The 56,535-nt window shown below is 60.2% G+C and carries 55 protein-coding genes, 3 tRNA genes and 1 other RNA gene (2 of these 59 running past the window's edge); 25 read left to right on the top strand and 34 right to left on the bottom strand.

Annotation, left to right across the window (positions count from 1 at the left end):
* The 5 genes from pstC to phoB all read left to right on the top strand — a co-directional run.
* Positions 1–213: the end of a phosphate ABC transporter permease subunit PstC gene (pstC, locus tag K3166_RS04745; RefSeq protein ID WP_221423527.1), read on the top strand. It extends 1,173 nt beyond the left edge of the window; the window shows 213 of its 1,386 coding nt (coding positions 1,174–1,386); its start codon lies beyond the left edge, outside the window; it ends in the stop codon at positions 211–213.
* Complete coding sequence (gene pstA / locus K3166_RS04740; protein ID WP_221423526.1) at positions 206–1,456, top strand: phosphate ABC transporter permease PstA; 1,251 nt, start codon at positions 206–208, stop codon at positions 1,454–1,456. Before pstC ends, pstA begins: the two co-directional genes overlap by 8 nt.
* Positions 1,457–1,494: 38 nt before the next feature.
* Positions 1,495–2,241, top strand: a complete 747-nt coding sequence (gene pstB, locus K3166_RS04735) for a phosphate ABC transporter ATP-binding protein PstB (protein ID WP_221423968.1) — start codon at positions 1,495–1,497, stop codon at positions 2,239–2,241.
* A 13-nt stretch (positions 2,242–2,254) separates the two neighbouring features.
* A complete protein-coding gene (phoU, locus tag K3166_RS04730) occupies positions 2,255–2,926 on the top strand; it encodes a phosphate signaling complex protein PhoU (RefSeq protein WP_221423525.1) in 672 nt (223 codons plus the stop codon).
* A 70-nt stretch (positions 2,927–2,996) separates the two neighbouring features.
* On the top strand, positions 2,997–3,686 hold the full coding sequence (phoB, locus tag K3166_RS04725; RefSeq protein WP_221423524.1) for a phosphate regulon transcriptional regulator PhoB: 690 nt from the start codon (positions 2,997–2,999) through the stop codon (positions 3,684–3,686).
* Here phoB and K3166_RS04720 read toward each other — a convergent pair.
* The 5 genes from K3166_RS04720 to K3166_RS04705 are packed head-to-tail and all read right to left on the bottom strand — an operon-like array spanning position 3,683 to position 11,301.
* Positions 3,683–4,408, bottom strand: coding sequence for an extensin-like domain-containing protein (locus tag K3166_RS04720; protein ID WP_247714737.1), 726 nt, complete (start codon positions 4,406–4,408; stop codon positions 3,683–3,685). The genes phoB and K3166_RS04720 overlap by 4 nt on opposite strands.
* Complete coding sequence (locus K3166_RS13430; RefSeq protein ID WP_247714736.1) at positions 4,405–5,040, bottom strand: LysE family translocator; 636 nt, start codon at positions 5,038–5,040, stop codon at positions 4,405–4,407. The genes K3166_RS04720 and K3166_RS13430 overlap by 4 nt, the downstream gene beginning before the upstream one ends.
* 21 nt (positions 5,041–5,061) lie before the next feature.
* Positions 5,062–8,601, bottom strand: a complete 3,540-nt coding sequence (locus tag K3166_RS04715; RefSeq protein ID WP_221423522.1) for an error-prone DNA polymerase — start codon at positions 8,599–8,601, stop codon at positions 5,062–5,064.
* Between the two features lie 4 nt (positions 8,602–8,605).
* Entirely contained in the window at positions 8,606–10,060 is a 1,455-nt protein-coding gene (locus K3166_RS04710) for a UdgX family uracil-DNA binding protein (RefSeq protein ID WP_221423521.1), read from the bottom strand.
* A complete protein-coding gene (locus K3166_RS04705) occupies positions 10,057–11,301 on the bottom strand; it encodes a putative DNA modification/repair radical SAM protein (protein ID WP_221423520.1) in 1,245 nt (414 codons plus the stop codon). Before K3166_RS04705 ends, K3166_RS04710 begins: the two co-directional genes overlap by 4 nt.
* Before the next feature lie 223 nt (positions 11,302–11,524).
* Here K3166_RS04705 and K3166_RS04700 point away from each other — a divergent pair, with 223 nt between their 5' ends.
* The 3 genes from K3166_RS04700 (at position 11,525) to K3166_RS04690 (ending at position 13,156) form a co-directional block, all read left to right on the top strand.
* Positions 11,525–12,247, top strand: coding sequence for a carbonic anhydrase (locus K3166_RS04700; RefSeq protein ID WP_247714735.1), 723 nt, complete (start codon positions 11,525–11,527; stop codon positions 12,245–12,247).
* A 161-nt stretch (positions 12,248–12,408) separates the two neighbouring features.
* Positions 12,409–12,780: a PilZ domain-containing protein gene (locus K3166_RS04695; protein WP_221423519.1), complete on the top strand. Its 372-nt coding sequence runs from the start codon at positions 12,409–12,411 to the stop codon at positions 12,778–12,780.
* A 55-nt stretch (positions 12,781–12,835) separates the two neighbouring features.
* Positions 12,836–13,156 (top strand): hypothetical protein, encoded by a 321-nt coding sequence (locus K3166_RS04690; RefSeq protein ID WP_221423518.1) that lies wholly within the window; start codon positions 12,836–12,838, stop codon positions 13,154–13,156.
* Here K3166_RS04690 and K3166_RS04685 read toward each other — a convergent pair.
* Together K3166_RS04685 and K3166_RS04680 are read right to left on the bottom strand one after the other, a co-directional pair.
* Complete coding sequence (locus tag K3166_RS04685) at positions 13,153–14,727, bottom strand: DNA polymerase Y family protein (protein WP_247714734.1); 1,575 nt, start codon at positions 14,725–14,727, stop codon at positions 13,153–13,155. The genes K3166_RS04690 and K3166_RS04685 overlap by 4 nt on opposite strands.
* Positions 14,724–15,506 (bottom strand): hypothetical protein, encoded by a 783-nt coding sequence (locus K3166_RS04680; RefSeq protein ID WP_221423517.1) that lies wholly within the window; start codon positions 15,504–15,506, stop codon positions 14,724–14,726. Before K3166_RS04680 ends, K3166_RS04685 begins: the two co-directional genes overlap by 4 nt.
* A gap of 147 nt (positions 15,507–15,653) precedes the next feature.
* Between K3166_RS04680 and K3166_RS04675 the strand changes: the two genes are divergently transcribed.
* Entirely contained in the window at positions 15,654–16,139 is a 486-nt protein-coding gene (locus K3166_RS04675) for a pyridoxamine 5'-phosphate oxidase family protein (protein WP_221423516.1), read from the top strand.
* 64 nt (positions 16,140–16,203) lie between these two features.
* Here the strand turns inward: K3166_RS04675 and K3166_RS04670 are convergent, their stop codons facing one another.
* Entirely contained in the window at positions 16,204–17,634 is a 1,431-nt protein-coding gene (locus tag K3166_RS04670) for a sodium-dependent transporter (protein WP_221423515.1), read from the bottom strand.
* A 126-nt stretch (positions 17,635–17,760) separates the two neighbouring features.
* Between K3166_RS04670 and panB the strand changes: the two genes are divergently transcribed.
* Positions 17,761–18,633 carry a 3-methyl-2-oxobutanoate hydroxymethyltransferase gene (panB, locus tag K3166_RS04665; RefSeq protein WP_221423514.1) on the top strand — a complete coding sequence of 291 codons (873 nt, stop codon included), beginning with the start codon at positions 17,761–17,763 and terminating at the stop codon, positions 18,631–18,633.
* A gap of 10 nt (positions 18,634–18,643) precedes the next feature.
* Entirely contained in the window at positions 18,644–19,711 is a 1,068-nt protein-coding gene (locus tag K3166_RS04660) for a DUF475 domain-containing protein (protein ID WP_221423513.1), read from the top strand.
* Here the strand turns inward: K3166_RS04660 and K3166_RS04655 are convergent.
* The 7 genes from K3166_RS04655 to K3166_RS04625 all read right to left on the bottom strand — a co-directional run bounded on the left by K3166_RS04655 (position 19,644) and on the right by K3166_RS04625 (position 29,130).
* Positions 19,644–20,645, bottom strand: coding sequence for a bile acid:sodium symporter family protein (locus K3166_RS04655; protein WP_221423512.1), 1,002 nt, complete (start codon positions 20,643–20,645; stop codon positions 19,644–19,646). The two genes, K3166_RS04660 and K3166_RS04655, sit on opposite strands and share 68 nt — an antisense overlap.
* Before the next feature lie 34 nt (positions 20,646–20,679).
* Positions 20,680–22,401 (bottom strand): tetratricopeptide repeat protein, encoded by a 1,722-nt coding sequence (locus K3166_RS04650; RefSeq protein ID WP_221423511.1) that lies wholly within the window; start codon positions 22,399–22,401, stop codon positions 20,680–20,682.
* Positions 22,385–23,749 (bottom strand): PEP-CTERM-box response regulator transcription factor, encoded by a 1,365-nt coding sequence (gene prsR, locus K3166_RS04645; protein WP_221423510.1) that lies wholly within the window; start codon positions 23,747–23,749, stop codon positions 22,385–22,387. The genes K3166_RS04650 and prsR overlap by 17 nt, the downstream gene beginning before the upstream one ends.
* Entirely contained in the window at positions 23,749–25,854 is a 2,106-nt protein-coding gene (gene prsK / locus K3166_RS04640) for an XrtA/PEP-CTERM system histidine kinase PrsK (RefSeq protein WP_221423509.1), read from the bottom strand. Before prsK ends, prsR begins: the two co-directional genes overlap by 1 nt.
* On the bottom strand, positions 25,854–27,242 hold the full coding sequence (locus tag K3166_RS04635) for a TIGR03013 family XrtA/PEP-CTERM system glycosyltransferase (protein WP_221423508.1): 1,389 nt from the start codon (positions 27,240–27,242) through the stop codon (positions 25,854–25,856). Before K3166_RS04635 ends, prsK begins: the two co-directional genes overlap by 1 nt.
* Before the next feature lie 135 nt (positions 27,243–27,377).
* Complete coding sequence (locus tag K3166_RS04630; protein WP_221423507.1) at positions 27,378–27,671, bottom strand: hypothetical protein; 294 nt, start codon at positions 27,669–27,671, stop codon at positions 27,378–27,380.
* A 73-nt stretch (positions 27,672–27,744) separates the two neighbouring features.
* Entirely contained in the window at positions 27,745–29,130 is a 1,386-nt protein-coding gene (locus tag K3166_RS04625; protein ID WP_221423506.1) for a helix-turn-helix domain-containing protein, read from the bottom strand.
* A gap of 150 nt (positions 29,131–29,280) precedes the next feature.
* Between K3166_RS04625 and K3166_RS04620 the strand changes: the two genes are divergently transcribed.
* Positions 29,281–30,879: an isocitrate lyase gene (locus tag K3166_RS04620; protein WP_221423505.1), complete on the top strand. Its 1,599-nt coding sequence runs from the start codon at positions 29,281–29,283 to the stop codon at positions 30,877–30,879.
* 11 nt (positions 30,880–30,890) lie between these two features.
* The gene (locus K3166_RS04615) at positions 30,891–31,082 is read left to right on the top strand and encodes a hypothetical protein (RefSeq protein WP_425594572.1); all 192 of its coding nucleotides are present in this window, start codon (positions 30,891–30,893) and stop codon (positions 31,080–31,082) included.
* Positions 31,083–31,161: 79 nt separating this feature from the next.
* On the opposite strand, the gene K3166_RS04610 is transcribed toward K3166_RS04615, so the two are convergent.
* From K3166_RS04610 to efp, 7 genes are all read right to left on the bottom strand, one after another.
* A complete protein-coding gene (locus K3166_RS04610) occupies positions 31,162–32,496 on the bottom strand; it encodes an amidohydrolase (RefSeq protein WP_247714733.1) in 1,335 nt (444 codons plus the stop codon).
* Between the two features lie 117 nt (positions 32,497–32,613).
* The gene (locus K3166_RS04605; RefSeq protein WP_221423504.1) at positions 32,614–34,449 is read right to left on the bottom strand and encodes an SLC13 family permease; all 1,836 of its coding nucleotides are present in this window, start codon (positions 34,447–34,449) and stop codon (positions 32,614–32,616) included.
* Between the two features lie 67 nt (positions 34,450–34,516).
* Positions 34,517–35,122: a hypothetical protein gene (locus tag K3166_RS04600; protein WP_221423503.1), complete on the bottom strand. Its 606-nt coding sequence runs from the start codon at positions 35,120–35,122 to the stop codon at positions 34,517–34,519.
* A gap of 80 nt (positions 35,123–35,202) precedes the next feature.
* A tRNA-Leu gene (locus tag K3166_RS04595) sits at positions 35,203–35,287 on the bottom strand.
* A 33-nt stretch (positions 35,288–35,320) separates the two neighbouring features.
* Positions 35,321–36,142: an inositol monophosphatase family protein gene (locus K3166_RS04590; protein ID WP_221423502.1), complete on the bottom strand. Its 822-nt coding sequence runs from the start codon at positions 36,140–36,142 to the stop codon at positions 35,321–35,323.
* A 9-nt stretch (positions 36,143–36,151) separates the two neighbouring features.
* Positions 36,152–36,505, bottom strand: coding sequence for a hypothetical protein (locus tag K3166_RS04585; protein ID WP_221423501.1), 354 nt, complete (start codon positions 36,503–36,505; stop codon positions 36,152–36,154).
* A gap of 12 nt (positions 36,506–36,517) precedes the next feature.
* Positions 36,518–37,081, bottom strand: a complete 564-nt coding sequence (gene efp, locus K3166_RS04580) for an elongation factor P (RefSeq protein ID WP_221423500.1) — start codon at positions 37,079–37,081, stop codon at positions 36,518–36,520.
* A gap of 163 nt (positions 37,082–37,244) precedes the next feature.
* Between efp and K3166_RS04575 the strand changes: the two genes are divergently transcribed.
* The gene (locus K3166_RS04575) at positions 37,245–37,616 is read left to right on the top strand and encodes an elongation factor P (protein WP_247714732.1); all 372 of its coding nucleotides are present in this window, start codon (positions 37,245–37,247) and stop codon (positions 37,614–37,616) included.
* Positions 37,617–37,622: 6 nt separating this feature from the next.
* Here K3166_RS04575 and K3166_RS04570 read toward each other — a convergent pair whose 3' ends face one another.
* The 3 genes from K3166_RS04570 to thiE are packed head-to-tail and all read right to left on the bottom strand — an operon-like array spanning position 37,623 to position 40,266.
* On the bottom strand, positions 37,623–38,312 hold the full coding sequence (locus K3166_RS04570) for a M23 family metallopeptidase (protein WP_221423499.1): 690 nt from the start codon (positions 38,310–38,312) through the stop codon (positions 37,623–37,625).
* A 17-nt stretch (positions 38,313–38,329) separates the two neighbouring features.
* Positions 38,330–39,562 (bottom strand): L,D-transpeptidase family protein, encoded by a 1,233-nt coding sequence (locus K3166_RS04565; protein ID WP_221423498.1) that lies wholly within the window; start codon positions 39,560–39,562, stop codon positions 38,330–38,332.
* Positions 39,563–39,612: 50 nt separating this feature from the next.
* Positions 39,613–40,266, bottom strand: a complete 654-nt coding sequence (gene thiE, locus K3166_RS04560) for a thiamine phosphate synthase (protein ID WP_247714731.1) — start codon at positions 40,264–40,266, stop codon at positions 39,613–39,615.
* A gap of 54 nt (positions 40,267–40,320) precedes the next feature.
* Here thiE and K3166_RS04555 point away from each other — a divergent pair, with 54 nt between their 5' ends.
* Entirely contained in the window at positions 40,321–40,710 is a 390-nt protein-coding gene (locus tag K3166_RS04555) for a hypothetical protein (RefSeq protein ID WP_221423497.1), read from the top strand.
* Positions 40,711–40,714: 4 nt separating this feature from the next.
* Here K3166_RS04555 and K3166_RS04550 read toward each other — a convergent pair whose 3' ends face one another.
* Positions 40,715–41,602, bottom strand: coding sequence for a fructose bisphosphate aldolase (locus K3166_RS04550; RefSeq protein ID WP_221423496.1), 888 nt, complete (start codon positions 41,600–41,602; stop codon positions 40,715–40,717).
* Between the two features lie 121 nt (positions 41,603–41,723).
* Here K3166_RS04550 and K3166_RS04545 point away from each other — a divergent pair, with 121 nt between their 5' ends.
* On the top strand, positions 41,724–42,482 hold the full coding sequence (locus tag K3166_RS04545; protein WP_221423495.1) for a flavodoxin family protein: 759 nt from the start codon (positions 41,724–41,726) through the stop codon (positions 42,480–42,482).
* On the opposite strand, the gene K3166_RS04540 is transcribed toward K3166_RS04545, so the two are convergent.
* From K3166_RS04540 to tkt, 3 genes are read right to left on the bottom strand one after another with little or no spacing between them, the layout of a single operon-like run.
* Positions 42,479–43,678 carry a phosphoglycerate kinase gene (locus K3166_RS04540; protein ID WP_221423494.1) on the bottom strand — a complete coding sequence of 400 codons (1,200 nt, stop codon included), beginning with the start codon at positions 43,676–43,678 and terminating at the stop codon, positions 42,479–42,481. The genes K3166_RS04545 and K3166_RS04540 overlap by 4 nt on opposite strands.
* 10 nt (positions 43,679–43,688) lie before the next feature.
* Positions 43,689–44,696, bottom strand: a complete 1,008-nt coding sequence (gene gap, locus K3166_RS04535) for a type I glyceraldehyde-3-phosphate dehydrogenase (protein WP_221423493.1) — start codon at positions 44,694–44,696, stop codon at positions 43,689–43,691.
* A gap of 15 nt (positions 44,697–44,711) precedes the next feature.
* Positions 44,712–46,691, bottom strand: a complete 1,980-nt coding sequence (gene tkt, locus K3166_RS04530) for a transketolase (protein ID WP_221423492.1) — start codon at positions 46,689–46,691, stop codon at positions 44,712–44,714.
* Between the two features lie 176 nt (positions 46,692–46,867).
* On the opposite strand from tkt, the gene K3166_RS04525 reads away from it, so the two are divergent.
* The 6 genes from K3166_RS04525 (at position 46,868) to K3166_RS04505 (ending at position 49,916) form a co-directional block, all read left to right on the top strand.
* Complete coding sequence (locus K3166_RS04525) at positions 46,868–47,059, top strand: hypothetical protein (protein WP_221423491.1); 192 nt, start codon at positions 46,868–46,870, stop codon at positions 47,057–47,059.
* A complete protein-coding gene (locus K3166_RS04520; protein WP_221423490.1) occupies positions 47,056–47,397 on the top strand; it encodes a cell division protein ZapA in 342 nt (113 codons plus the stop codon). Before K3166_RS04525 ends, K3166_RS04520 begins: the two co-directional genes overlap by 4 nt.
* Positions 47,398–47,407: 10 nt before the next feature.
* Positions 47,408–47,575, top strand: a non-coding RNA gene (gene ssrS / locus K3166_RS13555) — 6S RNA.
* Positions 47,576–47,604: 29 nt separating this feature from the next.
* Complete coding sequence (locus tag K3166_RS04515; protein WP_221423489.1) at positions 47,605–48,186, top strand: 5-formyltetrahydrofolate cyclo-ligase; 582 nt, start codon at positions 47,605–47,607, stop codon at positions 48,184–48,186.
* Positions 48,183–48,416 carry a DUF2842 domain-containing protein gene (locus K3166_RS04510; protein WP_221423488.1) on the top strand — a complete coding sequence of 78 codons (234 nt, stop codon included), beginning with the start codon at positions 48,183–48,185 and terminating at the stop codon, positions 48,414–48,416. Before K3166_RS04515 ends, K3166_RS04510 begins: the two co-directional genes overlap by 4 nt.
* A 48-nt stretch (positions 48,417–48,464) precedes the next feature.
* The gene (locus tag K3166_RS04505; protein WP_247714730.1) at positions 48,465–49,916 is read left to right on the top strand and encodes an MFS transporter; all 1,452 of its coding nucleotides are present in this window, start codon (positions 48,465–48,467) and stop codon (positions 49,914–49,916) included.
* 71 nt (positions 49,917–49,987) lie between these two features.
* Here the strand turns inward: K3166_RS04505 and K3166_RS04500 are convergent.
* From K3166_RS04500 to thyA, 5 genes are all read right to left on the bottom strand, one after another.
* Positions 49,988–50,064 (bottom strand) — tRNA-Asp (locus tag K3166_RS04500).
* Between the two features lie 305 nt (positions 50,065–50,369).
* Entirely contained in the window at positions 50,370–51,665 is a 1,296-nt protein-coding gene (locus K3166_RS04495; RefSeq protein ID WP_221423487.1) for a dihydrolipoamide acetyltransferase family protein, read from the bottom strand.
* Between the two features lie 4 nt (positions 51,666–51,669).
* Positions 51,670–52,728, bottom strand: coding sequence for an alpha-ketoacid dehydrogenase subunit beta (locus K3166_RS04490; RefSeq protein WP_221423486.1), 1,059 nt, complete (start codon positions 52,726–52,728; stop codon positions 51,670–51,672).
* Positions 52,725–54,041, bottom strand: coding sequence for a 3-methyl-2-oxobutanoate dehydrogenase (2-methylpropanoyl-transferring) subunit alpha (locus K3166_RS04485; protein WP_221423485.1), 1,317 nt, complete (start codon positions 54,039–54,041; stop codon positions 52,725–52,727). Before K3166_RS04485 ends, K3166_RS04490 begins: the two co-directional genes overlap by 4 nt.
* A 77-nt stretch (positions 54,042–54,118) precedes the next feature.
* Complete coding sequence (thyA, locus tag K3166_RS04480) at positions 54,119–55,045, bottom strand: thymidylate synthase (protein ID WP_221423484.1); 927 nt, start codon at positions 55,043–55,045, stop codon at positions 54,119–54,121.
* Between the two features lie 118 nt (positions 55,046–55,163).
* Between thyA and K3166_RS04475 the strand changes: the two genes are divergently transcribed.
* From K3166_RS04475 to K3166_RS04465, 3 genes are all read left to right on the top strand, one after another.
* Positions 55,164–55,240 (top strand) — tRNA-Pro (locus tag K3166_RS04475).
* A gap of 81 nt (positions 55,241–55,321) precedes the next feature.
* Complete coding sequence (locus K3166_RS04470) at positions 55,322–55,795, top strand: low molecular weight protein-tyrosine-phosphatase (RefSeq protein ID WP_221423483.1); 474 nt, start codon at positions 55,322–55,324, stop codon at positions 55,793–55,795.
* Positions 55,788–56,535, top strand: partial view of an ABC1 kinase family protein gene (locus tag K3166_RS04465; RefSeq protein ID WP_221423482.1) — the 5' portion only. 584 nt of this gene lie beyond the right edge of the window; the window shows 748 of its 1,332 coding nt (coding positions 1–748); the start codon lies at positions 55,788–55,790; its stop codon lies beyond the right edge, outside the window. The genes K3166_RS04470 and K3166_RS04465 overlap by 8 nt, the downstream gene beginning before the upstream one ends.

Genomic DNA, 56,535 nt, shown 5'->3' with positions numbered 1-56,535 from the left:
GCATCCACTGCGGCAAACCTCAGCGCCAATCCGCTCGATTCCATGACCACGGTGACGGTCCAGATCGTCGCCATGCTGACTGGCGAAGGCAGTTTCGACCATCCCGCAACGCTGAGTGCCTTCGCGCTCGGGTTCGTGCTCTTCATGGTCACACTGGGTCTGAACTTCATTGCCTTGCGCGTCGTTAAGAGGTTCCGCGAAGCTTATGAGTGAGCGCATTGCCCCCACGCGTACGCCCGCCTTCGAAGCGCGGCTGAAAAAGCGCTACGCAGCTGAAAAGCGTTTCCGCGGCCTTGGTCTTGCGGCAATCGTGTTCTCAGTTGGCGTGCTGATCTATTTGCTCGCCTCGATGACTTTCAACGGCATCGGCGGTTTCCAGCGTTCCGAAGTGGCTGTGCCCATCGACTTCGCGCAGGCTGGCCTGTCGGCTGATCCCGCGACGATGGCTGGCCCAGACGCCGTGCAATCGCTTCAAGGACAGGGCTTACCTGAAGTGGTTCAGTATTTCGCGCAGGAAGCGCTCGGCGAAGAAGCCGCTGAAGAGCTTGGCGCACAAGCATGGCGCGATGTCGCGCAGGCCATCATTGCCGACCCGTCGATAATCCGACAGGAACGGACATTCTGGCTGCCTGCAAGTGCCGATCTTGCCAGCGGTTACGCTGGTGAAGGCTCGGCCGAAATGCAGGCCCTTGCCGCACAGCTCGACGCCGAGGGCAAGATTGACAAGAATTTCGACGCCGGCTTCTTTAGCCGCGCCGATGCCACCAACCCGCAACAAGTCGGAATCTGGGGCGCTTTGAAAGGCTCCATGCTGACGATGGTGGTGACCTTGCTGCTAGCGTTCCCGATCGGCGTTCTGGCAGCACTCTACCTCGAGGAATACGCTCCGAAAAACCGGTGGACCGATCTGATCGAGCTATCGATCAACAATCTCGCTGCAGTTCCGTCGATCATCTTCGGCCTGCTCGGCCTGGCGGTGTTCCTGACGATCTTCCCCAATTTGCGATCGGCCCCAGTGATCGGTGGTATGACGTTGGCCCTGATGACCATGCCGGTTATCGTGATCGCCGGACGCAATGCCATCAAGGCTGTTCCTCCCAGCATCCGCGACGGTGCGCTGGCCGTGGGCGCTTCGCCGGTTCAGGTCGTCTTCCACCACGTCCTGCCGCTTGCCCTGCCCGGTATCTTGACCGGTACTATCATCGGCATGGCCCGCGCCTTGGGCGAAACAGCGCCTCTGCTGATGATCGGCATGCGCGCATTCGTCGCGACACCGCCTGATGGGTTCACTTCACCTGCGACAGTTCTGCCGATGCAGATTTTCCTGTGGTCCGACGAAATCGATCGCGGTTTCGTTGAACGGACAAGTGCGGCTATCATTGTCCTATTGCTGTTCCTCCTGTTGATGAACGGCCTCGCCATCTACCTGCGCAACAAGTTCGAGAAAAAGTGGTGACCGTAGTTCACAAAAATCTGGAAGATACCGACGCCAAGATGAGCGCGCGGGACGTCTCCGTATACTACGGTGACAAGAAGGCGATCGACGAGGTGTCGATTGATATTCCGACTAAGTATGTCACCGCTTTCATCGGCCCGTCCGGCTGCGGCAAGTCGACTTTCCTGCGGACACTCAACCGCATGAACGACACGATCCCCACGGCCCGCGTCGAGGGTGAGATCAATCTCGATGGCGAGGATATCTACAAGTCCGGCATGGATGTCGTGCAACTGCGCGCACGCGTCGGCATGGTATTCCAGAAGCCGAACCCGTTCCCGAAATCGATCTACGACAATGTTGCGTACGGCCCCAAAATCCACGGACTTGCCGAAGGCAAGGACGAGCTTGACGAAGTGGTCGAACGATCCCTGCGCCGCGCAGGATTGTGGGAAGAGGTCAAGGAACGCCTTCAGGATAGCGGCACTGCACTTTCGGGCGGACAGCAGCAACGCCTTTGCATCGCGCGCGCCATCGCAGTGGATCCTGAAGTTATTCTGATGGACGAGCCATGTTCCGCGCTCGACCCCATTGCGACCGCAAAAATCGAGGAACTGATTGATGAGCTGAATGGTCGTTATGCTATCGTGATCGTGACCCATTCAATGCAGCAGGCCGCGCGCGTCAGCCAGCGCACCGCGTTCTTCCATCTCGGAAAGATGGTGGAGTATGGCCGGACTTCTGACATATTCACCAATCCGCTCGAAAAACGAACGCAGGATTACATCACGGGCCGGTACGGATAAGGCTTTGGAAAAAATGCAAGAACATACCGTAAAAGCCTTCGACGAGGACATCACACGCCTTCGCGGACTGATCGCGGAAATGGGCGGTCTGGCCGAAGTCGCAATTCAGCAATCGCTTGATGCGCTGGTGCGCGGCGACGATGAGTTGGCCAAGAAAGTCGTCAAGGCCGACAAGAAAATCGACGCGCTGGAAAGCGAGATCGATAAGCTGGCCGTGCGCATCATCGCTCTGCGCGCCCCTATGGCCGACGACCTTCGCGAAGTTATCGCAGCACTGAAAATAGCCGGCGTCGTTGAACGCATTGGCGATTATTCGAAGAACATCGCCAAGGCGAGCCGCGAGATTGGCGACAATCGCAAGAAGTTCGAGCCTCTCACCCTTCTCCCGGCGATGGCCGAAGTCGCCAGTGAGATGGTTCATGACGTGCTGACGGCCTACGCTGCGCGCGATCCCGAACTCGCCAAGGAAGTCATCCTCGCCGACGAGAAAGTCGACGCCTTCTACAATTCGATTTTCCGCAACCTTGTCAGCCACATGGTTGAAAATCCGTCGATGATTTCAAGTGCGGCGCAGCTCCTCTTCGTGGCCCGTAACCTCGAACGGATCGGGGACCATGCAACCAACGTCGCAGAAATGGTCCACTTTGCTGCTACGGGACTTTATCCCGTCGACGAAGACGGTTGACATAAACCTGTAGCTTAAGGGTCATACGCCGGTGTCCAACGAGAAATCACGCTCGCATGGAGACGCAAAAGTGCAGGCAGCTAAACTACTGCTGGTCGAAGACGACCCGTCCCTCTCTGAACTGCTGGAATACCGCTTTACGAACGAAGGCTATGACGTCCGCACCACTCCGGACGGCGATGAGGCGATCCTTCTTGCGACCGAGGAAACCCCCGATCTCGTCATTCTCGACTGGATGATCGAAGGGACAAGCGGGATTGAGGTGTGCCGCCGCCTGCGCCGGGACAAAACGACAGCTCATGTGCCAATCATCATGTTGACGGCACGCGAAACCGAGGATGACCGGGTCCGCGGACTGGAAACCGGTGCAGACGATTATCTTACCAAACCCTTCTCACCGCGGGAGCTTCTGGCACGGGTTGCAGCTGTGATGCGGCGCATCCGGCCAGTGCTGGCAGGCGAATCCATAGAGCTCGGCGACATCACTCTTGACCCTGTTGCACACAAGGTCAGTCGATCAGGGAAAACCCTCAAACTTGGTCCGACCGAGTACCGCATGCTAAAATTTTTCATGGAAAGTCCGGGCCGAGTGTTCAGCCGGAACCAGCTGCTCGACGGGGTCTGGGGCACCGACAGCGATATCGAGTTGCGCACGGTCGATGTTCACATTCGCCGCCTGCGTAAAGCGTTGGAGATGGATGGTGCAAAGGATCCTGTCCGCACTGTCCGCAGCGCAGGCTATTCGCTCGATCCGTTCTAACGGCAGGTGCCGCGCCAGCGATCGCTCATGTCGAAGTGAAAATGGTCGGCGTGGGCGGAGTTGTAGTCGGGTGAGAGTACGGTAGCGAAACCGTCGCAGGCACCGTCACGCACTCTCCTTAAAAATCGCGCCTTATCACCCTCTGCCAGCCAGTCGCTCAGCACATTGATGCGTGTTCCATCGTCGAGCACGAAACCCGCAATATCCAGCGCATTGGCCGTGGCATGTTCACTCCACGGCCCCTCATCGCGCCCATAAAGGCGACGGCATGAATAGGCTCCCAGGTGTTCGATCCGTGCGATCCCACTCCCGAAGACTTCCCGCGCCGCTGGTTCCAGCGTGTCGCGCTTCCAGATCTGGAGGGCAACGGCCATGGGACAAGTCGTGGGCGGGGTATCGGGTACGAGCGGATATGCATCCAGCCGCGTGCGATCTGTGCGGCGGCAATCGCCTTCGCCAGCAGGTTCCAACGCCGAGAACGCCACCTCGCTTCGCTGTAATACCGCGCGGCACTGCGGGATATCGCTGCGCAGCGCCTGCAGCTTGGCCTGTGTCGCCCAGCCCGGCGGGTCGGACAGGTTGAGGGGTGCCCACGGATCATGCTCGGGATGTGCCGCGAGCCATGATCTCCCGGCGATGAAAAGTGCGGCGAGCAGGAGCAAGGCGAGCACGCGGCGATCGCCTGCGAACTTGCCGATATGCCGTGAAATTCCCAGATTCAAATCTTCGTACCCATCAGATCGACCAGGATCGCGGCCGCTATCAGGATGAATACGATCCCGATGCCGCGATCGATCCAGCTTCGCGTCGCAGCACGCTCCATGAATGTCGCCAGTCGCTTGCCAGCGGCGATGTAGAGCCATCCAATTACAAGGTCTGCCACCAGTGCGACCAGTGCCAATATCACGATCTGCGTTGGGACCGAGCGCTGCGGATCGACAAAGGGCGGAATGATCGCGACCATGTAGACCAGGGATTTGGGGTTGCCGATGGCCACGGCAATTCCGTCGCGAAACGCATGGCCAGACACCTTGCGCGTCGGCGCTGCGCCATCGTCTTCCACGTGGAAAGAATGGCGGATCGCCCTGATGCCGAGCCATGCCAGATAGAGGATTCCGCTGATGGCAAGTATGCGGAAGGCCAGAGGATAAGTGGCAGCAAGCGCGCCAAGGCCGAGTGCGGCGAAGGCCCACCACACGAAATACCCGATTTGCATGCCCATCAGCGCTGCCCAGCCCGAGCGCGGCCCGCGCCAGATTGCCTGGCTCATCACGAACATCATCGAGGGCCCGGGCACGATACTGGTGGTCGCAGTGACCACCAGAAATGCAGCGAGGGTCTCAAGGCCGATCATCGGCGGCGCTTTACCAGAGCGTCAGTGAAAGTCGCGCGATTTCGGAATGATACGGACATCGCGCGGATGACCGCCTTGCCAGCCGCATTCGCGATTGCCCGGTGGCGGTTCCTGCCACGGCTCGACCGGTTGATAGGGGTCGTCGGTACCGTCACGCAGATTGTCTCTCGGATTGAACTTGTCGGGCAGCGGGTTGCTGACGTGATCCGCGCGCGCCAGCGGTGCATTGAGTATGTCGTCGGAAAGCTTGTGCAATTCACCCGTCGCATCCGTCATATGGTGCGCGATGACATGGATGACCTCGTCGTCATATTCGACGCGGCCGCGCACCTCCATCAGGCGCGACCCCATGACTACGCGGCGCTGCTTTTCCTTAAGGTCCGGCCAGACGACAAGATTGATGACGCCGGTCTCATCTTCCAGCGTGATGAAGCATACGCCCTTGGCGCTGCCCGGGCGCTGACGGATCAGCACCACGCCTGCGACATGGACCATGCTGCGGAACTTCTTGGCACGCAGGTCGCAGGCGCGCACAAATCCGCGCTCCGCAAGGCTGGCGCGCAGGAATGCCATCGGGTGCGCTTTCAGGCTGAGGCGAGTGGTCTGGTAATCTGCCACCACTTCCTCGCTGAGCGGCATCTGCGGCAGGTTTGTGCGGCTTCTCTCCGCACCTTCATCGCGCGCGGCAGCAGCGGCGAACAATGGCAAATCCGGTCCACCAACCAGGCTGCGTGCGTCCCATAAGGCCTGCCTGCGTGTAAGGCCCATCGACCCGAAGCAATCGGCGCTGGCCAGGCGTTCTGCATGGGCTGGACCGATGCGCGCGCGATCGCGCAGGGCGCGGACATCCTCATATGCGCCGCCTGTCTCCCGCTCGGCGATAAGCTGTGCTGCAACCGCTTCGGGCAGGCCATCGACCTGCCTGAACCCCAGACGCAGCGCGACGTGCTTGTCCAACCTGCCGTTGTCGGGTCCCTGCGCTCGCGCCTTGCCCTTTTCTTCAAGCGTGCAATCCCATGCAGACAGGTTCACATCAGCCGGCAGCACCTCGACCCCGTGCTCTGCTGCATCGCGCACGATCTGGGCGGGCGCATAGAAACCCATCGGCTGTGAATTAAGCAGCGCGCAGGCGAAGGCGGCGGGGAAATGGCATTTGAGCCAGCTCGATACATAAACGAGATGCGCGAAGCTGGCGGCATGGCTTTCGGGGAAACCGTATTCGCCGAAGCCGCGGATCTGGTTGAAGCAGCGCTGCGCAAAATCGCGGTCGTAACCGCGATTGACCATCCGTTCGACCATCATGTCCTGCAGTTCGTCGACCATGCCACGGCTGCGGAAGGTCGCCATGGCCTTGCGCAGCCGATTGGCCTCTTTTGACGAAAACCTGGCTGCGTCGAGCGCGATCTTCATCGCCTGTTCCTGGAAGATCGGCACGCCCAGCGTGCGTTCGAGAATGCTGGAAAGCTCGTCGGGTGCGCCATGTTCGGGCGATGGTGCGGGAATGACCACCTGCTCTGCCCCCCGGCGGCGCTTGAGATAGGGGTGGACCATATCGCCCTGGATGGGGCCGGGACGCACGATGGCCACCTGGATGACGAGGTCGTAAAACTCGCGCGGGCGCAGGCGGGGGAGCATGTTCATCTGCGCACGGCTTTCGACCTGAAACACGCCAAGGGAATCGCCGCTGCGCAGCATGGCATAAGTTTCCGGATCCTCGCGCGGGACACTCGCCAACGTCAGGGTGCGCCCGTGATGATCGTCCAGCAGGTCGAGGCATTTCCTGATGCAGGTGAGCATGCCCAGCGCCAGCACATCGACCTTGAGGATGCCCAGCGCCTCGATATCGTCCTTGTCCCATTCAATGAAACTGCGATCAGGCATGGCGCCATTGCCAATTGGCACGGTCTCGCTGAGCGCGCCTTCGGTGAGGATGAACCCGCCCACGTGTTGTGATAGATGGCGCGGCATTCCAATCATTTGTTCGGTCAGTTTAAGAACCCGCTTCAGGTGCGGATCACTGACATCCATGCCCGTTTCGGACGCGTGTTTTTCACTGATTTCTCGGCCCCATCCGCCCCACACCGTCTTGGCGAGGGCAGCGGTGACATCCTCTGACAGACCCATGGCCTTGCCAACTTCGCGGATGGCCATGCGCGGGCGGTAATGAATGACCGTGGCGCATAGTCCGGCGCGGTGGCGGCCGTATTTGCGATAGAGGTACTGGATCACTTCCTCGCGCCGCTCATGCTCGAAATCGACATCGATATCGGGCGGTTCCTTGCGGTCTTCGGAGATGAAGCGGTCGAACAGCAACTGGTGCTGGGCCGGATCGACATTGGTGATGCCAAGGCAGTAGCACACGGCGGAATTCGCCGCGCTTCCCCGGCCCTGGCACAGGATCGGCGGATCGACCTTGTTGCGCGCAAAATCGACGATGTCCTTGATGGTCAGGAAATACCGCGCCAGATCCATCTTGCCGATCAGCGCCAATTCCTTGTGCAATGTCTCCGTGACACTCTCCGGCACGCCGGAGGGGTAGCGCCAGTCGGCGCCTCTCCAGGTCTCGCTTTCGAGATACTCCTGCGGCTCCGCCCCGCCGGGATAAAGCTCTTCGGGATATTCGTATTGCAGTTCGTCGAGGCTGAAATTGCAGGCGTCGGCAACTTCGCGCGCAGCGTGGATTGCATGGGGCCAGCGTTCGAACAGGCGCACCATGGTTGCAGGCGGCTTGAGATAACGCTCCGCATTACCATGCAGAAGGTGCCCTGCCCGCGCCACGGTAGTCTTGTGGCGGATTGCGGTCATCACATCCTGCAGCGGGCGCCGTTCGGGCCCTGCGTAGTGCACATCATTGGTCGCAAGAATGGACAGGCCGTTCGCTTTGGCCAGCGCATCCAGCCGCTCTATCCGTGCAATATCGTTATCGGTGTAGAGATAGGCCGCAGCAATATGGCGCAAAGAGTCCAGGCCTGCAGAAAGGTGCGGCAGGACGTCCGCAAAGGGCGCGGCGATATGCTCCTGCACCTTTTCGCCGCCCAGTCCCACCACATTGCTGGCCCATGCAGGTACGGTGAATTCGCGCGCCAGATCATTCGGCGGGAGCAGGATGAGTTGCACGCCCTCGGCGTGGCGCGCGAGCATGGCGAGGCTGATGTCGCACGCGCCTTTCTCCTGCCATCCGCCATCCAGATCGCGCATCCGTCCGGCCGAGATCAGGCGGCACAGACGGCCATAGGCTGTGCGGTTTTCCGGATAGGCGAGGAAGGCCAGCCCCTCGACTGTCTCGATCCGGCAGCCGATGCAGGGCTTCAGCTTGAGTGTTCGTGCTTCGGTATGCACCCGCACCACGCCTGCCATGGTGTTGGCATCGGCTATCCCGATGGCATCATAGCCAAGCGCCCGCGCCTTGAGCACGATGTCCACCGCATCGGATGCGCCGCGCAGGAAACTGAAACATGAGACAAGGCCCAGCTCGACGAAGGGCGCGCGGGAGGGCGCGTCTATCGACGCCGGATCGAGATCGATTGTGCGCTTGGGTACCTGGAGATCGTTTTCGGGCATGGTGTCACCCGGCCAGTTCCATCAGCCGGTGCCTGACTGCGGCGAGGTCGGCATCGAGCAGCCGCGCCTGCTCTTCACGCGCAGGACCGTCGAGGCGCAGCAGGTAGGATGGGTGCGCGGTGACCCATAACTCGCTGCCATCTTCCAGCGGGATCGGCGCGCCTCGCACTTTGGACATGCTCACCGTCTTGCCCAGCATACCGCGCGCCGCACTGGCACCCATGGCAAGGATCAGCTTCGGTTTTACGATGGCGCGCTCCGCCTCGATCCACCAGCGACAGGTGTCGATTTCCTTCGCGCCCGGGTTCTGATGCAGGCGCCTTTTGCCGCGCATCACATATTTGAAATGCTTCACCGTATTGGTGACATAGGCCGCGCGCCGGTCGATCCCGGCCTTTTCGAGATGCACCTCAAGCAATTGGCCAGCAGGTCCCACGAATGGACGCCCCTGCTGATCCTCCTGATCTCCCGGCTGCTCACCCACGATCATCAGAGCGGCATCTTGCGGCCCCTCGCCCATGACAGCATTATTGTCGAGGCCGCCAATCGGACATTTGCGGCACGCATGGATGGCCTTGTCGATAGCGGCCAGCGTTTCGGGCCGCTCCTCGAATTCCAGCGCGCCGGCCGCGACCATTCTCGCCTCGCGCCCCTGCGCGCCTGCGATCAGTTCGGGAATGAGCGCGGCTTCGGGCATGTTCTTCCAGTATTTCTTCGGCATTTCCTTCAGCATGGCACCAATTTTCAGCCGTGCGGGATTGAAGATGGAGGCGTAATAAGTGCGCCACATATCCTCCATCGGATCGCCGCCCGGGGCATCGCTGCGCTCGGCAGGAGGGCCTTCTGCCATTGTCTCGCCGTCCCAGTGGAGGCATCCGCGCGGCGTCAGGATCGACCACTGCATATTGGCGAAGCGGCGCATGAAGAAACCGGCATTGGCACGCAGGATGTGATGTTCGGGTTCAAACCAGGCAACGTAGTGTTCGCCCACTTCCTCGTCTTCGGATTCGACAAGGCGGAAGCGGACGAAAGCGTGCATCTTATGGCTGTCGCGGCGGACGTTCTTGTCGAGTTCCTCGATCTTGCGGACGTCTGGATCGGCCTTGTCTTCCATCATCCGCGGGTTTGCCTGCAATCGCCACAGCAGCCGGTAGAGCAGCCCGAAACGCTCCGGATCGGAATGGAGGATGGCATTGCGCGCCAGGCTGACGAACCGGCGATTGGCCCGCACTGCCTTCGCATCCGCATCGGGCACAGGCGATCGCCGCTCTCCGCCCAATTTTTCGCCGGATGCAAACAAATCGCCGCTGCCGCCGGGTTCAACCCAGGCCACACGGTCGGGCGGGACATCGCACTGGACCAGCTGACGCGCCCGTTCACGCCAGAAATCGAAATCGTCCGGCTCGGGCATCTGCACCACGTAATAGGCGCCGAGCTTGACGTGCTGGAGAGCTGTCATGCGACGAATAACTCCAGCTGCTCGGTCTTTGGCGCGAGCAGGCTGCGCAGGTCAGCGCGATCCGTCAGCATGACCGGTCGCCAGTCAAGCGTGCAGATGAAGGGCCGCACCTTGGTGATCGACTGGGTGAGCTTTGCCACATCATCCAGCCGAAGCGTGCGATGGCGGCGGCTGACGAGGATCTTGCTCACCGCCTTCACTCCAAGGCCGGGAACACGCAGCAATTGTTCCTTGGTGGCCCGGTTCACATCGACCGGGAATTGCTCCCGAAACTTCAGCGCCCATGCCAGCTTGGGGTCGATGTCGAGCGGCAGGTTTCCATCAGCATCGGTCGCCTGCATGACTTCGCTCGGCTTGTAGCCATAGAAGCGCATCAACCAATCGGACTGGTAGAGCCGGTGTTCGCGGATCAGCGGAGGGCGTTTCAGCGGCAGCACCGCACTGGCATCGGGGATCGGTGAAAAGGCACTGTAATAGACACGGCGCAGACGAAAATTATCGTATAACCGGCTGGCCTTGCCGACGATGTCCGCATCGGTCGCGGCGTCCGCCCCGACGATCATCTGTGTCGATTGGCCCGCTGGCGCAAAGCGCGGGGCGTGCCGGAAGCGCTTTCGCGCATCTTTCGCTTCGACAAGGTCAGCCTTCACCTTGCCCATGGCACCTTCGATCTGGCGCGCATCCTTGTCGGGCGCGAGGCGGGTCAATCCGCTGTCGGTCGGCAGTTCGACATTGATCGACACACGGTCGGCATAAAGCCCCGCCTGATGGACGATCTCCGCATCGGCTTCGGGGATGGTCTTGAGGTGGATGTAGCCGCGAAAATCGTGTTCTTCGCGCAGGATGCGCGCAACCTCGACGATCTGTTCCATCGTGTGGTTCGAGCTTTTCACGATGCCGGAGGACAGAAACAGCCCTTCGATATAATTGCGCCGATAGAAGGCGAGCGTGAGGTCGACCACTTCTTGCGGCGTGAACCGCGCGCGCTGCACATTCGAGCTCTTGCGGTTTACGCAGTAATGACAATCGAACACGCAGTGATTGGTCAGCAAGATCTTGAGCAGCGAGATACACCGACCATCCGGCGCATAGGCATGGCAGATACCCATCCCCTCGGTCGAGCCGATGCCCTTCCCGCCAAGACTGTTCTTCTTTGCCGTCCCGGACGATGCACATGATGCATCGTATTTCGCCGCATCGGCGAGAATTTCGAGCTTTTGAAGGACAGTTTGCGCAGTCATGTGTTCGCTATATGTTCTTTGTTGGGATTCACCAATGTCAAAAGATATAATTGGTCGGGAACCTATACCGCGATCGAACGTAAGGGAGCCACGGACCGGGCCCCTCTGGCGAGCGTAAATGCGCTCGTGATGTCGGACGTAAGTGACGCTGGCGGCCCCAACACTCATATACCGCTGGCATACGAACATCCCGCGACCGTCGGGTCGCCAGTTGGAGTATGTTATGAAGAAGATCGCTACCCTCGCACTCGCTGCCATGGCTGCTGGCCCTGTTGTCGCCCAGGAAAAGGACTGGAGCTTCAGCGACGGAACCTCGCCCGAGCGCTGGTCGACCGTAAATGCGGCATATGCACTGTGCGATGTCGGACTGCACCAGTCGCCAATCGATCTTGGCGCGGCCAACGCACGCGGCGATATCGCATTCGAAACAAATTTTGGCGAGACCAGCGGCACGATCGCGCTCGGCAAGGAGAAGGTCCAAGTGGACTTTCCCGCCGGAATGGGAATGAATTCAGGCGGCAAGGAATTCAATCTGATCCAGGTTCACTTCCACACCCCTTCCGAACACGCCATCAACGGTAAGCGCCACCCGCTCGTCGCCCATTTCGTGCACGCAACCGAAGCCGGTGAACTCGGCGTCCTTGGCGTCATGTTCGAACAGGGCGACGCCAACCCTGCGCTTGATTCCATCGTTGCCGGTGTCGGCGCTGGCAAGGGTGCCACTGTGCAGTTCGACGTGAATGACATGGTTCCCGAAGATGCCGGCGTTTACCGCTACATGGGCTCGCTTACCACGCCGCCCTGCAGCGAAGGTGTCAATTGGCACGTTGCCGATGAAGTCATGAGCGCCAGCGCAGAGCAAATCGCTGCGATGGAAGCGAACCTCGGCTCGTCGGCTCGTTCGATCCAGCCGCTCGGCACGCGGCTTCTTGTCGCACCCGAGTAAAATTTGGTGAAGTCCTTGAAACGGGCTGGAAGCTTCGCGCTTCCGGCCCGTTTCCTAATGCGGCGGTAAGCTTGTGCCGAAGGACCAAATTTACCCTTCTGATGGCAGGTGATCTGACCAACAGGAGAGTGGACGTGGGGCTATTCCGCAGGAACCAAGCTGTGGCTCAAAAGGAGCGACGCGCCGCACCGCGCTTTGCAGTCGATTGCGCTGCAACGCTCAAGATGCTTGGCGGCGACCGCGAAGGACGCCTGTCCGATCTTTCCGAAGACGGTGCGCGACTGGAAACCAGCAACCCTCCGAGTGAAGGCGTCTCCGGCCTGCTGTTCTGGAACGGTCACGAACACTTCGGCAAGATCGTATGGGCCAATGACAAGAGCTGCGGCATTGTATTCGAGCGACCGATCCCGCTTGCTGTTGTCGAGGACACTGTCGAAACGGTTGAAGTCCAGACTGGTCCGGTGGCCAATTTCGGCAAGATACCTCTGGGGCAGAAACGCTCGCGCAGAGCTTCGCTTCTTTCGGAAGGCTGACGGTTCACCGCACAGTAAGCGGTTATCTCTCAAATGCTTGGCATAGGAGATTTCGATGCGCGCTGTACTTTTCGTTTCCAGCCTGACCCTGCTGGCCGCTCCGGCGCTGGCGCAGGACGATGATGCACCGGTTGAATCGAGTGAGCAGGCACCGCGCAAATGTATCGCGCCGCAAGTGATCGTGCCGACATTCAACAATACCCCCGAAGCGATGGAACAGTCGCGGATTGCGGCCACGATTGTGGCGGGGTCGGAAGTGTGCAGAACCAGCGCGCTCATCCCGGAATTGTCCGAACTCAAGCACGGTCCCGAAGAGGTTTTGGAGCCCGAGGATGTGGAATCTGTCGAGCCTGCCGAAGAGGCGGAACCCGTCTAAGCGCACAGTCCCTGAAGATACCAGTCGGGCGCACCGCCGCGTCCGTCTCCCACGATACCGAGGCGATATATCCAGTATCGCCGACCACGATCATCCTCGATCCGGTAATAATCGCGCAGGCGCGTTGCACCGCGCTCGCGCCACCATTCCGGCGCGATCCTTTCCGGCCCCTCTACTCGCGCCACCTCGTGCACTTCACCCCGCCAGCGAAAGCGTTGCGGGTAACCATCCGGCGTAGCGTAAAGGACCGCGATCCTTTCCGGATTGTCGAGGAGTTTCAGAGGCCTCTTGTGAAAAGCCAATTCGGCTTGAGAAGCCGATTCCGGCTCCAGCGGCCGCTGCCACCGCTGGGCGCGTTCCGGGATATGGCTGGCGAAGGGCACGGGACGCGTAATCGCATGCACCCCTAGCCGCACGGTCAACCGGTCGATACAGGCGGACAGGGATGTGCCATGCACCTCTGCTGCAGCCTCGATATCCCCCTGCTCCAGTGCCAGCGGTTCGGCCCAGCTCGTGCGCAGGCGCAGCATCTCGATACCGAAGCCTGCGTCGATGTCATCGAGCCGTGCAGCGAACAGGCGGCAGATGTGCGCCGGATCGCGGGTGGCAGCGGCCATTTCGAGACGGCGCACGACAACCTCGCCATCGACACGCCATAGGCCAAGTTCGAGCCTGCGAGCGCCCTCGCCCCGCCCTTCCAACTCGCGCACCATGTCTTCGGCAAGATCGCCAACGACCTGGTCGAGCAGTTGGCGATGACGGATCGGCTCCATCAACCGGCGCTGGACCAGCGGCATATGCTGCGGCACCACCGGCAGCAGCGGTTCGGGCACGCGGCCAAGTATCTGGTCAAGCCGGATCAGCGGGTTGGCAGCTGGCGATTTGCGATTGCGGAAGCGGCGCTGGATCGCATCGCGGCCAATCGTCGTGAGTTCGCCCATCCGCTTCAATCCAAGGCGGCGCAGTACCGTAAGTACATCCTCGTCCAGCCGAAGAGCGGCCACGGGCAAATCGGCGAGCTTCGCCTCGAAGTCTTCCTCACCCTGCAATATCGCGCCAGGCGGGCCATAATGGGATAGCGCCCATGCGGCACCCGCCGTCGGTGCAATGGCGCAGCGCAAGGCCAGCTCGCGCGCGGCAAAGGCGGTTGCCACATCGCGCAGCAGCTTTTGCTCGCCCCCAAAGAGATGCGGCACAGCGGTTACGTCGACCAGCAATCCGTCAGGGGCATCCATCGCCGACCACGGACCCCAGCGCTGCGCCCAGATTGCGAGCTTTTCGAGGAAAGCGAGATCGCCTGCCGGATCGCTCGGCGCAGTAATGATATCAGGGCACAAGGTTCGTGCATCTGCCAGCATCATGCCGCGGCGCGCGCCCGCTGCCATACCGGCGCGGTTCACCGTCTCGATGCGCGGACCATGCGCAGTATCGGCAATCAGGACGAGAGGCTGCGTATCGAGCGCATGCCGCTGCTCGCCCCCGTCCTGCCGCCAGCGATCCATTGCCATCGCAGGAAGCCAGATCGAGAGGATGCGCCGCGAGCAGGCCGCACCTGTCATCGGCGCGTTCATGCCCTGAGCGGCGGGCGCCGATGTCTTAGCCCGGCCGTCCAATTGGCCACCGCCCGGTCTGTGCGCTCGCTCGCCCTGGTTGCCTCAAGGGTTTTTGGCGTGCTTTTCAGCAGCCATTCTCCCGGAGCATGACTGCGGGCGCGGAAAAGTTCGGCGCGCCACGCCGGGTCGCCTGGCGCTTGCGCATTCCACTGGGATGCAGGAGACGGCGCACTGGTCACTTCCCAGCGCATCCGGGCCGAAGACAGATCATGTGCGGCATCGATCCGGATAAGGAACAGCTGCACGCCGTGCCTCTCGCTCGCCAAAGTCAGCCGCCGCGAAGCCGTGAAATCCAGCGCCTTGGCATTGCCGGTCATTTCGCCGATCACGAAAGCGAAGTCGCGGCAGCGCAGCCCTTCTTCCAATGCGAAGAGCGCGTCTCCCGCCTTGTCCGCCAGCACGTGAATCAGGCGTCCTTGCAATTCATCGGGAAGGCCGGCGCGATAGGGGCGCCCGTTCAGGCGCGCAGCATCGCGCGTCTGCACCCACAACACGCTGCGCCGGTCCTCTACCTCGCGGTCATCTTCACGCGGAATGTGCCGCCAGTCGTCGAGCGCCAGGGCCAGTGCGGCCCCCACCCCCGCCCCTTCGCGCGATGATGCAAAGACTTCGCTGTGAGACGCCGCGCCCTGCACCGCTGCCAACCCTGGTCGCCAGCGCGCAGTGCGCCGCGCAGACAGCGTGGCAACGTCTTCAAAGGCCGTGAGCGGCAAGGAGGATAGATCGGGTTTGGACATGCAGGAACGACTCGCTTGTTCCCATTATGTTCCATTCCGGAGAGATTCGCAATTCGTCCTTTCGCCGCCTCGCTTCAACGTCGCTGCCGGAACGAGTCGGCTTACCTGACGTAGAATAACCAAACGCCATTACAAAAAGGTCATACAATGAAATATTCGAACGGAGACGCCGACGCCCTCAAAAAGAAGTTCTGGAAAGCGATGTCAGATTCGCCCTTCGTATTCCTCGAACTCAATGGCCAATCCGACACTTCGGTGCCGATGACCGCGCAGCTAGACAAGGACGCCAACAGCGCAATCTGGTTCTTTACGCAGAAGAACAGCAGCTTTGCCAAACTGGGCAAAGTCACTGCGAGTTTCGCAGGCAAGGATCACGAAATGTTCGCCCGCTTCGACGGCACGTTGAGCGTAGAAACCAGCAAGGAACGTTTTGACCAGTTCTGGAACAACTTTGTCGAAGCCTGGTACGATGGCGGCAAGGACGATCCGGACATCCTGTTCCTGCGCATGGACCTGGGCGATGCCGAGATCTGGAGCGGCGATCTGGGATTGCTCAACACCGCCAAGATGGCACTGGGCATGAATGTTCATGACGAAGCAGAAGAGCGCCACGTCGACAAGGTCGATCTCTAAACCGAACCGATAACGATAAAAACGGTCGCAAGGGCCGCCCTGTCTCAGGGCGGCCCTTTTTGCGTCAGGCCGGAAGAAGGCTCGGGAAAATCCCGACGATGAGGATTCCGGTCAGGGCCAGCGGACACAACCAGCGAACAAGGAACAGCCAGAAACGGTGCAGACCGCCGGAAAGGCCGTTCTCGTTATCGATCAGACGTCGCTCGGCAATCCAGCCCACGAAAATCGAAACCAGCAAGGCGCCAATCGGCATGAACAGCTTCGCAGTTACGCTGTCGAGAGCCGAGAATATGCCTTCACCTTCAAACAGGGGAATGAAGCCCAGCGGATGGAAACCCGAAAGTGCATTGAACGAGTAGGCGGAAAGAATGCCCAGAACCGCCGCCGCGACAGCGATCGAAATGGCTGTCGGCGCACGGCGCAAGCCGAACTTGTCGATCGCCCAGGCAGTCGGAACTTCCATCAGTGAAATGGAGCTGGTCAATGCTGCAAAGCCGACCATGACAAAGAACGCCAGGCCGATCAGGGTGCCGAATGGCATGCTTTGGAAAGCGTGCGGCAAGGTGTCGAACATCAGCCCCAACCCGCCATCGGAAGAAAGCCCGGCTGCCAGAACGATCGGGAAAATACACAGACCCGCAATCAGCGCGACCGAAGTATCGGCGAAGGCGATGGTCGCAGAAGTCTTTGCCAGGTTCACATCGCGGCCGACATATGAGCCGTAGGTCATCATCCCGGCCACACCCAGCGACAAGGAAAAGAATGCCTGCCCGACCGCAGCGAGCATGACCGGTCCGGTCAATTTCGAAGCGTCGAAAGTGAAGAGGTAGCCGACGGCTTCCGAAAAAGCTCCGGTAAACGCGCCATAGATCGTGATGCCCAGAAGCAGCATGAAGAAGGCAGGCATCAACCAGACCGAGGCTTTTTCGATACCGCCTGAAACACCGCGTGCGACGAACATTACCGTGATGACCACGAAGGCCACGTCCAGTACGCTCATCGTGAAACCGTTGTTGAGCAGGTCAGGGAAAATCGCCTTGATGTCCTCGGCAGACATGCCGGTCAGCGCGCCGCCCGATATTCCCGACTGCACGATGTCAGCGGCGAACAGTCCGATATAGTAAAGGACCCACCCTCCGATCACGCAATAGAATGCCAGGATCATGAAGGCTGCTGCGACACCAAGGCCGGCAATCCCTCCCCACCATTTCGACGCATTGGATTCGGCAGCCAGCCGCTTCATGCTCTCCACTGCACTAGCCTGACCATGACGCCCGATAAGAGTTTCAGACAGGAGGACCGGCAATCCGATCAATACGATACAGGCGACGTAGAACAGCACGAAAGCGCCGCCGCCATTGTTCGCCGCTTCTGCCGGGAACCGGACAAGGTTGCCCAAGCCGACCGCAGCGCCGACTGCCGCCAAAACAAATGCTGAGCGTGATGACCAACCATCGCGCGGCGTAGTTCCGTCTGAAGCGGTAGTAACGACCATAAAAAAATCCCTCGATCCCGTCTGAATGCCCGGAGGCATTTTCTCCGGGCGCACTCCTGCAATGAAATGGCGCGCACGTCGAGTGTGCTTTGCGTTTATCTTCACAGGCGGCTAGTCGCGTTTGCCATGTCGACTACATTCCAGCTCGATACGAGCACCAGCCGCGCCAATCCCACACCGCAGCCGATGAAGCGGCTGACGGTACCCAAGATTCGCGCGCACAAAGCTGACGGTGAAACGAAGGATCCGCTGGTCATGCTGACAGCCTATACGGCGCGGCAAGCCCAGCTTCTCGACGCACATTGCGACATGTTGCTGGTTGGCGATTCCCTCGGGCAGGTGATCTACGGACTTCCCTCCACGATCCCGGTGACGCTCGACATGATGGCTAACCATGCTGCAGCAGTCGTGCGCGGCAGCTATCATTCGGTCGTTGTCGTCGACATGCCATTCGGCTCGTACGAAGCGTCCAAGGAACAGGCTTTCGAAAGCGCCGCACGTCTGTTGAAAGAAAGCGGCGCCGCTGCGGTAAAGCTTGAGGGAGGCGAGCAGATGGCTGAAACAGTCGCGTTCCTGAACCAACGCGGCATCCCGGTCATGGGCCACGTCGGACTCACTCCGCAGGCGGTCAATGTCCTGGGCGGATACATGGCCCGCGGCCGGAGCGACACGGAAGCGGACAAGATCGTTGGTGACGCCAAGGCACTCGACGAAGCCGGGGTGTTCGCTATCGTCATCGAAGGTGTGGTCGAACCGATCGCGATCGAGGCCACCAAGGCGGTTTCGTGTCCAACCATCGGCATCGGTGCATCTGCCCAGTGTGATGGCCAGGTACTTGTGACCGAGGACATGCTGGGAATGTTCGACCGCGTGCCGCGCTTTGTGAAAAAGTACGAAAATATCTCCGAGGTGATCGATCGCACGGTCGCCAGCTATGCCGAAGAAGTGCGTGCGCGCAGCTTCCCCACCAAAGACCAGACATACCAGCCAAAGGGCTGAGAAGGACCTCATGAAAACGCTGCGTCAATATTACACGTTTTCGCTCGGCTTTACGGCTCTCTGCTTCATCCTTGCTGCCTGGTACGGATGGGCAAGCACTGGATCGGTCACGGCGACACTTGGCATTTTGTGGATCGTGCTGGTGCTTTCGATCCTCGAAGTATCACTCAGTTTCGATAATGCCGTGGTCAATGCCACCGTCCTGCGTGATATGGACCCGGTCTGGCAGCGACGCTTCCTGACTATCGGCATATTGATCGCCGTGTTCGGGATGCGGATCGTGTTCCCGATCGCGATCGTGGCAATCGCTGCACAGGTCGGCCCCTTCGAAGCCATTTCGCTCTCACTTAATGACCCCGATGAATACGAGCGGATTGTCGCTGGTGCGCATGTCGGCATCGCAGGCTTTGGCGGCGCTTTTCTTGCTATGGTCGGTCTGACCTTCTTCTTCGATCACGACAAGGACGTCCACTGGATCGACACCATCGAGAAAGCGATCAACAAATTTTCCAACGTGCCAGCTGTGGAAATCGGCCTGGTGCTTTCGCTGATCTATTTCGTGTCGACCCTGCTTTCGCCAGAGGACGCGATTACTTTCCTGACCGCCGGTGTGTTGGGCCTGGTGACTTACATCGCCGTCCACGCCCTCGGCGCGATCATCGAACAACGCGAGGCGCGCAAGAAGGCCGCTGGCGAGATCGTTCGATCCGGCCTCGGCGGGTTCCTCTATCTCGAAGTGCTCGATGCAAGCTTCAGCTTTGACGGGGTGATCGGAGCCTTCGCGCTGTCGAACAATATGGTGATCATCGCATTGGGCCTATCCGTCGGAGCGATGTTCGTGCGTTCGATGACGATCCACCTGGTTAAGACGGGGACGCTCGCTCAATATCGCTACCTCGAACACGGAGCGTTCTGGGCGATCATCGTGCTGGGCGTGATCATGCTCCTGTCGGCGCGCTATCACATACCGGAAACGATCACGGGGCTTATCGGTGCGATCCTGATCGGCCTCAGCTTCTGGTGGTCGGTGCGCTGGAACCGGAAGCATCCGGCAGATGCTTCGCAGCAAGTCGAGTAGCCAGCGGCGCAGCCAGTACCAGCTGGAAAAAATGATAGAGCAGAAGCGGAAGCACGATGAAGCCTGCGACTTCCGCCGGGAACAGCACCGTCGCTAACGGAGCGCCAATGGCTGCCGACTTTTGCGCTCCGGCGAAAAGGAAGGCGATCCGGTCTTCGCGCGAGCGGCCCGCGAACCTGCTCGCCGCCCACGCACCTGCATGGCCCAAGGCGAGAAACACCGCTACCAAGCCGAGGGTGTAGCCCCATCCGGCAAGATCGATCTTGCTCCAGATGCCCTGCTCTACAGCGCCTGAAAACGCGACATAGACCGCGAAGGCAATCACGAGACGGTCCAGCCAGATAATTCTGCTTTTCTGTCGCGCGATGAAATTTGCGGTGCGCGTTTGAACCAGCTGGCCGATTGCGAAGGGCACGATTAGGATAATGACGATCTTCATGATTGCATCGCTGCCGACCATCCCCTCGCCGCTCCCGCCAAGCGCAAGGAAGATCGGCACCGAGATAAAGACGCCGAGGATGCTCATCGATGCGGCTGCAATAACGGAGAGCGCAACATTCCCGCCCGCCAACGAGCTATAGGATGTCGATGACTGAACCGTAGTCGGCAAGACGCCGAGATAGAGAAAACCGGCAGCGACCAAGGGCGGCAGGGCAGCCTTGCCCGCCACCGAAAATCCTAGTCCGGCGATTGCCATCACACCGAATATCCAGAGCGTCAGGGGCAGGAAAAATCGCCAGTTCGCCAAGCCTGCCGCGATTTCTCCCCGTGCAATCCGCATGCCGTTTGCAAGAAACAGGGCGAAGATGCCTGCATTCGCCGCCATCTGTGAAGCGGAACGCCATTCCCCGGTCGCTGGAAGTATTGCAGCCAGCAGCATCGCGGCGCCCAGCAGGCGTAGCATGGGGTCGCTGGTTATGGTGCGCAGTGCCATCGCAACGCCGTTTGCCCCCGCCGTTTCAGTATGTCTAGCGCGCTAGCAAGGCACGCTGTTTCGCTTCCAGTTCGGCGCGGAGCAGGTCTGATGGCGGCAATGCATCGATCAGGGCAGCGATTGCCGCCTCGTTCATCCTCTGGAGCTCGTAAGCTTCGATTGCCCATGCAAGCTGCGCTTCCGGATCACCCAACTTGCCGGAAGCCACGCTGCGCGATGCCAAGACCCAGGGTGTCCGGCGCATCCCGCCAGCGATAGCCCGGTCGAGATGCCTGGCAGCTTCCTCCCATTGTCCTGCGGCAGCATATGCGTCCGCAGCAAGCGCGGAAGCTTCGGCATTATTCGGGTTTGCCGCGGCAAATGACGCAATCAATTTGGCTGCGTCACCGCGATCCATTGTCGCTGCCATGCGCAGGATGAGGGGCCAGGATTGGCGAACCATTGCCGCCTTTTCATAAGCCACAAGTGCCCCGCTCTTCTGATCGTCGGCAAGCAAGGCATCCCCCAGCAAAGCCGCTGCATCGGCTGAGCCGCCAAACTCTTGCGCAAAATTCCGTGCCAATCGCACACCGCCATTGGTATCGCCGCCCGATATAAGACTGCGAATTGCGTTGCGCCGGGCAATTGCTGCGGAAGACGCCGCAGTCTCCGCAGGGCGAAGCAATGCCAGAGCGCCGGCCGGCCGTGCAGCCAAGTCGAGATAGATCGCAGCCTGTTCGCGCTGATCAATCGCCTCATAGGCCCTGCCAACCAGTGTGCGAAGCCAAGTAGAACCCTGCGCTCCTGCCGCGCGGAACGCGTATCGGTAAATGAGCTCATCATGTGCCCCGCTCAAGGATAGGACGTAGGCCAGCAATTCGTGGACCTGCGAATTGTCGGGCTGGTTTTCGGACAGCCGATCCAGTGTCTGCGCCGCGCTTTTCAGATTTCCGCTTTCAAGATCAAGAACCGCCGATAGCATTTGCGCAGCAGCAGTCGCACGCCGCTGATCTCCCGATCGTTCGAGCAATTCACGTGCTTCGAAAAAGGCGCCGCTGCGTGCAGCTGCGACGGCTCGCAGATAGAAACTTCCGGCGTCGTCCGAGGATTTTTCATCAAGCACCGAGACGGCCTGAGGGACATCTCCTGAATCGAGCAGGGCCGCGGCGTGTTCGAGCCTCAGTCCTTCATTTTGCGGGGCCAATTCGCGTGCCTTCGCAAACCATTTTGCGGCAGGCGCCATCCCGTCGCTGTCGCGGGCAAGCTGACCTCGAAAGCGCAAGGTCTCCAGATTATCAGGTTCCAGCTGGACCGCCTTCGCGGCTGCTTCGAGCGCAGCGACGTGGTCGCCGACGCGGTAACGCAGCCTGCCTATATCGACCCAGATCGAAGCGTCTTCGGGCGAGAGCCTTCGCGCTTTTTCCAACGCGAGCGCCCCAGCCTGGAAGTCGTTTTCCTGCAATTCGAGCCTCGACAACATTCGGTAGCCGTGGGCGGCAGAACCGGAAGCAAACCCTTCGCTCCCCAGCCACTCCCTCGCCTTGTCGAGATCACCGCGGTCAAGCGCAGCTTCGCCGGCCAGCGCAGCAAGCTCGGCCTTCGGCGTCCCCTCCTCCAGAAGGTTGTCGATCGTCAGCTGCGCAGCCGCGACATCTCCTGCTGCGATCTGGGCGCGCACCCGTTCGATGCCGGCAGGTTCGGCATTATCTTCACCGCATCCTCCCAGCGAGAACGCCAACAGGGCAAGGATGCCCAGAAGATCAGGTCTGCAGATCATACTGTTTGAGCAGGTCGTAAAGCGTGGGCCGGCTGATCCCGAGCAGTTTCGCCGTATTGGAAATATTCCCCTGGCTGCGGGCCAATGCCTTGCGGATCATACGGCGATCAGCCTCTTCCCGCGCCTGCTTCAGATTGAGCGCAAGATCGCCGTCCTCCTCGCTTGAATCGAGATCGAGGTCCTCCGCTGTCACAAGCTTGGCGTCGGCCATGATAACGGCCCGCTTGACGCGGTTCTCGAGCTCCCGGACATTCCCCGGCCAAGTCCATGCATCAATCGCAGAAAGAGCATCAGGCGCGAAGCCTTTGACCTGTGGGTTCATTTCTGCCGAAAACCTGGTCAGGAAATGCTTCGCCAAAAGGACGGCATCGCCTGGACGTTCCGATAGCGTGGGAATCTTGATCACGATCTCGGCAAGGCGGTAGAACAGGTCTTCGCGAAAGCTGCCGTCAGCAATCATCGCTTCGAGGTTCTGGTGCGTGGCGCACACGATACGCGTGTCTACCGCTATCTGTTTGCGCCCGCCAATGCGCTCAATCACGCGCTCCTGAAGAAAGCGTAGCAGTTTGACCTGGAGCGGCAGCGGAATATCGCCGACCTCGTCGAGGAAGAGCGTGCCGCCGTGGGCCAGTTCGATCTTGCCCTCGTTCGTCTTCACCGCACCGGTAAATGCACCCTTCTCGTGTCCAAACAGTTCGCTTTCGAGAAGGTTTTCCGGGATCGCTGCACAATTGATCGCAACGAAAGCGCCGCCGCGGCGGTTGCTTGCCTCGTGCACCCCGCGCGCCAGCAATTCCTTGCCAGTTCCGCTTGCACCGAGAAGCATGGCCGAAACATTGGTCGGCGCCACACGCTCGATGGTGCGGGCAACCTTGGCCATTTCGGGTGCAGCCGTGATCATGGAACCAAGAACCGTCTGGTCCTCGCCCACCTTTGCTGACAGCCGCCGGTTCTCTGCCTCGATCGTGTGCAGTCGGTGGGCACGGTCCACGATCATGCCAAGCTGTTCGATATCGACCGGCTTCTGATAGAAATCGTAGGCGCCGCGCTCGATCGCCTGCAATGCGCTTTCACGCGCACCATGCCCGCTGGCGACAACGACCTTGGTGTCCGGTTTCATGGCCATGATAGCATCGAGAACGGCGAAGCCTTCGGTCGTACCATCAGGGTCTGGCGGGAGGCCCAGATCGAGAGTGACCACCGTAGGCTCTTCCGACCGTAAAGCTGCTAGTGCCTGTTCGCGATTGCCAGCGATGACGACCTCGTAATTGTCATAAGCCCATTTGAGCTGTGCCTGCAGGCCTTCGTCATCCTCGACGATCAGCAGCTTTGGCTTGGCGTCTGCCATCAGGCTGTCTCCTTGATTTGGGTTCCGGGCCGCGCATAGATCGCTTGGGCCGATTTGAGCGGGAGGCTGATGCTGAAACGGGTTCCCAGTCCTTCACGGGATTCGACGTCCAGCCTGCCGCCCATCGCGCGGATCGTTTCTCGCGCCTCATATGCGCCGATTCCGAACCCGCCGTCCTTGGACGACACGAAGGGCTTGAAGAGACCTGTTCGCATGAACGCGGGGCTCATGCCCTTGCCCTGGTCGACCACAGCGATTTGGCCGCAAACTCCGTCACTGAACGATTCGATCGCCACGGGAGAATGCCCTTCGCTGGCGTCGATGGCATTCTGGACAAGATGGACCAGAGCCTGCTCCAGCGCTTCGCGGTGGCCAATGACTTCCGCAGTTTCGGCGCGGGCCAAAATCACTGGATGAACGTCTTCGAACCGTCTCGCGACCGTGTGAGCAATCTCCGCGACATTCAGCGTTTCAAGCTGTTCGTTCGAGGCGGCACCGTACCGGCCGAGACGGGCAAGCAAAAGGTTGAGTTTGTCCGCGCTGTTTTTGAGCGTGACTAGCATGTCCTTGCGAAATTCGGGCTTGTCGGCATGCTTTTCAGCATTGCGCAGCAGAAGTGACATCTGGCTCGACAGGTTCTTGATGTCGTGCATCACGAACGCCATCCGGCGGTTGAATTCGTCGAACCTGCTCGCTTCCGAAAGGGCGACCTGTCCGCTTTGTTCGGCAAGGTAGCTCGCAATTTGGCGGCCAACGATGCTCAACAAGTCGAAATCTTCCCAATCTAGGTCCCGCTCGATCAATGGGCGCGACAGTACGATCACCCCCACGAGCCGGTCAAAGTGCAGCAACGGCACGGCGGCCCATGCGCCCAGTTCCCCGCGCAGCCAGTCCGGAACATGTACCAGTTCGCCGCAATGCTCCTTGCCTCCACGCACTTCGTCGAAGTCCAGGATCAAGGCTTCATGTTCCATGATGGATGTAAGCTCAGCCGACATTGCCGCTGCCGGAACGTCGATACTCGGCCATTGCCACGATGCGCCCAGCGTCAGGCCACCATGATCGTCTGGCAGGAGCAGCAGACCTGAAGGGCTGTCGGTAATGTCCGCCATCGCCTTGATTGTGCGTTCCTGCAAACTCGACTCGTCAAAGCCGGTTCGGCCGACGGTATTGGTAAACCTGATCCACTCATTGCGGTAATCATAGCGGTGCTTGAACAAGTGTTTGACGGCCGTCACGCGCAACCAGCCGCGCATCCGTTCCGACGGCAACCAGATCAGCGCCAAAGCCCCTGCGGCAATGATCAGACCTACCGGGGTCAGCGCGCGAATATCGCCATCGAGGACATCGAACGAATTGGCGAGGCCCAACATGAGGGCAAAATATGCGCCGATCACCAGCAATGAGAGCGACCGAAATGCCACCGTTCGAGATGGGCTGAATTCTAGGCCGGCAGCGCTGGCGTTGAAGCCCACGGCGAACGCGACCGCGATGATTGCAGCGGCGAGACCGCGCATCGCGACCAATTCTGCCACCGGAGATCCTGTAAGGTATGACAGCGTGTGAAAATTGAGGGCAAAAGCCCACATCCCCACCATTGCTGCGGCATTCCATCGGAGCAATCGGCGCGAAGACGCGGCGGCACCGACATAGAGATTGTGCAGCAACACCAGTGCGCTCACCGCAGTCAGCGCGCGCAAGATCGAACTTGTTTCAAAGATAGTCTGTGTCGATTCGCCGGAAAGCGCATAGCGTTGCTGGACCGCGACCAGCACCAGCTGCGAAAGTTCGACCAACGCAACTGCGATAACCGCCGGGCGGACCAGCTTGAGGCTTTCGTCACGGCCGTCATTGGCGAACAGACGGAAGAGGACGAAAATCCACGCCAGGTTCTTGGCGATTTCCGTGACAGAGACGACAACGCTGTCTTGCGCGAAGCTTGCCGCGGCGACACACCAGTTGGCCGTCAGCGCAAGCGCAACGACACCCGCCCAGCGGTCCGAGCGCTCTTCCGCGCCCGACCGCGCAATCCACAACGCTGCGGCAGCCGAGACCAGCGCGCCGAGCAGGTATAGCGACGAACCAAGGCTATCGATCCACTGCATCAGCGCGCACCCTCAGGCCAGAGGATGACCCGGCCTGTCTGGAGCAGGATGAGCAGGTCGAGAAATGGCGAGTAGTTCTTCGCGTAGTAGAGATCGTACTCAAGCTTGCTACGCGCGTCTTCAATGCTTGCGCCGTAAGGATAGTTGATCTGCGCCCAGCCCGTAATGCCGGGCTTCACCATGTGGCGTTCCGCATAATAAGGGAGCTTTTCTTCGAGTTCGGCGACGAATTGCGGGCGTTCGGGACGCGGGCCCACGAAACTCATCTCGCCCTTCAACACGCTCCACAATTGAGGCAGTTCATCGATCCTCACTGTGCGGATAAAACGGCCGACCCGGGTGATCCGAGGATCATCTTTCTCCGCCCACTTGGCGCCGTCAGCTTCGGCGTCCTGCCGCATCGAACGTAGCTTGGGAATTTGAAAAGGTTCGCCGAACAGGCCGACACGGACCTGGCGATAGAAAGCGGGGCCGCGGCTCTCCAGTTTGACCAGCACAGCGAAGATGATGATCAGCGGCAAGGCGATCACCAGCAAAAGCAGGCTGGCGACAATGTCAAATATACGCTTGGCAATCGATGACAGCCGCTGACCGGCAGTGAAACCATCTGAGAAGATCAGCCAGCTCGGATTGAGCGTATCGAGATCGAGGCGCCCGGTCTCGCGTTCAAGAAAGCCGGACAAATCGCTCACATCGACACCAGTGGTTTTGACCCGCAAAAGATCTTTCAGCGGCAAGGTGTTGCGCCGCTCCTGCATCGCGAGCACCAGTTCATGGGCGCCGTGACCTGCGACGAAGCGGCCGAAGTCGGTGATGGAAGCGCGCTCGATTGCGTTGTCCACCCGCTCGTCCGATCCCGAACCCATGGCGACGCAGGCAACGACCTTGAAGCCGCTGTCAGGATGGTTCGACATGTCGACCAGCCGCTGAGCGCGCGGGCCCGCGCCAAGCACAAGGATCCGGCGCCGGAATGCCTGCGTGCCAATGATGCGCGAGAAGACCAGCCGGTTGGCGACCAACAGAACCAATCCGATGCCCATCGCATAGAGCAATATCGAGCGCCAAAGCGCTGTGCCCGGGAACACCAAATTGACGAATGATATGGCGAAAATACCAAGGCCGAGGGCCACGAACATGCGCGCCAACGCATATCGCAAGGATCGCAGGGCGAGCGGAGTGTATGTCCCGACGGCAATAATCGCGAGCCAGACAATTACCGCAAATCCGGCGATTCCGGGAAGGCGAGAAAGAAAGGCGCCAGGATCAATACCCAGCTGGAAAATGCGGAACTGCCAGCCGATTTCCGCGGCCAGAGCGAGCAGCAGCAAATCCACCAGACAAAGCAGCATCACCTCAAACGGGATGTAGTGTTTGAAAAGTCTGATCATTGCGGGTTCGCGGCGGCCTCGATTTGGTTAAGGCGCCTCTTACCATCGCATTGGTGAACTGTCGGTAAATTTTACACCGACGAAAAACGGCGCCCTCCCCTCGGGGAAAGCGCCGTATCGGTAACAGCGGATTGCTTAGTTGTTGGTAGCGTCCCCGATTGCTTCGCCTGCATCTTGGGCAGCATCACCCACCTGATTTGCAGCTTCGCCCACCTGGTTTGCCGCATTGGCTACAGCGTCATCCTTTGCCATTTCAGCGCCGCTCATTTGGGTGAACACAAAGAAGGCAACGATTGCCAGGACCAGCAGGCCAAGACCAATCAGGAGGCCAGAGCCTCCCCCACGGCGGGGCTCATCGGTCACGACCGTGTGTGTCGTATGCGTGTTGCCATCGGGGGTACGCGTTTCCGTGATGCGTTCTTCAGTCATATCGAGTTCCATTCCTTGAGGCTGGAGTTGCTAAAGGAATTCTCGCGCGGCACGGCAGTTCCCACGCCAATGGTTAACGCTCACCGAACTCGAACGGCGTGTTTCCCCTTCGCATTCTGTCGAAGTGCAGTTTCCTGCCGCGCGGCGGCAGTGAACGCTGGCGGCAGTTCAAACGCTGACATCCTGCGCATCCGGGACCAATGGGCTGAGCATCGCTCGGCCTGAGGGAAAGGCCGCGGGCCTGCGCCAGTTCACCAGCGAGCACGGCCTCTATCCCGATGGCCACCACGAAGCGGGCTTCACCCGGTGCGCCGCTACCTTCGACACTCTGCATCATGGTGAGCCAGCCGCCCCCTTCCGCTTCGCTGGCTTCCTGGAGCGAGACAAACTGGGTCACCAAGTCCCCACCCATTTCAAAGGCCCGGTGTGCATCCCACAGGGGGCAGGAAACATCTGCGCTGGCGAAATGGGCCGTGCTGGCCCCCATGAAGCTCTTGGAAAATTGCCCCGCCCGGTCAATCCTGACCATAAAGAACGGCAACCCGCGTTGTCCAACGCGCTGTAGCGTGGTTAGCCGGTGGGCCAATTGCTCGAAACTCACCGAAAAACGCCGCTCAAGCACCGGCAAGTCATAGCCGGTAGCCTCGCACGCACGCATGAAGCGCCCGTACGGCATGAGGAGGGCAGCGGCGAAGTAACCTTCCAGATGGCGCCGGAACAGCGCTCTTGCTGCTTCGTCGTCGAATTTCGCGCCCTGAGCCACCGCCTCGACAGCGTCGCGTTGTTCGAGCTGAGCAATCTTCAACGCAAGCTGGAAATTGCGCGACGCAGGCGCGAGCATCTCCGACAATTGGACTTGGCGGGCATGGAGATCGAGCCTGCTGAGACTTTCGGGGAGCACATCGCGCGGGAGTACCCGGACCGAAAACTGGTGTCGCTCGCGAAGCCGTTCGGTCAGGGCAAGACCGATATCGCCGCGTGACAAACGGATTTCGTCGGCCAGTTCTTCCGCTGCATGATCAAGGTCCGAGAAATGGTTGCGCCAGCGTTCTATCTCACGCCGAGACGCGGCCAGCGCATCATCTAGCGCGTCCACTTGTGGCCCGGACCGATCGTATAGCCGCGCAAAGGCAGCAGCGATCTGCGGAACTGTTGCGAGGAACTCTTCCGCTTCCTCACGGTCTATGGCGAGATCGGCAAAACGCTCATCCGACAAGCGCCGCATGAGCCCGTCAAGCCCGCCGACAGCCTCGTCCTCGCGTAAGGAGCGCGGATCGAAATCGAACTGTTCGACCAAGGCCATCACAACCCGCGCGCTGACCGGTCGCTGGTTACGTTCGATCAGGTTCAGATAGCTCGGCGAAATCGATAGACGGGTGGCCATCGCTGCCTGGGTCAGGCTCTCACGCTTACGAACGCGCCGAATGGCTGGTCCGGCAAGCAGGGCATTTTCAGCCATATTCTGTAAATTCCTTTACAACTTTACAGACAATGCTGGCAGATCGGCCCAAGATAGACAAGATTTTGTGTAAATTTCCCTGTCGCGGAACCGGTTCAATCACCATTCTCTGTCCCAAGGCCACAGCGCCAAATCGACAGGAGATTCGCCATGACATACCAAAGCCACATCGCCGAACTTGGCAAAACCATTTCTGAAAACGGCGCCCCCTGGGCTGCAATCGACGCGGCCAGCGCCGCTCGTATGGCCGTGCAGAACCGCTTCCCGACCGGCCTCGACATCGCGCGTTACACCGCGAAGATCATGCGCGAGGACATGGAAGCCTACGATGCAGATCCAGCGAAGTACACTCAGTCGCTGGGCACCTGGCACGGCTTTATCGCTCAGCAGAAAATGATCAGCATCAAGAAGCATTTCGGCAGCACCAAGCGCCGTTACCTCTACCTTTCGGGTTGGATGGTTGCTGCGCTGCGGAGCGAGTTCGGCCCCCTTCCCGATCAATCGATGCACGAGAAGACCAGCGTTCCGGCTCTCATTGAAGAGCTTTACACATTCCTGAGGCAGGCTGATGCACGCGAGCTGGGCGGCATGTTCCGCGAACTCGATGCTGCGAAGGAAGCGGGCGACGCGGTGAACACGCACCGTCTCCTGCGGGAAATTGACGAGCATCAGACACACGTCGTTCCCGTAATTGCGGATATCGACGCTGGTTTCGGCAACGCTGAAGCGACCTATCTGCTCGCCAAGAAGATGATCGAGGCAGGCGCTTGCGCACTGCAGATCGAAAACCAGGTTTCGGACGAAAAGCAGTGCGGTCACCAGGACGGCAAGGTCACGGTTCCGCACGAGGACTTCCTCCAGAAGATCCGCGCAATCCGGTATGCATTCCTCGAGCTGGGCGTTCCAGACGGCATCATCGTTGCACGCACCGATAGCCTTGGTGCCGGACTGACCAAGCAGATCGCCTACAGCACCGAACCGGGCGACCTCGGCGACCAGTACAACGCCTTCCTCGATGCCGAGGAAGTCGATCCGGCCAATGTGACCAACGGACAGGTGTTCATCAGCCGCGACGGCAAGCTGATGAGCCCCAAGCGCCTCCCGAGCAATCTCTACCAGTTCCGCGCTGGAACCGGCGAAGACCGCTGCGTGCTCGATTGCATCACCGCCCTTCAAAACGGTGCTGACCTGCTCTGGATCGAAACAGAGAAGCCGCACGTCGATCAGATTGCCGGAATGGTTGACCGGATCCGCGAAGTCGTCCCGAATGCAAAGCTGGTCTATAACAATTCGCCCAGCTTCAACTGGACGCTCAACTTCCGCCAGCAGATCTTCGACAAGTGGGCAGAAGAAGGCAAAGATGTGTCCGCCTTCGACCGCGACAAGCTGATGAGCATCGATTACGACGGCACCGAGCTTGCTCAGGAAGCCGACGAGAAGATCCGCACCTTCCAGCGCGATGGCGCGAAGCGGGCCGGCATCTTCCACCACCTCATCACGCTGCCGACCTATCACACGGCTGCACTGAGCACGGACAACCTCGCCAAGGAATACTTCGGTGACCAGGCAATGCTCGGTTACGTCAAGAACGTCCAGCGTGAGGAAATCCGTCAGGGTATTGCCTGTGTGAAGCACCAGAACATGGCCGGTTCGGATCTGGGTGACGATCACAAGGAATACTTCGCTGGCGAAGCCGCACTGAAGGCTGGCGGCAAGGACAACACGATGAACCAGTTCGAAGCCGCCTAAGGAGAGGAAGGATGACTACCATGACCGAAGAGACTCCGAAGACCGAGCCAGGCCGTGCACGCGCCCTGTTCTCCACCGCCGACTTTCGCCTACTCCGTACTGCGCTGATGCATTACGCCCGCCAAACCGATGACCGGGAAGAACTGGCGAAGATCAACGCATTGCATCACCGCCTTGGCACCTATGTGCCCTCGGACGGCTAGACCCTGATTTCAGTTCTCCTGGGGAGGAGAAACGGCCGCCGGAGCACCCCCAATGCTCCGGCGGCCGTTAATTTATGGATTAGCCGCCATTTGCTGGCATCAGGTCAATTGCAGCGCTAGCCAGGGCTTCAGCTCCCGTAGCGACAACCTTTTCCGCGTCGGGCGCCCAGAACGGCGAGTGCAGCGAGGGCAGCGGCTTGCCCTCGTCTTTCAGCGCTGTCAGCATTTCGTCAGTGGTCCCGCTGATCCAGAAGATCATGCTTTTCACGTCTTCCGGCGACGCGCGGCGGAACTGACTGAAGTCTTCGCCGCCCATCACGGCAGGCCATTGCATGACCCGCTCGTCACCAAAGCGCGCCGCGAACGATGCCGCACGTTCTTCCGAGAATTCCGGATCATTGAAAGTCGACGGAGTATACGGTTCCTCCACCGTGACCACGGGCATCATTTCTTCGGACAAGCCCGCCGACATTGCCTCACCCCGCGCCACGCGGCGGATGCCATCGAGCAGCAGCTGTCGGCTTTCATCCGAATAGCTGCGCACCGTGATTTGCAATTTGGCTTCATCGGAAATGATGTTGTGCTTGGCACCGGCATGGAAGCTGCCAACCGTAATGACCGCGGGATCGAGCGGCGAACTGCTGCGGCTCACTACGGTCTGCAGTTTCATGACGATCGCGCTGCCCAGAACGACCGGATCCACTGTCGTGTGCGGATAAGCGCCGTGACCGCCAATACCCTTCACCGTGATGTCCACGCTGTCGACATTAGCTAGCGCATAGCCCGGCGTATAGCCGATGGTCCCTGCCGGAGCAGGCGCTGCTGCATCATGGAAGCCAAGCACGTATTCCGGCTTGGGAAAGCGCGTGTAGAGCCCGTCTTCGATCATCGCGAGCGCGCCCAGCCCCAGTTCCTCTGCGGGCTGGAGGATCATGACCAGCGTGCCCTGCCATTCGTCCTTGTGATCGACCAGCAGCTGCGCCGCGCCAATGAAGCCCGTCATGTGCGTGTCGTGTCCGCAGGCGTGCATAACGCCGGTGGTTACGCCGCTGGCGGGAGTTGCTGTTTCCTTGCTGGCATATGGCAGGCCGGTTTGTTCAACCACCGGCAGACCGTCCATGTCTGCGCGCAGCATTACGACCGGACCGTCACCATTGCGCATGACCGAGACGACACCAGTCTGACCGACGCCCTCCGTGACTTCGAAGCCGAGTGCCTTCATCCGCTTGGCCAGCTTTGCGGCAGTCTTGTGTTCTTCAAAGCTGAGTTCGGGATGCGCGTGGAGATCGCGGTAAAGCTCCATCAGGTCGGGCATATCCTCGGCCAGCGTGGCACGCAGGTCCTGCGCGGCAGCCGGAGCGGCGACGGTCAGAGCGACCAACGCCGCAAATGTAGGACGAATATAGGATTTCACGGGTATCTCCCCTTACCGATGGAACACATGGAACACGGTCCAGGGGGCAAATCGGCCAGCCCGCCCGTTTCCCGATTTCGCGCCCTGTCTGGCAGAGCCTGCCCCGGTAGGAAAGCCCTACAGACCGTAGGTGAAGACCAGCGCCGCCGATAATGAAATGACCATGAGGATAACCAACGGCACGCCGGTCCGGACATAGTCGAAAAACTCGTAGCTGCCTTCGGACATGATCAGCATGTTCGTCTGATAGGCAATCGGGGTGGCATAACACAGGTTACAGCCGAACAGCACCGCGAGCACCATAGGCTCTGGCGGCAGGCCAAGCTGGAGAGCAATGGCAAAGGCAATCGGGGTTCCCACGGTCGCAGCCGTGGCGTTGGACGCGAAATTGGTGATGACCGTCATGGTCAGCATGATCACTGCCAATGAAGCCGCCGGAGTGAGGTATTGCAGCCCGCTCGCCATGACGAGGCCGATCCAGTCCGCCGCCCCGCTTTCAAGGATCACGCGGCCCAGCGCGATACTGGAGGCAACCAGCACGATCACGGACGCCGACAAGGCGCGGCCAACCCTGTCGAATTTCACGCACCCTGTCACAAACATCAGGATCGCGCCAAGCAGCGCAGAAATCGCAATCGGCACCTTCAACAGGTAGAAACCCTGCGCCCCGAAGAACGGCAGCCCGACCGAGGCCAGCGCAACTGCTGCACCCATGATCGCAGCCGCCAGTACTGCTTTTGAACGTCGCGGCAGCTCGCGCCGGCCTTCAAGGGTCAGGAGGCTGTCTGCTCGTTCGAATTTGGCGATGTCATCGGGCAATCCCATGACGAGCAGGACGTCACCTTCCATCAGGCGCATATCGCCGCCTTCGGAAAAACTGTCCTTTTCGCCGAGTAGCCTGTCCGGACGGTGCGTGCCGATCACGGCCACGCCGTAGAGATCGGCGATACCCGAGCTAGGCAGCGTGCGTCCAATGAGGCGCGAATCCGCCGTCACGGTCATTTCGACAACCGCAATGTCGGTGCCCTCGCTGTGCGAGCTGCGCCGGATTCGGTCGATCACCCAGCTGGGGGCGGCATCGCCCCTCAGTACCGACATCGCTTCTTCGATGGCGGCGTGGGTACCGGTCATCAACAGCCGGTGCTGTGGGCGCAGGAGGCCCGGCGGAACATCGTGAAAGGCAATGCCGTCTGGCAGGCGCGATGCGACTTCGGACAATTCCTTGCCATTGAGGATCGATTGCTCTGTCACGCGAAGCCGCGTTTCAAACTGGCGAAGTGCGTGGACCTGCTCGATGTGATTATTCTTCAGCATCCGCGGCATGACCAGCCAGACGTATGGAAGAGCGACAAGGCAGGCGACGATGACGATGGGGGTGAAATGGAACACGCCCATACGCTCCATCCCCAGATCGACCGCGATGGAAACGACCAGGATGTTCGTCGATGTACCGATCGTTGTCGCCACCCCGCCCAGCAGCGATGCGGCATTGAGCGGGATCAACGTCTTGGACGCGGGCATCAGGCCGCGCTCTGCCAGCGCCACGAAAATCGGGATCAGCAGCACCAAGACCGGGGTGTTGTTGACGAACATCGAAAGGAAGAAACAGACGACCAGTGAAAACAGCAGGCCAAGCTGGAGATTGACCTTGAAGATCCTCTCCAGCACACGAGCAGCCGGTTCCAGCGCACCGGTAACCACCAGGCCGCGCCCCATCACCATGAGCGCGCAGATGGTGATCAATGCATAATGACCGAAACCGGAAAATGCGAGCTGGAGTCCGTCCGTCGGCTCGCTGCCTTCCAGAGGGAAGAAATACAAGCCGACAGCAATCACCGCGATTGTCAGCAGCGATATAATTTCGATGGACATCCGCCCGCGCGCAAAAGCGACGAACATGGCGATGGTTACCGCCATGGCGGCAATCGCGTGATAGGACGGGATCCCGATCATCCGGGGCGCTGAATTCCACCGCTCTGCCGGAATATCAAGGGGTTTTCGCTCTTATTGCCAATCTGGATCATGCTTCAGGCGCTGCAGCGGTGTCTTTGGCCTGCACAAAAAGGGCAAGCGCCAACAGCGCGGTGGCTGCCGTGCCCGCTCCGCCAGCAGCAAAGGTCCACGGTTTGGCATCAACCATGGCCAGGAAATTGAGGCCGATAGCAGCCATACCGGCAACAAGCGCGAGCAGCCCGGTCACCTTGCCCACAGCAGAGCCCCTGCGATAAAGGTTCGTCCCAACTTCTATGGCGGCGATGCCCAGTACGAGTTTTGCCAGGAAATAGAGAAAGAACGCACCCGCCAGGATCGCCGCAAACAATTGTGGCACGCTCTCGCCAGCTTCCATCGCTGGGGCGAACATCGACAGGCCAATTGAGACCTGGAGCACGTTCAGCAACCCCGAAAAGCCGATCATCGACCACAGGACGGCCCTGTGCGGGCGCCTGATAGCTTGCGCAAAGGACAGCACCGTAACCGCCGTGAAAGCAAACAGCTCGGTGAACCACGTCATCGGCCGGAGCATCTCATTGTCGGAGCCGGAGACGATCGTGATGTAGAAAATCTGGCTCGCCACGGTGAGCAGGAGCGCTGCGCCAATGGCGGCTGCATGGTTGCGGCTTGTCATGTTCAATCCCTTTTTGCCGAAATGGCATCTCGGTCCGGCTGTTCGTGCCGGAATCCGTGATGGTTACAACAAAAAAGGAATGGTGCCCCTGGCCCGACTCGAACGGGCACTTCCGAAGAAACTCGATTTTGAGTCGAGCGCGTCTACCAATTCCACCACAGGGGCCCCGGGCGTGCGCGGGTGATTAGCCGCGCAAGCTCATGCCTTCAAGGCGTTAACGAGCATTTTGTGCAGCTTTGAATGCAAAGCATCGTTTGCGGCCAGAACCTGCTTGGAATGGATCGGCTGCGAACGACCGCGATAGTCGGACACAAAGCCGCCCGCTTCGCGCAGGATCAGGCAGCCTGCAGCAGTATCCCAATCGTTGAGGCCGCTTTCCCAAAAGCCGTCGAAACGGCCAGCGGCAAGCCACGCGAGGTCAAGCGAAGCTGCGCCATAGCGCCGGATGCCTGCCACGTTGGGACCAACGGCGGCGAATATCTTCGACCATTCAGCAAAATCGCCGTGGCCGTTGAACGGAATGCCGGTCGCGATAAGCGCGTCGGACAGATTGCGGCGCGAAGAGACGCGCAGGCGCGCATCTTGCAGCCATGCGCCGCGGGTCTTTTCCGCCCAGAAAGTCTCGTCGGTCACCGGGTTGTAAACGACAGCTGCGGTTACATCGCCCCAATCGTCGCTGCCCAGCTTGCGCTCCTGCACCGCGATGCTGATCGCGAAGTGCGGGATGCCGTGAAGGAAGTTGCTGGTGCCATCGAGCGGATCGACGATCCAGCGCGGCATGCCTTCTGCACCTTCGATAGTGCCGGCCTCTTCCATTTCGAAGCCCCAGTCGGGACGTGCTGCGAGCAGTTCGTCATAGAGCGTGCGTTCGCTGCGCATGTCGGCCTTCGACACGAAATCGGCAGGTCCCTTGCGGCTCACCTGCAGGTGTTCGATTTCGCCGAAGTCGCGGCGTAGGCGGCCACCCGCCTTGCGCGCGGCCTTCTCCATCACGCGGATAATTCCGGAAATTGCAGCCATGGGTATCTCTTATTCGGTGAGGACGCGGATCGAACGCGCCTGCAGGTGGATGTCGCCCCACTCACAGGCCATGTCGAACTTGGTGCCCTCGATGTTGAAAGTGTCGATCGCGAAACGGCGCTGCATGCCTTCCGAGCCCGTATCGCGGCGGTCGAGGCTGAGCTTGGAAATGCCGGCAAACTTGAGCATTCCGGGGTGGAAGCAGTTTGCCTCGTCTGCGCCGGGTGCCTCGTATTCGGGGTGGCCCGGTTCAAGGCAGAAATCCATCTCCAGCGTCAGCTCGTCATCGTTGATGATGACGGCCCGCAAAGTGCTTTTCGCGATATCGACATGGTCGAAGCGGCTGGCGATGGATTTTCCCATGAACGGCGTCCCTTAGCTGGCTTTACCGACGTAGGTCTGTTCGTAAACGTCGACGATGATGCGCGTGCCGCTTTCGATATGCGGCGGGACCATGATGCGAACGCCATTGTCGAGTACGGCCGGCTTGTAGCTGGAAGAAGCTGTCTGCCCCTTCACCACGGCGTCGGCCTCGACGATTTCAGCTTCGATCTGCGCAGGAAGTTCGACCGAAATCGGCTTTTCTTCCCACAGTTCCAGCTTCACCTGCATTCCGTCCTGCAGAAACGCGCGGGCGTCTCCGAGAAGATCGGAAGGCAGTGTAATTTGCTCGAACGTGTCCTGGTCCATGAAGACCAGCATGTCGCCATCTTCGTAAAGGAACTGATAGTCCTGCGTTTCGAGACGCACCTTTTCGACCGTATCGGCGCTGCGGAAGCGCACGTTGGTCTTGCGGCCATCCTGCAGGTTCTTCATTTCGACCTGCATATAGGCACCGCCCTTGCCGGGCTGCGTGTGCTGAATCTTGGCAACTTTCCAGATGCCGCGTTCGTATTCGATGATATTGCCCGGACGGATGTCCACGCCGCTGATCTTCATGAGAAACCTGCCTTCGATGTGAAAGAGCGCCGCCCCTTGGAATTCACACGAGGATTCGTGCGGGGCGGACGTGCGCCGCGCGCCTTACCCGAGGCAGGGCAAAGGAGCAAGGCAATGGAAAATTCAGGCATTACGCCTATATTGCGAGATGGAGGCCAAGGATATGACACGCCGCATCGCCATCTGCATCGCTGCAACAGCATTCGCATTGAGCGCCATACCGGGCGCACAGGCACAGGGCCGTCTCGGCTTGTTGCCGCAGGGCGAGTACGTCTGCGCCCTGCCCGGCAGCGCCACTGGTGCCGCGTGGGAGGAACTGCCCGCCCATAATTTCGCCATCACCGGAGCGTCGAGCTATCGTACCGACAAAGGCTCGGGCACTTATCTGCTCGAAGGCAAGCGCGTAACTTTCACCCGCGGACCCATGAAGGGCCACCGCATGATGCTGCTGTCTTCCGGACTGCTTCAGGAAATGGACCGCAACGGCAAGCTCGGCCGCCTTCGCTGCCACCGTGCAGGACCTATCGCCAGTTAAACTGCCTCAGCGCGAAGTCAGCAGCGGATAGGGGTTTACGGCGTTGGCCGGCTCCCACCATTCTGCATCTGCGGTGGTCTGCAATATCGCAAAGTGCAGGTGCGGCGCCTCGTCGGATGCGTTTCCGCTGGAACCGACCGTGCCAAGACGCTGGCCTCGGCGCACGCGCTGGCCCTCTTTCAGGCCCTCCGCATATTCATCCAGATGCGCGTAATAGTGGATCGTCTCGCCGTCGGGTGAGCGCACATAGATCGTCAGACCGCCCGCATCCGAACGGAACAGCTTTTCCACTGTACCGGGGGCAGCGGCCACGACGCTGGTGCCTTTGGGCGCCATGATGTCGATTGCTTCGTGAAGGCGGACACCCCCGGCGCGCGAATCGCTGAACGTATCCGTCAGATCCGATGGCCGAATGTTCTTCACCGGCACCATCAACTGTCCGGCGTCCTGCGACGATGGAGCGTTTGGTGTGCGAGTATCAAGAGCGCCAGCTTCCGGAGAATCGGTAGCCATATCGGCTACTCCGGGCGCAGTTTCGCTCGGCGAAGGACTCGGCGCAGCTTCGGCTGGCCTTGTCGCGTCTCGCTGGCTGTCGCTGTTGGCGTTTTCGATCAGGCTGCCGCCCGCCACGATCCAGACGAAGCTGGTGATCGTGGCGGTAACGACGATGGTAAGTATGCGGTCGACTAGGTTCATGCGTGCTCCTTAGCCTATCAGGCTTCGAAGATCACCTGCGTCGACTGGGATACCATTTGCGCCAGACGCGCAGCGTCCCAATTGGTGAGCCGCACGCATCCACTGCTTTGCGCACGTCCGATGGTTTCTGGATCGGGTGTGCCGTGAATGCCGTAATGTTCCTTGCTCAGATCGATCCAGACCACGCCAACCGGACCATTGGGACCGGGCGGGAGCGAATAGGTTTCACCTTCACCCTGTCCCAGTACCTTGGGATCATAGCTGTAAGGCGGATTGTACGCTTTGCCGAGGATATCCCATTCACCGATCGGAAGCGGAAACTCGCTTGAACCCGAGCTTACGGTGAACAGCGCGACAAGCTTATCGCCCTGATAAGCGCGCAGCGTGTCGTTCGACTTGCTGACGACGATGCGGTCGACCTGCGGCTGGTCGCTACCAACACCGAGGCTGGCCAGCGTTTGCTGCCAACCCTGATCGCCAATGGAACCTGCCTTGATGGCGTCCGCCCCGATATTGGGAACGCGGATTTGCTGGCCGGCCGTGAAGAAGCCCTTTGCTTCCCCGTCAGACCGTTCGACGTCCGGGGTTTCGGTTGGCTTGGGGTCTGTTCCACTGCCATTCTTCACTCCGGCAGGCTTCCCGCCGGGGTTCAGTTGCTTGAGGACGTCTACCGTCGTGTGAAACCGCTCTGCCAATTTTTCGTCGAGTGACTTGTAGCCCATCTTTTCAAGCTTGGCCTTGGCCGCCGTTTCTTCTGGCATGTCGGTGAACTCGAGATCGCTCCAGCTGGCCGGAATGGTCACGACACGGGTCGCGGGGATTTTTCCCCAATCGGCGAGTGCCTGCTTGGTTGGCTCGTCCAGCTTGCCGGTCGTTTCCAGATCGTTCGCTTCCTGAAATCCCAGGAGCGCGTTTTCGGTGCTCATGCCCATCTTGCCGTCGATGACGCCGGGGCCCCAGCCCATACGATCAAGTACGACCTGGGCCTGCATGACCGGACGCTTTTCCGTATCTGCTGGCTCCGAAGACTTGGCCGGATCACTCGCAGTGTCCTTGGCCATTTCATTTTGATAGCGATCGTCATTCGACGCCATCGTATCGGCCTGATTGTCCGCGCTGTAGGTTTCATAACCCGGATCGGATGCGGGTTGCGTCGACGCCGTTTCGGTATTGTCCTGTTCGGCCTGCCCGTCGGCTCCGCATGCTGCCAAGGCGAGCGAGGAAACGGCGATGAAAAGTAGATTGCGCATGGAAACTCCCGTTGAAACGGGACGCGACCCGCCCCTTCGGAAGTAACAACTCACTCCGGCGCGATTTGCTCCGCAAAGGCTTGAACCGCCTTTACTTCATCGCCCGACCACACGGCGCTGCACACCGCAAGAAAGTCTGCCCCCGCTGCAATCAGGGGCGCGCAATTTTCAGGAGTGATACCGCCAATGGCAACCGAAGGCAGCTCGACCATCTGGTGCCACCACTCGATCAGGGACAATTCGGCCTGATGCTCGGTTTCCTTGGTCTTGCTCGGGTAAAAGGCACCGAATGCGACGTAGTCTGCCCCGGCCTCGCCCGCTTCCAAGGCGAGGTGGCGCGAGCCGTGGCAAGTGACACCGATTTGCGCCTCACGGCCTAGTTCCTCGCGCGCTTCACGCGGATCACCGTCGCCCTGCCCCAAGTGCACGCCGTCGGCATTGAGCCGCTTCGCCAGCGCGACATCGTCATTTACGATGAAAGCCACCTCGTGTTTTTCGCAGATCGTCTGCAAAGGTTCGGCGAGCGCGGCCGCCTCATGCTGGTCCAGGCCCTTCACGCGGAACTGGAAAGCAGTGACGATCCCCTTCCCCGCCTCAATCGCGCGTTGCAGGCGCGCGGGAAAATCGCCCGAAACATCGAGGGGCGAGATGAGGTATAGCTGACAGGCTGTTTTCTTCATGAAGGGCGCTCTATCGCCGCTCATGCGCGCTGTCGACATTCAGCTTCGCGTCACATCAATGGGCGCCTTGATCGTGTCATGTTGAAACTGCTCGCCATGATAGCCCCGATTGCCCTCACCGCCTGTGTGGTTGTGCCTGACGCACCAAATCAGGGGCGCACGCCGTGGCCCGCCGGAAACGCGGTGCCGCTGGGTCAGCCGGTGGCGCTAGGCGATATTGAAGTAACGGCTCTGGAGATCGTGGAAGACAGCCGCTGCCCGATCGATGCGCAATGCGTGTGGGCTGGCCGCCTCATCGTCAAAACACGTATAACATCAGCTGGATGGCGGGATACAGCCGACATCACGCTCGGCGGGGAATTCGGCACCCATGGTCACGTCGTTGCGCTGACCGAGGTATCTCCTGCAAAAACGGCCGAGCGCGAATTGCGCCCGGCCGATTATCGTTTCAGCTATGAACTGAGATAAGCGCTCAGGTCACGCTTGCCGTGTGGATCTGGTCGATGGCTTTCGAGAGCGTGCCGTCGAATTCGTCATCGGTCTGATTGGCGCGCAGGTCCTGCAGCAGGCCGCGGCTGAAGCTAGCGATCATGCCCGGGTTTCTGGCAAGTTCGCGGCAAGCTTCGTCGGTCGAGTATCCGCCCGACAGAGCGACGACCCTCAGCACCTTCGGGTGTTTGGTAAGGCCGGAATAAAGCCCGGCTTCCTTGGGGATCGACAGCTTCAGCATGACCTGCTGGCCTTCGGGCAGCGCATCCAGTCCCTCTTCGATCGCAGCAAGAAGGATTTTCTCGCCTTCCGCACGGTCGGCAGCGGTGATGTCGTATTCCGGCTCGAGCATGGGGATCAGGCCGCAGGACAGGATTCGCGCACCTTCGGCGAACTGCTGGTGGACGACGTTCTTGATGCCGACCGGGTTGGCCGACTTGATAACCGAGCGCATCTTGGTGCCGAACACACCCAGTTCACGCGCACGGTTGCACATGTCTTCAAGGCCGGGGTTGGGCTTCATCAGCTGGGCGCCGTCACGTTCGTCCTCGAGGCCCTTGTCGACTTTGAGGAACGGCACGATGCCGCGCTCATTCAAACGCGCTGGCACGCTTTTCCCGGCGCTTTCACCTTCCATGGTCTTTTCGAACAGGATTGCGCCGATCACCTTGCCGTTGCCGAAGCAGGGGCTTTCGATGATGCGCTGGCGCATTTCGTGGATGAGGCCGAACATTTCATCTTCGGTGGTCCAGGCGGTGTCATCCACGCCGTAACCCTTGAGCGCTTTTGGAGTGGAGCCGCCCGATTGGTCGAGCGCTGCCACAAAGCCCTGGCCATCGCGCATCTGCGCCTTCATCTCGTCGAAATTCATGTGTGTCCTCGCTGGTGCGTGCATTCGTATGCGCCGCCCATACAAAGCGTGCCGAACTGCTGCAACCGCCCAGACCGTAACTTTACCACTACTCATTCGTATGAGTTGCAAAGGAGAGACTATGCTGGACGAAACCCAAGCCCGTTTGTGTGACGAGAACACGACCGATTTTTCGGACCTCAAGGCTCTCACGATCAATTGTACGCTCAAGCGATCACCCGAGGGCTCGCATACGGACAAGCTGCTCGGTGTCGTCGAAACAATCCTTGTGAGGAACAATGTCGCTCTGGAACAGGTGCGGCTGGTCGATCACGACATCGCTCCGGGCGTGTATCCCGACATGACTGACCACGGCGCGGAGAAGGACGATTGGCCCGAAATCTGGAAAAAGGTTCAGGTGGCCGATGTCCTGATAATCGGTACGCCAATCTGGCTGGGCGAAAAATCCAGCGTGTGCCAGCGCCTCATCGAACGCCTTTACGCCCATTCGGGTCAGCGCAACGAACAGGGCCAGTACATCTTCTACGGCAAGACCGGCGGCTGCATCGTGACCGGAAACGAGGATGGCATCAAGCACGTCGGTATGGGCGTACTCTATTCTCTGCAGCACGTCGGCTATACCATCCCTCCGCAAGCCGATGCGGGCTGGATTGGCGAAGCCGGACCCGGCCCCAGCTACGGCGATGAGAAGGAAGACGGCAGCGGCCGCGTCGGCTTCGACAACGACTTCACCAGACGCAACACGACCTTCATGACGTGGAACCTGATGCACATGGCACGCATGCTGAAGGACGCCGGCGGCATTCCCGCACACGGCAACTCGGTCGATTTATGGAACAAGGGGCACCGTTTCGATGCCCCCAATCCCGAATATCGTTAGGATTTAAGCGCCGCCACGCCGGGCAGATCCTTGCCTTCCATCCACTCCAAGAAGGCGCCGCCAGCCGTGGATACGAAGGTGAAATCATCCTTCACACCGGCATGAGCCAACGCAGCAACGGTGTCGCCTCCGCCTGCGACCGAGGTGAGCGTCCCGCTTTCGGTGAGCGCGGCTGCGGTCTTTGCGAGAGCCACGGTCGCGGTATCAAACGGTTCTGTCTCGAAAGCACCCAGCGGGCCGTTCCATACCAAGGTGCGGCAAGTCTTGAGCACATCGCCCAAGGCCTCGACCGCCTGGGGGCCGATATCGAGGATCATCTCGTCCGCTGCGACTTCGTGCACGTTGCAGGTGCGCAGCGAAGGCGGGTTTGCCGCAAACTCCTTGGAGACCACTACGTCATAAGGCAGGTGCACGGTGCAACCGGCGTGATCGGCGGTGTCCATGATCTTGTTCGCCGTGTCGGTCAGCTCGTGTTCGCAAAGCGACTTGCCCACATCGACCCCGCGCGCGGCAAGGAAGGTGTTGGCCATACCGCCGCCGATGATCAGATGCTGCACCTTGCCCACTAGGTTTTCGAGGACATCCAGCTTGCTGGAGACCTTGGCCCCGCCCACGACCGCAGCGACCGGCGTTTCCGGATTACCAAGAGCCGCATCGAGCGCCTTGAGTTCCGCTTCCATCGCGCGGCCGGCATAAGCTGGAAGCAGGTGGGCCAGTCCCTCCGTGGTGGCATGTGCGCGGTGCGCGGCCGAGAAGGCATCGTTGACATAGAAGTCGCCGTGAGCGGCAATCGCCTTGGCAAATTCGGGATCGTTGGCTTCTTCGCCAGGCCAGAAGCGAACATTATCCAGCAGGCCGATGTCGCCATTGCCGAGAATGCCGATCGACTGTTCGACCACGGGTCCCGAAAGTTCGGGGATGAACATGATCTCGCGGTCCAGCACCCGCTCGACATCGCCCTGCACCATGCTGGTGCTCATGGTCGAATAGCGTTGCCCATTAGGGCGGCCGAAATGCGCGAGCAGCAGGACCTTGGCACCCTTGTCGGCCAATTCGAGGATCGTCGGCTTGGCCGCCTCGACACGGGTAACATCGCTGGCACGACCTTCCTGCATCGGCAGGTTGAGATCGACGCGCACCAGCGCGACCTTGCCTGTGATATCACCAAGGTCGTCCAGGGTCCTGAAATTGCTCATGTAAATTTCCTTAGAGGAACTTCGCCATGACTCCGGCGGTGTCGATCATGCGATTGGAGAAACCCCATTCGTTATCGTACCACGAAACCACGCGGCAAAGCTTGCCTTCCATCACGCTGGTTTCGAGGCTGTCGATGGTCGAGCTGGCCGGATAGTGGTTGAAGTCCGACGATACGAGCGGCTGGTCGGTGTAATCGAGCACGCCCTTCATCGGGCCGTCGGCAGCAGCCTTCAGCGCGGAATTCAGTTCTTCGACGCTGGTGTCGCGGCCCGGCGTGAAGACCAGGTCGACGAGGCTGACGTTCGGCGTGGGTACACGGACCGAGCTGCCGTCGAGCTTGCCGGCCAGTTCGGGCAGGACAAGGCCGACCGCGCGGGCTGCGCCGGTTGTGGTCGGGATCATGTTCTGTGCGCCGCCGCGTGCACGGCGCATGTCGCTGTGCATCTGGTCGAGCATACGCTGGTCGTTGGTGTAGCTGTGGATCGTGGTCATGAAACCACGCTCGATACCGACCGTGTCGTGCAGCACCTTGGCCATCGGCGAAAGGCAGTTGGTCGTGCAGCTCGCGTTGGAGACGATCACGTCTTCGTCAGTCAGCACGTCGTGGTTGACGCCGTAAACGATGGTCGCCGAGACGCCCTTGGCCGGAGCCGAGATCAGCACGCGCTTCGCTCCGGCATCGAGATGTGGGCGGCAAGCTTCGTCGGACTGGAAAAAGCCGGTGCATTCGAGGACGATGTCTACGCCCTGCTCGCCGTGCGGCAGATTGCCGGGCTCGCGTTCGCTGGTGACGGCAATCGACTTGCCGTTCACGATGATGGCATTGTCGCCCACTTCCACCGTGCCGGGGAAGCGGCCGTGGGTGGAATCGTACTGGAACAGCAAAGCGTTCGACTTGGTGTCCGCCAGATCGTTGATGCTGACCAGTTCCAGATCGTGATCGTCACGCTCCAGAATTGCGCGCGCCACCAAGCGACCGATACGTCCGAAACCGTTGATTGCAACCTTGGTCGCCATAAGAAGAGCTCCTGCTTAGCCGTTCAATTTGTTCATGATTTGCGGAACGATTGCGTCCGCGGTGATGCCGAATTTTTCGAACAGATCGCTTGCCGGTGCCGAAGCTCCGAAGCGGTCGATGCCGATGTTGATGCCGTTCTCGCCAGTGTAGCGTTCCCAGCCGAATGTCGTGCCTGCTTCTATGCTCACACGCAGAGTATGAGCGGGGATGGTCTTGGCCTTGTACGCCGCATCCTGCTCGTCGAACAGCTTCGTGCAGACCATGGACGTGACACTCGCGCCCACGCCCTGCTTCTCGAGCTGTTCGGCGCATTCCAGCGCAACATGCACTTCCGAGCCTGACGCGACGAGCGTGACCTGGTGGCCATTACCGGCTTTTTTCAGGCAATATGCACCCTTGGACACCATGTCGGTTTCGTCCGGAGCATTGCGCAGTTGCGGCAGGTTCTGGCGACTTAACGCGAGGACCGTCGGACGGTCCTTCTGGCGCAGCGCAAACTCCCAGCATTCTGCGGTTTCAACCACGTCCGCTGGGCGCATGACCAAGAGGTTCGGGATCATGCGCAGGCTTTGCACATGCTCGATCGGCTGGTGCGTCGGGCCATCTTCGCCAAGCCCAATGCTGTCATGGGTCATGACATAGATCACGCGCGCCTGCTGCAAGGCCGAAAGGCGGATCGCGCCGCGGCAATAGTCGGTGAACACTAGGAACGTGCCGCCGTACGGAATAATGCCGCCGTGCAGCGCCATGCCGTTCATCGCGGCGGCCATGCCGAATTCACGGATGCCGTAATAGATATAGCGGCCCGAATAATCGTCGGCCGTGAACGGACCGATGCCGCCCGCCTTGGTATTGTTGGAACCGGTAAGATCCGCACTGCCGCCGATGGTTTCAGCGAGCTTGTGGTTGATCTGTTCGAGCGCCATCTCGCTCGCCTTGCGGGTCGCGACCTTCTGAGGCTCGGCCATCAGCTTCTGGATGTAGCCATCAAGACTGAAGTTTGCAGGCAGATCGCCAGCCATGCGGCGCTGAAATTCCTTACGGTCGGCGCTTGCGTTGAGGCGGTCCTGCCATTCGTCGCGGGCAGTGGCCTGCGCTGCTGCGCCGGCGCGCCAGTCGGCATAAACCTGTTCAGGAATTTCAAACGGCTTCGCATCCCAGCCCAGCAACTCGCGTGCAGCCGAGATCTCGTCATCGCCCAGCGGTGCGCCGTGGGTTGCGCTGGTGCCCTGCTTGGAAGGCGCGCCCTTACCGATGACGGTGCGGCACGCGATCAGCGACGGACGCTCGTCCGCCCGAGCCTCGTCCAAAGCGCGGCGGATATCGTCGAAATCGTGGCCGTCGCAGCTGACGACGTGCCAGCCGGTCGCTTCGTAGCGGGCCTTGATGTCTTCGCTCGTCGACAGGTCGGTCGAACCGTCGATCGTGATGTTGTTGTCGTCCCACAGGACATTCATCCGGCCTAGCTTGAGGTGACCGGCAAGCCCGATGGCTTCGTGGTTGATGCCTTCCATGAGGCAGCCGTCACCGGCAATCACCCATGTCTTGTGATCGACCAGCGCGTTGCCGAATGTCGCGTTGAGCTGGCGCTCTGCAACCGCCATGCCCACTGCCATCGCAAGTCCCTGGCCCAGCGGGCCAGTGGTGCATTCAACACCGGGAAGGAGGAAGTTTTCCGGATGTCCTGCACACGGACTGCCAAGCTGGCGGAAGTTGCGAATGTCATCCATCGTCGGCTGTTCGTAGCCGGAAAGGTGCAGCAAGCTGTAGATCAGCATCGACCCATGACCTGCGGACAGCACGAACCGGTCGCGGTCAGCCCAGTCGGGTGCCTTGGGGTCGTGACGGAGATATTCGGTCCACAGCACGGTCGCAGCGTCGGCCATGCCCATCGGCATTCCGGGATGCCCCGAGTTTGCCGCCTGCACCGCATCCATGGAAAGAGCCCTGATGGCATTGGCCATCTGGACCATGCGGGCAGTGTCGATTGTCATGCTGGGTATCTCCGCGAAAGGGGTCGATTCGACGCGCGCAGACCCATCGCCAAGGGCGGCGGCAAGGTCAAGGCGGAGCGGCAAAGCATTTCCGCTGCCGAACTCTTAGGGCAAGTTATCAACAGCGCGCAGCAAACCTTTGCACCGCTTGGCCAATCTTGGTAATTCACCGGGTTATGAGTGAAGCGCGCATCGCATCGGCTGTCGACAGGATCGAAAAAGCCTTGGCCCGTATCGAAACGCAGGCCGCCTTGTCGCGTCATTCGGGGCCAAGCTCCGCGCTTGCCCAGAAGCACGAGAATCTGCGTGAACAGGTATCCGAAAGCCTCGCCGAACTCGACAATCTGATTGCAGGACTGGACCGATGAGTGAGGTAAGAGTCACCGTTGGCGACCGCAAATATACCGTTGCCTGCGGCGATGGACAGGAAGAGCGGATCGAATTTCTCGCTGGCCTGGTGGACGACAAGCTGACCGCGATGGGCGGCAACCTCACCAGCAACGAAGCCAAGAACCTGCTTTTTGCATCACTGATGCTTGCCGACGAAGTAGACGAAGCCCGCAGCAAACCTGCCCCCAGCCCGGAACCTGCTGCCTCCGCGCAGCCCCAGATTGACAACAGCGCCATCGCTGCCCGGCTGGAACGTTTGGCAACCGCATTCGAAAACGCAGCATCTGCACTTGAGGGCGGGCCTGCGGCACCCTAAGTAGGGGGCGGCGGGACTGCCCGGCACGAGCCGCATGAATATCCCTGAGGCTATAAGCAAATCTAGGGAGCTGTCCCTACCGGGTTGGCGGGTTTGTCCTGGCAATCTGGATATACGGCGCCCACCTGACGTGAACGCGTCAGAGGATTTTCCGGTAACGACCCATGGTGGTTCCGCCACTACCTGACTGGTTGGAGTAGCAATTCGGTGTCCGAAAAAACCAAGCAGGAATTGCGCCAAGCGCTGCGCACCGCACGCCGCGAGGCGGTGACCGCCCTTCCTGAAAGTATGCGCGCTCTGGTGTTCCACCGGCCGCCCGCTCCTTTGCTGGAACTGGTGCCGCTGGGCACGGTGATCGGTCTGTATCACGCCAATCCACACGAAGCGCCGCCCGCTTCTTATGCAAAATTCTTTTTCGAGCGCGGACACACGCTTGCATTGCCCCGGTTCGAAAACCGCAATTCCGCGATGCAGTTCGCGCATTTTGGCGATCCGTTCGAGGAAAGCGACCTGGAAACCGGTCCTTTCGAGCTGATGCAGCCGGCAGAAGATGCCGAGATCTGTACGCCGGACATCCTGTTTGTGCCGCTGGTTGGCTTCACCGAATCAGGACAGCGACTGGGCCAGGGTGGCGGTCACTACGACCGCTGGCTGGAAGCCAACCCGGAAACATTCGCCATCGGCCTTGGCTGGGATGGCCAGCTGGTCGACGCGATTCCGGCCGAGCCTCATGACCGCAACCTCCATGCCGTGGTCACTCCCACACGCCTTTACGGACCTTTCGCATGAGAGAAGAACCCACCTGGCGCATCCCGGTCGGCCTGATCGGCTTGCTGCTGGCGTTGCTCGTCTATGGGATCTTGATCGCGCGCTACCTTCCCGAACTGATTGGCGGCTGGCACGCATTGGTGCAGACGGTGATCTACCTGGTCCTCGGCCTGATCTGGCTGCTGCCGCTGCGCCGGTTCCTGATCTGGATGGAAACCGGAAGCTGGTCGCCGCCTCCCAAGGACGATTGACCTGAAGCCCCACGGCTCTACCCTCCCCTGATCGGCGGGAGAGGCCAATTGACAATCGATGCTGCGGCGAATGGCAATCCAGTCGCTGAAGAAGAGAAATTACCCCTGTGGCTCAAACTGGCCCACGGGTCCGGCGCTGCCGCCTTCGGCATCAAGAACAACGGCTTCGATTATTTCCTCCTGCTGTTTTACGGCACTGTCATCGGGCTGGAGCCGGGGCTTGTCGGGCTCGCCATCCTGATTGCGCTGGTGTTCGACGCATTGTCCGATCCGCTGGTCGGTTACTGGTCCGACAATCTGCGATCACGCTGGGGGCGCAGGCATCCCTTCATGTACGCTGCGGCTATTCCGGTCGCATTGAGCTATTTCTTGCTGTGGAACCCGCCGGAACTGAGCCAGGCGGGGCTGTTCCTGTACCTTACCGGTCTCGCGATCCTGATCCGCACCTTCATTACCTTTTACGAAACGCCCAGTTCGGCGCTGATTCCGGAACTCACTTCCGAATACGAAGAACGCACGAGCCTGCAATCCTACCGGCTGTTCTTCGGCTGGACCTTCGGCAGCCTGATGAGTGTCATCATGTTTGGCGCGCTCCTGACCGGACCCAAAGGACTGCTCGATCAAGATGCCTATGCGACTTACGGAGTCATCGGCAGCACGCTGATCTTTGTCGCGATCATGGTCTCTGCCGTGGGCACCCACAGCCGCATCCCGCACCTGCATCGTCCTGTAACCACCGGCGAACGGTACAGCGTGGGGCGGATTTTTCGTGAAATGATTGAAACGCTTAGCGAGCGCAGCTTCATTGCCCTGTTTTTCGCGACCGTGCTGTTTGCCATCGCCTCGGGACTGGCGGCATCACTCAACTACCTGCTGCTGACCTATTTCTGGGAGTTCACGCCTTTCGAGATATTCCTCTGGACCTGCACCGTCGTGATTTCCGCCCTGCTGGGCTTCCTGTTGGCGCCGTGGACCGTGCGCAAGGTGGGGAAGAAACGGGGCACGATTATCCTGGGCGTGCTGGCCTTTACCATCCAGCCAGCTCCCGTCCTGCTCAGGCTGGTGGGCATGATGCCTGAAAATGGCGATCCGCTGCTGTTCCCGCTGGTGGTGGGCATCAACGTGATCGATCTTGCCCTGATCATTGCCGTGCAGGCGGTGTCCTATTCGATGATCGCCGATCTGGTGGAAGCGAATCAGGTGAAGACCGGACGCAGATCGGAAGGCGTCTATTATGCCGCCATGACCTTCACGCGTAAGACCACGCAGGGGCTCGGGGTGCTGACTGCCGGGATCATCCTGTCGGGCATCGGTTTCCCTGACGGAGCAGAGCCGGGCACGGTGGATCCGGACACGGTGTGGCAACTTGGCGCATTCTACGCGCCATCATTGCTTGCCCTCTACCTGGGCGCGCTATTCTTCGTCACCCGGTACAAGATCGACAAGGACGGGCACGAAGCCAACCTGAAGCGTCTGCGCGAAGGTGCGGCCAGCCAATAAGGATCGCCCATAACGAAAAACCGGGGCCGAAGCCCCGGTTTCGCATCCGTCATAAAGAAGAATGTCCCAAGTGGCGCGAGTGACGGGACTCGAACCCGCGACCCTCGGCGTGACAGGCCGATACTCTAACCAACTGAGCTACACCCGCGCATCTAGGCGCTGTGCCTCTTGGGAGCCGCGCATCTAGGCGGCGGTCCGATTCCTGTCAATGCGCTTTTCGTCCCTTTTTTCGGTTTGTTTTCCGATACTCGCTTTTACCCGAATTTAACCAGTCGAGCGCGAGTGTGGCTGACGCATTTCCACGTGGGGCAACGGGGGAAGTTGCATGTTGCAGACGGTATTACTCGCCGCATCGCTCGCACTGCTGGGAAGCGGTGCGATCGCGGCCAAATCAGCGATCGATATCCAGTACGGATGCTATGAAGCGCCCGCACGGTAACAAGCTGACAGGGATCAGTTGACGAGTATCAGTGCTGGCGTTTCCAGAAGCTGCTTCAGCGCCTGGACGAAGCTGGCCGCATCATAGCCATCCACCACCCGGTGATCGCAGCTGATCGATATATTCATCAGCTTACGCTTCTCGATCCGTTCTCCGCCCATGCCATCTGACACGTACATCGGACGTTCGATAATCCGGTTGGGGCCAATGATGGCGACTTGCGGGCGATTGATTACCGGAGTGGTTGCGACGCCTCCTAGAGGGCCGAGCGAAGTGACGGTCAGTGTGCCATCCTCCATCTCTTCCTTCTTGGCCGTGCCATTGCGGGCAGCCTCGGCAAGCCTGCCGATTTCATTGGCGAGTTGCCACAGGTTCATGCCCTGCGCATTCTTGATCACCGGCACCATCAGTCCGGCATCGGTCTGCGCGGCCATGCCCATGTTTACAGCGCCGAAGCGCGTGACCACACCCGCCTCGTCATCATAGCGCGCGTTGATCATCGGGAAATCGGGCAGCGTCTTGCAGATTGCCGTGATCAGGAGCGGAAGGATGGTAAGCTTCGGCTTGTCACCGCGATTGGTGTTGAGCTGTCCGCGCAGCACTTCGAGATCGGTAACATCGACTTCTTCAACATAGGAAAAATGCGGGATGTTGCGCTTCGAGGCGGCCATGTTCTCGGCAATACGGCGGCGCATGCCGATGACCTTCTTCTCCTCGTCCGCACGCGCCGGTGCAGCCGGGGAATAGCCTGAAGTGTATGACAGGAACTGGTCGAGATCGCCGTGACGGATGCGTCCGTCTTCGGCAGGCTTCACCTGCCCCAGATCGACGCCCAGATCCTTGGCGCGCTTGCGCACGGCGGGCGTAGCCAGGACCTTGGCTGCGTGCGAGGGTTCCGGCGCCGGAGTGGGCGCCGGCAGCGGTTCCGGCTGTGGATCGGCAGCCAAGGCATCGTCGGCATCGCTGGCGTCCGATGTTTCGACCTCAATGCGCTCTTCGACTTCTTTCGCCTTTGGGGCGGGAGCCGCAGCCGTCTCGCTGTCCTCGGCAACGTCGTCAGGCACTTCTCCATCGACTTCGATCACGACCAGCATCGATCCGATCGAGACCATATCGCCTTCGACGCCGGCGACTTCGATGATCTTGCCATTGACCGGGCTTTCCATCGGAACGGTTGCCTTGTCGGTCATCATGTCGACGAATTCTTCGTCTTCCTGGACGGTATCGCCGACTTTCTTGTGCCACTGGACGATCTCGGCCTCGGCGATGCCTTCGCCGATGTCGGGCATATTGAAGGTGAACTTGGTCATCGCGTTACTCGCTCAGGATCTTGTCGAGGGCCTCGCCGATACGGATAGGGCCGGGGAAATAGGCCCATTCGAGACTGTGGGGATAGGGTGTGTCGAAACCGGTCACGCGTTCGATCGGGGCTTCGAGATGATAAAAACAGCGTTCCGTCACGAGCGCCGAAAGCTCCGCACCGAAACCGGCCGTGCGCGTCGCTTCGTGGACGATCAGGCAGCGGCCCGTCTTCTTCACGCTTTCTTCGATGGCTTCGATGTCGAGCGGCACGATGGTGCGAAGGTCGAGGATGTCGGCTTCGACACCCTTTTCCGCGCAGACCGCCTCGACCACGTGGACCATGGTGCCATAGGCCAAAATTGTCAGCTCTTCGCCTTCGGTCGCAAGCCGCGCCTTGCCCAGCGGGATTTTGTAGTAACCCTCTGGCACGATGCTCGCTTCGAATTTCTTCCACGGCTGCACCGGCTTGTCGTAATAGCCGGAAAACGGGCCGTTATAGATGCGCTTGGGTTCGAAGAAGATCACTGGATCATTGTCTTCGATACACGAAATCAGCAGCCCCTTGGCGTCATAGGGTGTTGCCGGAATCACCGTCTTGAGGCCGGATACATGAGCGAAGATCGCTTCCGGGCTCTGGCTGTGGGTTTGGCCGCCAAAGATGCCGCCGCCAAAAGGCGAGCGGACGGTCATTGGCGCGATGTATTCGCCGGCTGAACGATACCGCAAACGCGCAGCTTCCGAGATCAGCTGGTCGAGACCGGGATAGATATAATCCGCGAACTGGATTTCAGGCACTGGGCGAAGGCCGTAAGCCCCCATGCCCACTGCGGCGGCGATGATGCCGCACTCCGAAATTGGCGTGTCGAAAACGCGGCTCTTGCCGTATTTTTCCTGGAGCCCGGCAGTGCAGCGGAAAACACCGCCGAAATAGCCAACGTCCTCGCCCATGATAACGATATCGTCATCGCGGCTCATGGTGATGTCGAGGGCTTCGTTGATCGCCTCGATCATGTTGATACGGCGTTCTGTGCCCTGCTCCGGCGCAGCGGTTTCCTTTACCTCGGTGCTCATAGGTCGAGCCCTCCCGGAAATTTCGTCTCGCGCTCGCGGATCGCCTGTTCGCTCTGTTCCTTGAGGTGCCATGGCAGCTCTTCGAACACATCTTCGAACATGGTGCGGAACGGGTGGTGCAGGCCGTGGCCAAGGATGCCGTTGGCTTCTGCTTCCTTGGTGACTTTCTTGACGTGCTCCGCTGCCTCGAGATCCATCTTTTCCTGACGTTCCTCGTCCCATTCGCCCAGTTCGATGAGATGGTTTTTCAGGCGCATGACGGGATCGCCGAGCGGCCATTCCTCGCGTTCCTGTGCGCTGCGATAACCGCTCGGATCATCGGAGGTCGAATGCCCTTCTGCGCGGTAGGAGAAAAATTCGATCAGCGTCGGGCCGGCATTGGCGCGGGCGCGGTTGGCAGCCCAAAGCTCTGCCGCATAACAGGCGAGCGGATCGTTGCCGTCGACGCGCAGCGAGGCGATGCCGTAGCCGACCCCGCGCGCAGCAAAGGTCGACCGCTCTGCTCCGGCAAATCCGCTGAAGCTGGAAATCGCCCACTGGTTGTTCACTACGTTGAGGATGACCGGCGCGTTGTAGACGGCTGCAAACAGGCACGCGGAATGGAAATCACCCTCTGCGGTGCTGCCCTCGCCGACCCAGGTTGCCGCGATCCGGCTGTCGCCCTTGATCGCTGACGCCATGGCCCAGCCAACGGCCTGCGGTGTCTGCGTGGCGAGGTTACCGGAGATCGAGAAGAAGCTGTGCTCGCGGCTGGAATACATGATCGGCAGCTGGCGGCCCTTCAGCTTGTCACCCTTGTTCGAATAAATCTGGTTGATCATCTCGATCATGGGATAGCCGCGCTGGATCAGGATACCTTGCTGGCGGTAGCTGGGGAAAACCATATCATCGGCCGCCAGCGCCATCGAAGCGGACACGCTGGTTGCCTCTTCGCCGGTGCATTTCATGTAAAAGCTGGTCTTGCCCTGCCGCTGACCGCGGAACATGCGCTCGTCAAAGGCGCGCGTCATGGCCATGTGGCCCAGCATTGTGCGCAGCGTTTCAGGATCAAGCTTCGGGTCCCAGGGACCATGCGCCTTGTTGTCTTCGCCCAGCACACGCACGAGGCCAAATGCAAGGTCCTGCATCTGATGCGGATCGCATGCCTCGTCTGGCCGCGCCTGCGCGCCGGCCTCGGGCACATCGATATGGGAGAAGTCGACCGTATCACCCGGCCGGAACTTGGGTTCGGGGACGTGCAGCGATAGGGCCGGACGGTTATCGCCCGCCTTGCCGGCTGCCCGATCACCCTCGGAAGGGGGCCTGTCGGCCATAAACTCTCTCCAGACGCAATCTTACGCTTGCGCGTTATTTTATTTCACGCAGGCGAAACGGTCAAGTGAGGGCCGGATCAAACCGCGACGGGCGCCTTGATGGGCCCGTGCGGCGTGTAGTCCTGAACCGCGAAATCCTCAATGCGATAGTCGAAGATAGAGGCCGGACGCCGCAGAATCTCAAACGTCGGATGGCCCTGGGGTTCCCGTGAAAGCTGTTCTTCCACAAGGTGTTCATGGTTGAGATACAGGTGCGTATCACCGCCCATCCACACAAATTCGCCCGCTTCCAGTCCCGCTTGCTCTGCCAGCATCCTTTGCAGGAGCGCAGCCGACCAGAGATTGAACGGCAGCCCCAGCGCGACATCGCAGCTGCGCTGATAAAGCAGTCCGTTCAACCGACCCTCGGAGACATGGAACTGGTAGGTCTTGTGACACGGCGGCAATGCCATCGAATCGAGTTCGGCAACATTCCAGCCCTCGATAATGTGACGCCGGCTTCCGGGATTATTCTTCAGCGATTCGACCAATTCAGCAATCTGGTTGATGCCCTGCCCTTGCCTGAATGACCCGTCCGCCTGTTTTTCATAGGTCGGCCAATCGACCCATTGCTTACCGTATACGGGGCCAAGATCGCCCCATGTTGCCGCGAATGCTTCATCGTCGGCAATGCGCTGGACAAAGTCATCCAGCGCAATTTCATCACCCGTTTCCTTCACGTAGCGCGCGTGCGGCCACTCGTTCCAGATCTTCACGCCCTGCTGGACCAGCGGGCGGATATTGGTGTCGCCGGTCAGGAACCACAGCATCTCGCGCGTGGCGGTTTTCCAGTAGACGCGCTTGGTCGTGATGAGCGGCATCGAGCCGCCCGCCAGATCAAAGCGCAACATGGCGCCAAAGACCGAGCGCGTACCGATTCCCGTCCGGTCGCGGCGTTCATCGCCTTCGCGCCAGATACGGCGCATGAGGTCGAGATATTGCTGTTCGTAATGCTGGTGTGACACGCTTGGTCCCCTATCCCTATTTTCCGCCAAATGCCCGCTTGCACGCTCCGCAATCCACACCTATAGGGCGCGCCTTGCTTCGCACCCGTAGCGTTTATTCACTGCGGGCCGATCCGGTCGGGGAGTAGCTCAGCCTGGTAGAGCACTGTCTTCGGGAGGCAGGGGCCGGAGGTTCGAATCCTCTCTCCCCGACCAATTTCGGTGTGCCTGCGTGATCGCAGCGCACATTCTCAACATTTGTTTGAAACCCCAGCGCGCCTGCCTCGTTCAAGGCGCATGGCATCTCATTCCGTTTTGTTCGTCTGTCTCGGCAATATCTGCCGGTCACCGCTGGCCGAGGCCGCTTTTCGCCGCGAGGCAGAGGCTGCTGGTCTCGACGTGGAAGTCGATAGCGCCGGGACTGCAGACTATCATGTCGGCCGTCCGCCGGATCCGCGCAGTGTCGAACAGGCCAGCAGCGCCGGCATAGATATTTCGCACTATCGCGGCCGTCAGCTTACGCAAGATGACTTCCACCGCTTCGACTTCATCCTCGGGATGGACCGTTCGAACATGCAGGACATTGCCTTGCGCGATCCGGGCGACGGCAAGGCCAGAACGGCCATGCTGCTCGACATCGTACCCGGCCAGGAAGGGCGCGAAGTCGGCGATCCTTATTATGGCGGCGCTGACGGGTTCGGCGTGACCTGGAACGAGGTCGATGCAGGCGCAAAAGCATTGGTTGCGATACTGATCTCAGACAATGCCTGATGACGACAAGCGCCGCGCGCGCTCCGTTCCTTCTTCCCGGATTGGCAGGCTTGCAGGCTTCGGCGGCCTTGCCAGCGGCATGGTCGCAGGTGCGCTGGGCGAAGGCGCGCGCAGGCTGGCAGCAGGCGAGCGGCCCAGCATGGACCAGATGCTGCTGACACCCGGCAACGCAAAACGCGTCGCCGACCGCCTGGCCCACATGCGGGGGGCGGCGATGAAGCTGGGTCAGATGATTTCGATGGACGCAGGCGATGTCCTGCCGCCCGAACTGTCCGCCATTCTGTCACGTCTGCGCGAACAGGCCGATTTCATGCCTCCCCGCCAGCTCGACAAGGTCTTGGCGGAGCAGTGGGACAAGGACTGGCGCCGGCAGTTCCGCCGGTTCGAGCCGCGACCGATTGCCGCCGCATCGATCGGTCAGGTTCACAAGGCGCTGACCCGCGACGAGCGTCATCTGGCGATCAAGGTCCAGTATCCCGGCGTGGCACAGAGCATTGAATCCGATGTCGATAATGTCGCCGGCTTGCTTCGCATGACCGGCTTGCTCCCCCAAGAACTCGACATTGGCCCCATGCTGGCTGCGGCCAAGGAACAGCTGCGCGAGGAGGCGGATTACGAGCGCGAAGGCCGCATGATGCAATGCTATGCCGAGCTGCTGAAGGACGATGATCGCTTCGTCATTCCCGAGCTCCATCCCGACCTGACACGGCCGCATATCCTCGCGATGAGTTTCGAGGAAG

This window comes from Qipengyuania psychrotolerans (genome assembly GCF_019711355.1).
GTDB lineage: Bacteria > Pseudomonadota > Alphaproteobacteria > Sphingomonadales > Sphingomonadaceae > Qipengyuania > Qipengyuania psychrotolerans.
The sequence above is the reverse complement of the archived record's forward strand: the minus strand, read 5'-3'. Positions and strand labels throughout refer to the sequence as shown.

Coding starts and splice junctions, on each gene's coding strand:
- pstA (WP_221423526.1), top strand. CDS start 206: ATGAGTGAGCGCATTGCCCCCACGCGTACGCCCGCCTTCGAAGCGCGG.
- pstB (WP_221423968.1), top strand. CDS start 1,495: ATGAGCGCGCGGGACGTCTCCGTATACTACGGTGACAAGAAGGCGATC.
- phoU (WP_221423525.1), top strand. CDS start 2,255: ATGCAAGAACATACCGTAAAAGCCTTCGACGAGGACATCACACGCCTT.
- K3166_RS13430 (WP_247714736.1), bottom strand. CDS start 5,040: ATGATCGGCCTTGAGACCCTCGCTGCATTTCTGGTGGTCACTGCGACC.
- K3166_RS04715 (WP_221423522.1), bottom strand. CDS start 8,601: ATGCCCGAAAACGATCTCCAGGTACCCAAGCGCACAATCGATCTCGAT.
- K3166_RS04710 (WP_221423521.1), bottom strand. CDS start 10,060: ATGACAGCTCTCCAGCACGTCAAGCTCGGCGCCTATTACGTGGTGCAG.
- K3166_RS04705 (WP_221423520.1), bottom strand. CDS start 11,301: ATGACTGCGCAAACTGTCCTTCAAAAGCTCGAAATTCTCGCCGATGCG.
- K3166_RS04700 (WP_247714735.1), top strand. CDS start 11,525: ATGAAGAAGATCGCTACCCTCGCACTCGCTGCCATGGCTGCTGGCCCT.
- K3166_RS04690 (WP_221423518.1), top strand. CDS start 12,836: ATGCGCGCTGTACTTTTCGTTTCCAGCCTGACCCTGCTGGCCGCTCCG.
- K3166_RS04685 (WP_247714734.1), bottom strand. CDS start 14,727: ATGAACGCGCCGATGACAGGTGCGGCCTGCTCGCGGCGCATCCTCTCG.
- K3166_RS04680 (WP_221423517.1), bottom strand. CDS start 15,506: ATGTCCAAACCCGATCTATCCTCCTTGCCGCTCACGGCCTTTGAAGAC.
- K3166_RS04675 (WP_221423516.1), top strand. CDS start 15,654: ATGAAATATTCGAACGGAGACGCCGACGCCCTCAAAAAGAAGTTCTGG.
- K3166_RS04670 (WP_221423515.1), bottom strand. CDS start 17,634: ATGGTCGTTACTACCGCTTCAGACGGAACTACGCCGCGCGATGGTTGG.
- panB (WP_221423514.1), top strand. CDS start 17,761: ATGTCGACTACATTCCAGCTCGATACGAGCACCAGCCGCGCCAATCCC.
- K3166_RS04660 (WP_221423513.1), top strand. CDS start 18,644: ATGAAAACGCTGCGTCAATATTACACGTTTTCGCTCGGCTTTACGGCT.
- K3166_RS04655 (WP_221423512.1), bottom strand. CDS start 20,645: ATGGCACTGCGCACCATAACCAGCGACCCCATGCTACGCCTGCTGGGC.
- K3166_RS04650 (WP_221423511.1), bottom strand. CDS start 22,401: ATGATCTGCAGACCTGATCTTCTGGGCATCCTTGCCCTGTTGGCGTTC.
- prsR (WP_221423510.1), bottom strand. CDS start 23,749: ATGGCAGACGCCAAGCCAAAGCTGCTGATCGTCGAGGATGACGAAGGC.
- prsK (WP_221423509.1), bottom strand. CDS start 25,854: ATGCAGTGGATCGATAGCCTTGGTTCGTCGCTATACCTGCTCGGCGCG.
- K3166_RS04635 (WP_221423508.1), bottom strand. CDS start 27,242: ATGATCAGACTTTTCAAACACTACATCCCGTTTGAGGTGATGCTGCTT.
- K3166_RS04630 (WP_221423507.1), bottom strand. CDS start 27,671: ATGACTGAAGAACGCATCACGGAAACGCGTACCCCCGATGGCAACACG.
- K3166_RS04625 (WP_221423506.1), bottom strand. CDS start 29,130: ATGGCTGAAAATGCCCTGCTTGCCGGACCAGCCATTCGGCGCGTTCGT.
- K3166_RS04620 (WP_221423505.1), top strand. CDS start 29,281: ATGACATACCAAAGCCACATCGCCGAACTTGGCAAAACCATTTCTGAA.
- K3166_RS04615 (WP_425594572.1), top strand. CDS start 30,891: ATGACTACCATGACCGAAGAGACTCCGAAGACCGAGCCAGGCCGTGCA.
- K3166_RS04605 (WP_221423504.1), bottom strand. CDS start 34,449: ATGATCGGGATCCCGTCCTATCACGCGATTGCCGCCATGGCGGTAACC.
- K3166_RS04600 (WP_221423503.1), bottom strand. CDS start 35,122: ATGACAAGCCGCAACCATGCAGCCGCCATTGGCGCAGCGCTCCTGCTC.
- K3166_RS04590 (WP_221423502.1), bottom strand. CDS start 36,142: ATGGCTGCAATTTCCGGAATTATCCGCGTGATGGAGAAGGCCGCGCGC.
- K3166_RS04585 (WP_221423501.1), bottom strand. CDS start 36,505: ATGGGAAAATCCATCGCCAGCCGCTTCGACCATGTCGATATCGCGAAA.
- efp (WP_221423500.1), bottom strand. CDS start 37,081: ATGAAGATCAGCGGCGTGGACATCCGTCCGGGCAATATCATCGAATAC.
- K3166_RS04575 (WP_247714732.1), top strand. CDS start 37,245: ATGACACGCCGCATCGCCATCTGCATCGCTGCAACAGCATTCGCATTG.
- K3166_RS04570 (WP_221423499.1), bottom strand. CDS start 38,312: ATGAACCTAGTCGACCGCATACTTACCATCGTCGTTACCGCCACGATC.
- K3166_RS04565 (WP_221423498.1), bottom strand. CDS start 39,562: ATGCGCAATCTACTTTTCATCGCCGTTTCCTCGCTCGCCTTGGCAGCA.
- thiE (WP_247714731.1), bottom strand. CDS start 40,266: ATGAGCGGCGATAGAGCGCCCTTCATGAAGAAAACAGCCTGTCAGCTA.
- K3166_RS04555 (WP_221423497.1), top strand. CDS start 40,321: ATGTTGAAACTGCTCGCCATGATAGCCCCGATTGCCCTCACCGCCTGT.
- K3166_RS04550 (WP_221423496.1), bottom strand. CDS start 41,602: ATGAATTTCGACGAGATGAAGGCGCAGATGCGCGATGGCCAGGGCTTT.
- K3166_RS04545 (WP_221423495.1), top strand. CDS start 41,724: ATGCTGGACGAAACCCAAGCCCGTTTGTGTGACGAGAACACGACCGAT.
- K3166_RS04540 (WP_221423494.1), bottom strand. CDS start 43,678: ATGAGCAATTTCAGGACCCTGGACGACCTTGGTGATATCACAGGCAAG.
- gap (WP_221423493.1), bottom strand. CDS start 44,696: ATGGCGACCAAGGTTGCAATCAACGGTTTCGGACGTATCGGTCGCTTG.
- tkt (WP_221423492.1), bottom strand. CDS start 46,691: ATGACAATCGACACTGCCCGCATGGTCCAGATGGCCAATGCCATCAGG.
- K3166_RS04525 (WP_221423491.1), top strand. CDS start 46,868: ATGAGTGAAGCGCGCATCGCATCGGCTGTCGACAGGATCGAAAAAGCC.
- K3166_RS04520 (WP_221423490.1), top strand. CDS start 47,056: ATGAGTGAGGTAAGAGTCACCGTTGGCGACCGCAAATATACCGTTGCC.
- K3166_RS04510 (WP_221423488.1), top strand. CDS start 48,183: ATGAGAGAAGAACCCACCTGGCGCATCCCGGTCGGCCTGATCGGCTTG.
- K3166_RS04495 (WP_221423487.1), bottom strand. CDS start 51,665: ATGACCAAGTTCACCTTCAATATGCCCGACATCGGCGAAGGCATCGCC.
- K3166_RS04490 (WP_221423486.1), bottom strand. CDS start 52,728: ATGAGCACCGAGGTAAAGGAAACCGCTGCGCCGGAGCAGGGCACAGAA.
- K3166_RS04485 (WP_221423485.1), bottom strand. CDS start 54,041: ATGGCCGACAGGCCCCCTTCCGAGGGTGATCGGGCAGCCGGCAAGGCG.
- K3166_RS04470 (WP_221423483.1), top strand. CDS start 55,322: ATGGCATCTCATTCCGTTTTGTTCGTCTGTCTCGGCAATATCTGCCGG.